Raw genomic sequence first — 56,595 nt, forward strand, 5'->3', positions numbered from 1 at the left:
CGCAGGGCCTCGGCGCCGTTGCGGTCGGAGACCTCCTCGAAACGCAGCACGAGGATGGACTTGTTCCACCGGGCCCCCGCCACCGTGAGGGTGCCGGAGGGGGCCAGCGGGCTGGCCGGCTCCAGGATCAGGACCTCGCCCCGGGCGAAGCGGGTCTCGGGGTCGTCGGTGAGCAGCTGGACGGTCACCTCCCCGCGGATGCCGTGGGGTTTGCCGATGCGGGCGGCCTGGACGCGCACTGGTCCTCCTGGGAGTGGGGTCTGAAGGGATGTGGGAACGGCGAAGGCCCGCGGCCGCCGGGATGCGGCGGCCGCGGGCCTTGGCTGCGTCGGCTCCCGCGGCGGTCGATGGCGCGCGGGGTCCGAGTCGGCGACGGCGGGGATCAGCGGCGGTCGGTGTCGACGATGTCGACCTTGACCTGCTCATCCTCCGCCAGCGCGCCGATCACGGTGCGCACGGATTTCGCGGTGCGCCCGTTGCGCCCGATGACGCGGCCGAGGTCCTCGGGGTCCACTCGGACCTCGAGGGTCTGGCCGCGGCGGCCGCTGTGGGAGCGGACCTCGACCTCCTCGGGGTCATCCACGATGCCCTTGATGAGGTGCTCCAGCGCGTCGGCGAGCATGATTACTCCGCGGACTCCTCGGCCGGGGTCTCGGTCTCCTCGGCCTTCTGCTCACCCTTGGGGGTGACGGCCTCGGTGATGATCACGGAGCCCTTCTCCGGGACGGTGAACTCGGGCTTGGGCTCGACCGGCTTGACGGAGGACTCGGTGGAGCCCTCGCCGGTGAACTTGGCCCAGTCGCCGGTCAGCTTGAGAAGCTTCAGCACCTGCTCGGTCGGCTGGGCGCCGACAGACAGCCAGTGCTGGGCGCGCTCCGAGTCGATGCGCACGAGCGAGGGGTTCTCGGTCGGCTGGTAGATGCCGATCTCCTCGATCGCGCGGCCATCGCGCTTGGTGCGGGAATCCATGACCACCACGCGGTAGCGGGGGTCACGGATCTTGCCCATACGCTTCAGACGGATCTTCGTAGCCACTGTTGTGGACTCTCCTGTTTCTGTACATGGTGAGCCGGTCGCAGGCGGTACGCGCCGTGGGGTGGGCGGTGGTGCCTGGCGGCTCGATGCGGACACAATGAACACGCGGTGAGAGGGTCCGCGCGCATCGAGTACCCGTCAAGTATGCCAGATGGGTCAAGTCCTGGCCAGCACCGCGCGCAGCCGCCCTCTCCCCGCCCCGGTGTCAGGACCGGCCGGTGAGCACCTGCCCCCAGCGCAGCCGGGTCCCGGTGCGCAGCACCGCCCGCCGGTACACGCGCCCGGCCCACGCGGTGATCAGCACCAGGGCCAGCAGACCCAGGCCCAGGGAGGCCGCACCCTCGACGGGCCCGGCGGTGCCCTGCACCAGGCGCAGCGGCATCACCACCGAGGAGGCCAGCGGCACCCAGGACAGCGCGGTCTGCACGGTGCCGGAGGCGAACAGCCCGGCGAAGTACAGGACCATGAGGATCGTGGTCAGCGGGGTGGAGGTCGCGGAGAGGTCCTCGGGGCGATCCGCCATCGCCCCGGCCACCGCCCACAGCGCCGCGAGGATCGAGAAGCCCACGAGGAAGAAGGCCAGGAACCACCCCGAGCCGCGCAGCACCCAGCCCATCTCCAGGCCGACGTCGAAGAGGTTCATCGCCAGCAGTCCGGCGGCCAGGTAGAGGACCAGCTGGCCCAGGGCCAGCCCGATGTTGGCCGCGAGCTTGCCGATGAGCACCTGGCGCACGGGTACGGCGGCCGCGATGATCTCCACGACGCGGTGGGACTTCTCCTCGAGGATGGACTGGGCGATGCCCATGCCGAAGACGATCGCGGCCAGGTAGAACAGGATCGCGAAGACGAAGCTGAGCACCCGACCGGCGGCCACCTGCTGGGAGGACTCCGTGCCCTCCAGGGACACCCGGGCCTCGGCGCGCAGGGCCGTGAGGTCCACTCCCTGTTCCGCGGCCGCCCGGGCCTCCAGATCCTCGGTGACGACCTCCGTCAGGATGCGGGAGTGCTGCGTGGCGGACCCGTCCGGGGTGATGATGCTCCAGCGATCCCCGCGCTGGATGAGGGCCAGGTCCGCCTCGTCCCGTTCGACGCGGTCGATGGCCTCCTGATCGCTCCCGACCCGCTCGGGGGTCAGGGAGTCCTGCGCCGAGCTCTCGTGCAGCGTCGTCTCGGCCTGCTCCACGTACTGCTGGGCCTGGGAGGAGGAGACCGCCACGGTGGTCTCGGTGCCGCGGTCGGAGAACCAGGAGTAGGCGGCGATGCCGCCGATGATGAGGACCAGCGTGACGACGAGGCTGGTCAGGAAGGATTTCGCGGTGGCGCGCACGGCGATCTCGCGCAGCGCCACGGTCTGCCAGGCGGTGGTCATCGGGTGGCCTTCCGGTAGATCTCGCTGAGGGTCGGGTAGATGCGGGTGAAGCCGGTGAGCCCGCGGGGCACGAGGTCGGCCAGCAGGCGCGAGCGCGTCCGATCGCTCTCCCCCGGGTCCTCCGGGAGCTCCACGAGCGCCTCTCGCCCGGCGACGTCGAGCACGTCCAGTTCGGGGACGTCCCGCAGCCAGCCCAGGTCCGCCTCGGCGGTGATCCGGTAGCGGGCCGGGCCGGTGCTGCGCAGGGTCTCGGCGCTCCCGGCGACGGCCACCGTCCCCTCGTGGAGGATGACGACGTCTTCGCACAGCCGCTCCACCAGGTCCAGCTGGTGGCTGGAGAACAGCACGGGCACCCCGCGGCGCAGCAGGCGACGCAGCATCTCGACCATGGAGTCCACGGCCGCGGGGTCCAGCCCGGAGAACGGCTCGTCCAGGATCAGGGCCTCCGGCTCGTGGATCAGGGCCGCCGCGATCTGCACGCGCTGCTGGTTGCCCAGGGAGAGGGATTCCAGCAGGTCGCGGCCCCGATCCGCGAGGCCGAACTCCTCCAGGAGCCGCCCGGCCCGGTCGCGGGCCTCGGCTCGGGCCACACCCTGCAGCTGGGCGAGGTAGACCAGCTGGTCGATGATCCGCTGCTTGGGCCACAGCCCGCGCTCCTCCGGCATGTACCCGAAGCGGCCGATCTGCTCCGCGCCCAGGGGCTCACCGCGCCACAGGACCTCCCCCGCCGTGGGTTCCAGGATCCCCATGATCATGCGCAGGGTGGTGGTCTTCCCGGCGCCGTTGGCGCCGAGGAACCCGGTCATCGTGCCGGGGCGCAGGGCGAAGTCCAGCCCGTCCACCACGGTCCGCTCGCCGAAGCGGCGAGTCAGGCCGTGCACGCGCAGCACGGGGTCATCGGGCATCGGGGGCATGGGGGTCTCCTCAGGGCTTCGGATGCGGCGGATGCGGACGCGCACGGCGGTGCGGGCCGCGTCATCCACGCTAGGCCGAGCGATTCCGGCCTCGCCTCCCCCCGGAGGATGAATCCGCCTCCGGCGCCCCTCCCCCGGCGGGGGGATCCACGCGGATCAGTCCCGGGCGCCGAGCCCGGCCCGGTGCGCGAGCACGACCGCCTGCACCCGGTCCCGGGAGCCCGTCTTGGCGAAGACGGCGGAGACGTGGGTCTTCACGGTGGCCTGCCCGAGCCACAGCTTCTCGGCGATCTCGCCGTTGGACAGGCCCTGGGCCATCAGCCCGAGGATCTGCGTCTCGCGCGGGGTCAGCGTGGCCAGGCGACGGCGGGCCTCCTCCCGTTCGGCCTCGCGCGCGGGGTCCGGTTCCGCCCCCGCCCCCGGCTCGACGGCGTCGGGCGAGGAAGCGCACCCACCGGCAGCCTTGCCGGTGCGGCCCTCCCCGGCCAGGCCGTGTTCGGGCGCCCCCTCCCTGGATTCCCCGGGCATCCCGGCCACCCGCCGGATCAGCGGGAGGGTGACCTCGGGGCTGAGCAGGGCCTGCCCGGATCCCACGGCGCGCACGGCCGCGACGAGCTCCTCCGGGGTGGCCGTCTTCAGCAGGAAGCCGCTGGCCCCGGCCCGCAGGGCGGCCATCAGGTGCTGGTCCTCACCGAAGGTGGTCAGCATCAGGACCCGGCCGAGCTGGCGTCGAGTCACCTCCCGGGTCGCCTCGATGCCGTTGACCCCGGGCATCTGGATGTCCATCAGCACGACGTCGGCGGGCCGCTCGGCCAGCAGCCGCAGAGCCTGACCGCCGTCGGCCGCCTCCCCGATGACCTCGATGTCCTCCTCCAGCTCCAGGACCAGGCGGAATCCGGCCCGGACCAGCGCCTGATCGTCCACCAGAAGCACCCGCAGAGTCTGCGCCTCAGCCACGGGAGACCCCCTGCGCCGCTTCGAGCTGCCCGTGCGCCTCCTCGGGCGGCAGGGGCAGGGCGAAGCGCACGAACCATCCGCGCCCGCCGACGCGCGGACCCCAGCAGGCGTGACCGCCGTGGGCCTCGGCCCGCTCCCGCAGACCGCGCAGCCCCCGGCCGCCGGTCCCGCCGATCACACCTCCCACGGGTGCGGGCCCGCCGCCGTCGTCGGTGACCTCGCCCTCCAGCAGACCTGCCTCGGCGCGCAGGCGCACGACGAAGGCCGCGGTCCCGGAACCGGCGTGCTTGGCGGCGTTGGTCAGGGACTCCTGGGCCATCCTCAGGAAGGCCAGCTGGGCGGGCAGGCCCATCGTGCGCAGAAGGGTCTCCCACGTCGCCTCGGGCACGGCCAGCTCCCAGCGCACCGTGAGCCCGGCCCGCTCCATCTCCCGGGGCAGGCGCAGGGTCCGGGCGAGTCCCGGTTCCTCCTCCGCGGACTCCGGGCCCTCGTGGGGGTCGCGCAGGACGGCGAGGATCGTGCGCAGCTCCGCGACGCCCTCCCGGGTGGAGCCCTCCACGCGCAGGAGGGCCTCGCGCAGGGCGGAGGCCGTCGGGCCCGTCAGGTGAGCCTCGTCGGGGGCGCCGGCCTTCTCCAGGCGCCGGCGGGCACCGCCGGCGAGCATCCCGACCCCGGTGAAGTGGTGGCCGATCGCGTCGTGCAGCTCTCGGGCCAGGCGCACCCGCTCCTGCAGGACCGCCTGCTCGCTCAGCCGCTGGGACTGCGCCCGGATGGTCTCGGCCTGCTCGGCCAGCAGGGTCGTGCGCAGGGCGGCGCGCCAGGAGGCCCGCCCGAAGGCCGCGGCGCCGCCGAAGTAGGCCAGGTTCATCGCGGCGAAGACGAGGACGTAGGAGACCACCGGATCGAAGGGTCCGGCGCCGTCACGGGGCACGCGGTCCATGAGGATGGCCACGGACTGCCGCATGGACAGGTCCAGCAGGACCCACAGGGTCATCACGAGGATCACCGCGAGCATCGCCGTCCACACCGCGGCCCGGTGCCGGGCCCAGGCCACCGCAGAGTAGATGGTCGTGAAGTAGGCGATCTGGAAGGTGACGGTCATGCTGCCGGCCGGACCCAGGTACGCCCCGCCGATGAACAGGGCCGTAGCCGCCAGCATCGTCGCGACCGGGTGGGAGCGACGCAGCGCCAGCAGTGCCGCCATGAGGAGCACGACGGCGTAGTCCCGCGGCCGCACCGCGTGATCGCCGTATTGGCCGACGGACTGCGAGGTCGCGATGTTCAACGCGCTCAGCGCGGCCATCCCCGCGGCGATCAGCGCATCCGCGCGCCGCTGCCGGGCCGTGGGGGCCGGTCTCACCCAGTCCGGGTGCTGGGGGTCATCCAGTCGGGCGCGGATCCGCTCGGTCCAGGGCGATGCCGCCGGGCTCACCGGTTCCGACGCCCCAGCCAGGTGCCCACGCCCCAGCCGAGGGCCGCGGCGGCGCTGACCGCGGCCCCGCGCACCAGGCGGGCGGGCAGGTGGTGCTCGGGCAGGGCGGGCCCGTGCGGGCCGATGCCCCCGGCCCGGGATCCGGCGCCGACGCCCGGGCTCATCGAATCCGGGTTCTGGTCCGTCCGGACACCGCGCACCCCGTCCAGCAGGGTCTGCGCACCATCGCGCACGCGCTGGGCCACCGCGCCGACCGGGCCCTGCTCGGGGGCGATCACCTCGTGCTCCGGCAGGTCCTCCGGGGTGCGCCGCCCGTCCAGGATCTTCGCTGCGTCCTCCGGCAGGCCCAGCAGCTGGAGCACGGATTCGGGGGCGTAGCGCCCGGTGGCGTCCTCGGCGTATCCGGCCAGGCGCCGGGCGGAGGGAGCGTCCAGGCGGAAGCGCTCGGCCAGGGCGGCGACGGCGCCGCGGCGGGCGGCGTCGCGACGGGGCTGGGAGGCCAGCCCGGAGACCTGGGCCTGCAGCCGCCCCGCGGGGGAATCCTCGGGGTAGGTCGCCACGGAGGTGCGCACCGGGCCCCATTCCAGGGTCACCGGGTCCGCGTCCTGACCGAGCACGGTCAGGGCCCGGTGCTCCCCGTCCGTGTCCAGCAGAACCGCCGCGGCGTCGACCGCGTCCAGCAGCTCCACGAGGTCCTCGTAGTCGGTGCCGGCGGCCAGGGACCAGCCCGCGGCGGGGGCGGCGAGCTGGACGGGTCCGCGGCGTCGGGTGCGCAGCAGGCGTCGGCGCAGGGCGGGCACCGGGAGGCGGACCTCGGCGACGGCGGTGGGGGCGGCCTGCGGGGACGGGCCGGTCTGCCAGGAGGCGTATTCCAGCCCGGGGAAGGCCAGCAGCTCCTCCATGAAGTCCTCCAGGCCCGCACCCAGGGTGAGCCGCCCTTCCGCGTCGGCCCGGGCCACGCGCGGATCAGCACCGGGGCCGGTGACCGGCAGCATCAGGTCGATCGTGCGCTCGGCGGCGCTGTACACGGCCGGCACGGACTGCTCACGCAGCACCCGCAGGATGCTCTCCTGCTCGGCGGGACCGCCGCTGGGGTCCACGGACACGGCGCCGTCGGCCTGCTCGGTGAGGCGCCGGTGCAGGTCCAGGCGCACAGGCACCCACTGCCAGCCCGCCGCCGCGGGGTGCGGGGTCTGGGCCTGGGGCCGGTGCGGCGGCCGGGCGGATGCGGGATCCTGCGGGTCCACGACGACCTCCTCCTTCTCAGCGGTGGGCGGGCAGCCGGAGAGCATCGGCTCCGCTTCCTCGAGCGCCTCGGCGGCGTTCGGATCCTCGATCGGATCCTCCTGCGGGCTCAGCCCCAGCTGGTGGAGCTCAATTCTACGACCTCACCGGTCTTCCGGGCTTCCAGGGCACGACGCAGGCGCCCGGCGAATCCCGGACCCACGTACGCGTCCAGCTCAGCCGCGGGGACGAAGCGGTATTCCAGCAGCTCCTCGGCCTGCAGCCGGATCGGCGCGTCGGCAGGGATGGTGCCGCCGTCGTAGAGGAAATAGGCCGAATCCCCCCACTCGCCCATCGACAGGCCGTGGAAGATCAGCAGCAGCCGGCCGGGCTCCAGGCGCAGCCCGGTCTCCTCCACGACCTCCCGGAAGCAGCCCTCCTGCGGGGCCTCGCCGGCCTCCACCGTCCCACCGGGCAGGGTCCAACCGTCCTTGTAGTTGGGCTTGGCCACCAGCACCGACCCATTCGGATCGGTGATCAGGGCGCCTGCGGCCAGGCGACGGCGCGGCAGGGAGGCGACGAAGGCCCGGAAGTCCTCCGGGGAGAGGTAGGTATCAGCCATGCTTCCGGTCTACTGGTCCCCGAGGAACTTCTCAAACCCCTTGGGCAGGTTGGACAGGTCCAGGTCCTGCTTCTGCTGCTGACCGAAGGAGGACCCGCGGGCCGCGGCCGGCTGCTGCAGGCCCTTGCGCTGGGCCTCGCGCTTGGCCGGGTTGCCGGAGCCTTTGCGCTTGGCGTTCTTGCCCTTGGCCTTCTTCTTGGACCCGCCGCCGGACCCGCCCATCCCGGGCATGCCCGGCATCCCCTGCATACCCGGCATTCCAGGCATGCCCTTGCCGCCGGCCATGCGCTTCATCAGCTTCTGCGCCTGGCCGAAGCGCTCCATGAGCTGGTTGACCTCGGAGACGGTGACGCCGGAACCGCGGGCGATGCGCGCGCGGCGGGAGCCGTTGATGATCTTCGGAGCCACCCGCTCGTGCGGGGTCATGGATCGGACGATGGCTTCGACGCGGTCGATCTCCTTCTCGTCGAAGTTCTCCAGCTGCTGGCGCATCTGGGCCGCACCCGGCATCATCATCAGCAGCTTCTTCATGGATCCCATCTTGCGGATCTGCTGCATCTGGGCCAGGAAGTCCTCGAAGGTGAAGTCCTCGCGATCCTGGAACTTCTTGGCCATCCGGTCGGCTTCGGCCTTGTCCCAGGAGGCCTCGGCCTGCTCGATGAGGGTCAGGACGTCGCCCATGTCCAGGATGCGGTCGGCCATCCGGTCCGGGTGGAACTGCTCGAAGTCCTTCACGCCCTCGCCGGTGGAGGCGAACATGATGGGCTTGCCGGTCACGCTGGCCACGGACAGGGCCGCACCACCGCGGGCGTCGCCGTCGAGCTTGGACAGCACCACGCCCGTGAAGTCCACGCCCTCGTCGAAGGCCAGGGCGGTGTTCACGGCGTCCTGGCCGATCATCGCGTCGATGACGAACAGGACCTCGTTGGGCACGATCGCATCGCGGATGTCCCGGGCCTGCTTCATAAGCTCCTGGTCCACACCGAGCCGTCCGGCGGTGTCCACGATGACGACGTCGTGCAGCTTGGCGCGGGCCTCGGCCACTCCGTCCCGGGCCACCTGCACCGGGTCCCCCGTGGGGTCGTCGAACTCGCTGGTGGTGCCCGGGTGCGGGGCGAAGACGGGGACGCCGGCGCGCTGGCCGACCACCTGCAGCTGGGTCACGGCGTTGGGCCGCTGCAGATCCGAGGCGACCAGGATGGGCTTGTGCCCCTGAGTGGACAGCCAATGCGCGAGCTTCCCGGCCAGGGTGGTCTTGCCGGCACCCTGCAGACCGGCGAGCATGATGATGGTCGGACCGGTCTTGGCCATGCGGATGCGCCGGGTCTGCCCGCCGAGGATCTGCTTGAGCTCGTCGTTGACGATCTTCACGACCTGCTGGCCGGGGTTCAGGGCCTCGGAGACCTCAGCGCCCAGGGCGCGCTGCTTGACGGCGCCGGTGAACTCGCGGACCACGGGCACCGCGACGTCGGCGTCGAGCAGGGCGCGACGGATCTCGCGCACGGTGGCGTCGACGTCGGCTTCGCTCAGGCGGCCCTTGCCGCGCAGGTTCTTGAAGGTGGCCGCAAGACGGTCGGACAGGGAGTTGAACACGAGGCGTGGTCTGCTTTCGTCGGGTCCTGGCGGACGCCACCGGGATCGGGGCGGCGGAATCTACCGCAGCCGCCGGCGACGTCGTGGCAGTCAGCTTCCCAGAATAGCACCGGATCCCCCGGGCAGCCCGGGGGATCCGATGGGAGTGCGATCGTGTGTGGGTCCCGCTACTTCGAGTCGTACAGGGCCTTCTCGTCGGCCTCGCCGGTGCGCACGCGCTTGACCTCGTCCACCGGCTGCACCCAGACCTTGCCGTCGCCCTGGCTGCCGGTGTGGGCGGCCTTGACGATCACGTCCACGATCTCCCGGGCCCGCTCGTCGGTGGTGAGGATCTCCACGCGGATCTTCTGCAGCAGATCCACGGTGTACTTGGCGCCGCGGTACACCTCCCGGTGTCCGTGCTGGATGCCGTAACCGGCGGCGTCGGAGATGGTCATGCCGTGGATGCCGTACTCCTCCAGGGCCTCCTTGACGTCCGTGAACATCTCCGGTCGGACCACTGCGGTGATGAGCTTCATCTGTTCTCTCCTGAGGATCGAATGGGTCTGGGGATGGGCGGGCTCAGCCCCGCACCGAGAACTGGCCGGAGGTGCCGGAGGCGAAGGAGTAGGCGGTCTCCGCGTGGGCGGCCAGGTCGATGCCCTGGATCTCCGAGCGCTCGGGGACCCGGAACCCGATGGTCTTGTGGATGGCCAGGCCGATCACGGCGGTGACGATCCCGCAGTACACGATGGTCACCAGAGCCGCGACCACCTGGGTCAGCAGCAGCTCGAAGCCGCCGCCGTAGAACAGCCCGGCGGTGCCGGTCTCCGGGGTGGCGATGAACCCCAGAGCCACGGTGCCGATGATCCCCGAGACCAGGTGCACCCCCACCACATCCAGGGAGTCGTCATAGCCCAGCCGGTACTTCAGGCCCACCGCGAAGGCGGAGCCGACGCCGGAGACCACGCCGAGCACCACGGCCCAGCCGGGATCCACGTTCGCACAGGCCGGGGTGATGGCCACCAGGCCGGCGACGACGCCGGAGGCCGCGCCGAGGCTCGTGGCGTGCTTGTCCCGGATGCGCTCCACCGCGATCCAGCCGAGCATCGCCGCGGCCGGGCACACCAGGGTGTTGATCCAGGTCAGCCCCGCCTGAGCGGGAGTCGCGGCGGCGCCGACGTTGAAGCCGAACCAGCCGAACCACAGCAGCGCCGCACCCAGCATCACGAAGGGCAGGTTGTGCGGACGCTGGTTGGCGTCCCGGCCGAAGCCGCGGCGGGCGCCGATGATCAGGCACAGCACCAGACCGGCCATACCGGCGTTGATGTGCACCACCGTGCCGCCGGCGAAGTCGATGGCCTCACCCAGGGCCGAGCCGATCGCGCCGTCCTTGAGCAGGCCGCCGTCGGCCCACACCATGTACGCCACGGGGGCGTAGACCAGGGTGACCCACAGGGGCACGAAGATGCACCAGGCGCCGAACTTCGCGCGGTCCGCGATGGCTCCGGAGATCAGGGCCACGGCGATGATCGCGAAGGTCGAGGAGAAGGCGATGCCCAGCAGGGAGCCGTCGTGGGTGGCCTGCTCGGAGCCGAAGTCCGTGAAGGGGTTGCCGAGGATCCCGGGGATCAGCTCATCCCCGCCGGCCACCGACGAGCCCCACAGCACCCACACGACGCCGATGATGCCGATGGACACGAAGCTCATCATCATCATGTTCAGGGCGGCCTTGACGCGGGTCATGCCGCCGTAGAAGAAGGCGAGTCCGGGGGTCATCAGCAGCACGAGAGCGGCGGCAACGATCGTCCAGACGTCCTGGGCAGTCAGTTCTTGCATAGCCGGGGTCCTTACGAGTGACGGATGCGGGGCAGGTGCCCCCACGATGCCGTCATCGTGTTTCGCTCTCCCGACCGCGCCGGTAACGGCCGTGTTTCGCGGACGTCCGCCGTGTTCCGGGAGCGTAAAACCGCCGTCATCTCGGCGGAGCCCGGATCAGTCCAGCAGCGCGTCCACGAAGCCCTCCGGATCGAAGGGCGCCAGATCATCCGGGCCCTCACCCAGGCCCACCAGCTTGACCGGCACGCCGAGCTCGTTCTGGATGGCCACCACGATGCCGCCCTTGGCCGTCCCGTCCAGCTTGGTCAGCACGATCCCCGTGATGTCCACGACCTCGGAGAACACCTTCGCCTGGACCATGCCGTTCTGCCCGGTGGTCGCATCGATCACCAGCAGCACCTCGGTCACCGGGGCCACCTTCTCCGTGACCCGCTTGACCTTGCCCAGCTGATCCATCAGCCCGGCCTTGTTCTGCAGGCGCCCCGCGGTGTCGATCATGACGGTGTCCGCCCCGCGCCGCTTGGCCTCGGTGACGGCCTCGAAGGCCACCGAGGCCGGATCCGCGCCCTCCTTCTCCGAGCGCACCGTGTCCACCCCGACCCGGTTGCCCCAGGTCTGCAGCTGGTCCGCCGCCGCGGCCCGGAAGGTGTCCGCGGCCCCCAGCACCAGGGACTTCTCCTCGGCGACCATGACCCGGGCGAGCTTGCCGACCGTCGTCGTCTTCCCGACGCCGTTGACCCCGACCACCAGCACGACGCCGGGATCCTCCCCCGCCCCGTCCAGGGCGAGGCTGCGGTCCATGGTGGGATCCACCAGCTTCAGCAGCTCCTCGCGCAGCATCGCCTTCACGTGCGCCGGATCCTCGGTGCCCTCGACCCGGACCCGGGTCTGCAGGGCCTCCACCAGCCGCTGGGAGGGCTCCGAGCCGAGGTCCGCCAGCAGCAGCGTCTCCTCGATCTCGTCCCAGACGTCCTGGTCGATCCTCTCTCGGGAGAGCAGGGTCAGCAGGCCCTTGCCCAGCATCGAGTTGGAGCGGGCCAGGCGCTCGCGCAGCCGGACCAGGCGCCCGGCCACCGGCGCCGGCTTCTCGTAGCGGGGTCCGGCCGGTGCCTGCTCCTCTGCGGCGATGTCGTCCGGCTCCCGGGTCTCCGGGTAGCCGCCCTTCGGGGCCTTGGGGCCCTTGAGCAGCACGAAGGCCAGGCCGCCCAGGACGATCACGCCGAGGGCGATGAACAGGATGAGGATCAGGGAATCATTCACGTCCCCCAGCTTGCCACAGGGCGCCCCGCCCGGCGCGGGTACAGTGGGCGGCCGTGCCCCGACACCTCCCCTTCCGACGTCGACCTCCCGCCGAGGACCCGCAGACCGACCGCACCCCGGTGCCCCAGGACCTGAAGGTCATGATCGTCGCGGCGTTCGTGATCGCCGTCGGCTACGGACTCGTCGCGCCCGTGCTGCCGCAGTTCGCGGCCTCCTTCGGCGTGGGGGCGGCCGCCTCGGGTGCGGTGATCAGCGCCTTCGCCCTCATGCGGGTGGCCGGCGCTCCGGCGGCCGGGCCCCTGGTGAGCCGCTTCGGCGAGCGCGCCGTGTACCTGTGGGGCCTGGGGATCGTGGCCGGCTCCTCCCTGGCCACGGCCTTCGCCCCGAGCTACCCGCTGCTGCTGGTGCTGCGCGGTATCGGCGGGGTGGGCTCGGTGATGTTCACGGTGTCCGCGATGGGTCTGATCGCCCGATTGTCCCCGCCGGGCATCCGCGGGCGGGTCTCCGGGTACTACGCGACGGCCTTCCTGACCGGGAACATCATGGGGCCGGTGATCGGGGCGGCCGCGGCCGCGCTCGGCCTGCGGGCCCCGTTCGCGATCTACGCCGCGGCCCTGGCGGTGGCGATCGCGGTGGCCGCGTGGAAGCTGCGGCCCACGGCCCCGACCACGGACACCGGCTCGATCCCCCTGCCGATGCGCATCCGGGAGGCCTGGGCGCGTCCGACCTACCGGGCCCTGCTGGTGTCCTCCTTCGCCAACGGCTGGACCAACCTCGGCGCACGCGTGGCGATCATCCCGCTGCTGGGCGCGGCGGTGGCCGGGGCCTACGGGGCGTCGGTGGCCGGCATCGCCCTGGCGGTGCTGGCCGCGGGCGCTGCGATCTCCCAGATCTTCCTGGCCGGCACCTCGGATCGGATCGGCCGGCGACCGGTGATGCTCACCGGGCTGCTGGCCGCGGCCGGGCTGACGGCGCTGACCGGCGTCGTGCCCGGGCCGTGGGCGCTGTGGGGCGTGTGCCTGCTGACCGGGATCTGCACGGGCTTCTACGCCCCGGCGCAGCAGGCCGCGCTGGCCGACGTCGTGGGGACCCGACGCTCCGGAGGTGCGGTGATGGCGCTGTTCCAGGCCTCCAGCGACGTCGGGCAGATCCTCGCCCCGGTGCTGCTGGGTGCTGTGGTCGACGCCGCCGGGTTCAGCCCGGCCTTCCTGATCAGCGCGGCCCTGCTGGTGCTCGCCCTGCTGGCGTGGCTGCCGCGCACCGCGGAGCCCGCCCGCCCCTGACCGGGCCCCACCCTCCGCGCCCTCTCCGGCTGTTTGGGAGGGATTTCGGTGTCTGGGAGCGTCCTCGTGGCTCCCAAACACCGAAACCCCTCCCGAACGCGGCGGATCGGGACCGGGGGCCCGCCTCAGCGGAGGTCGGCCAGGCGCTGGGAGATGACCTGGGTGATGCCGTCCCCGCGCATCGAGACCCCGTAGAGAGCGTCGGCGATCTCCATGGTGCGCTTCTGGTGGGTGATGATGATCAGCTGCGAGGACTCCTGTAGCTCCCGCAGGATGGTCAGCAGGCGCCCCAGGTTCCGGTCATCCAGGGCGGCTTCCACCTCGTCCATCACGTAGAACGGGGAGGGCCGGGCCTTGAAGATCGCCACGAGCATCGCGATCGCGGTCAGCGAGCGCTCCCCGCCGGAGAGCAGGGACAGCCGCTTGACCTTCTTGCCCGCGGGCTTGGCGTGCACCTCGATCCCCGTGGTGAGCAGGTCCTGCGGGTCGGTGAGCACCAGCTTCCCCTCCCCGCCGGGGAACAGGGTCCCGAACACGCGCACGAACTGCTCCTGGGTGTCCGCGAAGGCCTGGGCGAACACGGTGCGCACGTGCTCGTCCACATCCCGGATGATCTCCTCCAGGTCCGCCCGGGACCTCTTGAGGTCCTCCAGCTGCTGGGCCAGGTACGTGTGCCGCTCCTCCAAGGCGGCGAACTCCTCCAGGGCCAGCGGGTTGACCTTGCCCAGGGCCTTCAGGTCCCGCCGGGCCCGCTCCAGGCGCTTCTCCTGGGCCGCGCGCTCGAAGGGCTCCTGCCCCGCGGCTTCCCCGTCCTCATCCAGCACGGGGATGGGCAGGTGCGGCCCGTAGTCCTCCACGAGGGTCTCAACGGTCAGGGACAGCTCCTCGTGCACGGCTTCGCGCAGGGATTCCAGGCGGGCCTCGCGGGTGGCCCGTTCCAGCTCCCCGGAATGGGTGGTGCGCCGCAGCTCGTCCAGCTGGTCGCGCTGCTCGCGTTCGTCGGTGCGGGCCTCGTGCAGGCGGGTCTCGACGGCGGCGCGGCGGGTCTGGGTCTGCTCCCGGATCCGGGAAGCCTCGGTGAGGGAGACCTCGATGCGCTCGGCGACCCGCGCGATCATCTCCCGCACGCCGCGTCGGGCGCGCAGCCGGGCGGCCTGCCGGGCCTCCTGACGCTGGACCTCGGCGCGGGCGGTGCGCTCGGCGGCCACGGCCCGGCGGGCGGCCTCCAAGCGCCGTTCGGCCGCGCGCAGCCCGGATTCGGCAGCGCGCACGCCCAGCAGGGCCTCGGTCTCGGCGGTGCGGGCCGCGGCCGCGGCGTCGGCGGTGCGGGTGCGCTCGGCCTCGGCGGCGTCCACGGCCTCGGTGCCCTCCTGGCGCTGCAGCTCCAGGGCGGCGGAAACCGCGCCCACCGCCTTCTTCAGGGTCGCGGCCAGCCCCGGCTCCCGGGCATCCAGCTCCTGCAGGTGCTCCCGGGCCGCGGCGAGCTCCTCCTCGGTGGTGCCCACCAGGGTGCGGGCCCGGGACAGGGCCGCCGCACTGGCAGTGGACTCCCGGCTGATGCGGGCGAACTCGGCGCGGGCGGTCTTGGCCTGCTCGCGGGCGCGGCGGTGCTCCGCGGAAGCCTCGTCGTGTCCGGCCCGGACCCGCTCGTGGGTCTGCTGCAGTTCGACGACGGCGGCGCGGGCGGCGTCCAGGCGGCTGCGGATCTCCAGCCCGGTGACGGCATCGGCGGAGCCGCCGCGGGCGGTGTGCGCCTCCAGCACGGTGCCGTCCGCGGCGGCGATCCGCCAGACCGGCCCGGCACCGGCGGGCAGGTGCCGGCGCAGGGCCTCGGCGGCCGCGGCGTCGGCCACCAGCGCCGTGCGGGCCAGGAGACGACGGATCCGCGGGGCGAGGTCCCCGCCGTCGACGGCCCGCGGGGCCCAGTGCGCCGGTATCCCGGCGGCCGCGGCGGCGCGGGCGAGCGGGGCGGGCATCTCGCCGCCGTCGATGTCCCCGTCCTCGGCGGCATCCCCCAGGGCGTCATCGGTGAGCACGCTGACCACGCCGAGATCCCGCTGCCGCGCCGTCTCGAGGATCGGGGCGATCCCCTCCCGATCGGCGGATGAGCTCAGGGCCAGGCCCTCGGCCAGAGGCCCGAGGGCGGCGGCCACGGCCGCGGCGTGCTCGGGGGCGGTCTGCAGGTGCTCGGCCACGGCAACCAGCCGGTCCGGGAACGCGGCGAGCACGGCGTCGGTGCCGTCGGCCGCCGGCATCGCGTCGGTCAGTGCCGCGACGCGGGCTCGGGCGGCGTCCAGCTCCCGCCGGGCGGCGGCGGCCTCGGCGGCGGCCTCGTCCAGCCGGCGCTGGGTGGTCTCGGTGCGGGCCTCGGCCTGCTCGGAGGCCTCCGCGGCCGCGCGATGGTCCTCCTCGGAGGGGCCCGCGGCGGCCGTGAGCTGCTCGAGCTGCCCCTGCTGCTCGGCCAGGCGCTCCTCCAGTCGGGCGATCCGCTCCCGCTGGTCCTCGCGGCGGGAGACCAGCGCCTCGTGCTCGGAGCGGGCGGTGGCCATCCGTCCGCGCAGGGCGGCGATGTCCTCGCGGCGGGCGGCGGCCTGAGCCACCAGGGCCGCGTGGTGTTCCTGGGCCTCGGCGGCGGCGGCCTCCGCCTCGGCGCGGGTGCGCCCGGCCCGCTCGTGGTCTGCCCGGGCCTGCTCCTGCCGTTCGGTCAGCCCCGCCAGCTCCTCCTCCAGGCGCCGCACGGCGGCCTCCAGCTGCTCCGGATCCCGCAGGTGCGCCCGGGCCACCGGCGCGGAGGCGGCGCGCACCCGCTCGTCGGCCAGCTGCGCCAGGGAGGCGAAGCGCTCCGTGGTCTGGGTCAGGGCGTAGTAGGCGTCCCGACTGGCCGCGACCTCGGGGCCCAGCCGGGCGGCCTCGGCCTCCAGCTCGGTGATCCGGCCCGTGAGCTCCTCGTGCACGGCCTCGGCCCGGCGCAGCCCCTCCTGGGCTTGGGCCAGGGCCTCGGCGTCGGCCTCCAGGGCGGTGGAGGCCTGCACCCAGTCGTCGGCGAACAGCCGCGCCCGGGCATCGCGCACCTCGTGCTGGATGCGCTGGGCGCGCCGGGCCACCCTGGCCTGGCGTCCCAGCGGGGTCAGCTGCCGGCCGATCTCCCCGGTGAGGTCCTCCAGCCGGGAGACGTTGGCCTCCATCGAGGCCAGCTTGCGCAGGGTCTTCTCCTTGCGCCGCCGGTGCTTGAGCACGCCCGCGGCCTCCTCGATGAACCCGCGTCGCTCCTCCGGGGTCGCGTGCAGGATCCGGTCCAGCTGCCCCTGGCCCACGATCACGTGCATCTCCCTGCCCAGCCCGGAGTCGGAGAGCAGCTCCTGGATGTCCAGCAGGCGGCAAGATGAGCCGTTGATCGCGTACTCGGAGCCCCCGCTGCGGAACAGGGTCCGGGAGATCGTCACCTCGGAGTACTCGATGGGCAGGGCGCCGTCGGCGTTGTCGATGGTCAGGGTCACGTGCGCCCGGCCCAGCGCCTGGCGGGCGGAGGTCCCGGCGAAGATGACGTCCTCCATCTTCCCGCCGCGCAGGGACTTCGCCCCCTGCTCGCCCATGACCCACGCGAGGGCGTCCACCACGTTGGACTTGCCCGAGCCGTTGGGGCCGACGACGGCGGTGACCCCGGGTTCGAACTCGAAGGTCGTCGCGGAGGCGAAGGACTTGAAGCCGCGCACGGTCAGGGTCTTCAGATGCACGGTGCTCCTTCCACGGCTCACGGTTGCCTGCCCGACGCCGGGCGGGGGCCGAGCCTGCACCACTCTATCGACCCGCCCCCACCCCGCCGGCGTCGGGTGGCCGCCCGCGGGAAATGACAGGAGCCCACTCCGGGGGCTGTAGAGTTGATCAGCGGACTGCCGCGCGTCCGTCTCGTCCCACCCCGAGGGGTGCGGCGGCAGGGTCGGGGCCGGTCCCCACGATCTTCGGCTCGCACCTGCATCACACCACTTCGTCGCGAAGGCACGATTCATTGACCTCTAACTCCTCGATCCGCCATCGGAACTCGTCGCTGCTCTCGGTGACCAGAGTGGAAGCCGAGGAGGTCGTGCCGTCCTCCTGGTTCGATGACCAGCTGGCGGACACCTACCGCCGCCTGCGCATGCCCCGGGGCCTGCTGGAGCGCCTGGCCGGGATCCGGGAGCGGCGCGGATGGGCCGAGGGCTCCAGCTTCGACGACGGCGCGGCCCGCGCCGGACGCGCCGCCCTCGAGCAGGCCGGGGTGGCCCCGGAGCAGATCGGGCTGCTGATCAACGGCTCCGTGACCCGCGACAACTTCGAACCGGCCGTGGCCGTGGGCATCCACCACGCGCTCGGGCTGCCGCGCCACGCGCTGAACTTCGACATGACCAACGCCTGCCTGGGCTTCGTCAACGGCATCACCGTGGCCTCCTCCATGATCGACGCCGGGGCCATCGACTACGCGCTGATCGTGTGCGGGGAGGACCCCTCCCCCTGGCACGAGACCGCGTTGCGCATGCTCAACCGCCCGGACTCCACCCGGGACGAGGTGCTCACCCAGTTCGCGACCCTGACCCTGGGCTCCGGGGCCGCCGCGGCCGTCATCGGTCGCGCCGACCGCCACCCGGAGGGCCACCGCATCCTCGGCTCCGTCTCCCGCGCCGGCACCGAGCACAAGGACCTGTGCATCGGCGGGGACGCCGGGCAGGGCATGGCCACCGACGCCACCGGCCTGCTGACCCACGGGCTGAAGCTGGTCACCGACGCCTGGGAGGAGGCGCACCGGGAGGGCTGGGACTGGACGGACATGGACGCCTACGTCACCCACCAGATCTCCACCTCCCACACCAACGCCATCGTGGACGCCGTGGGCATCGACCGAGACCGGATCCCGCTGACCTTCCCGTACTGGGGCAACGTCGCCGCGGCGGCCCTGCCGATGACCCTGGCCCTGCAGGCCGAGACCCTGGAGCCCGGGCAGCGGGTGCTGTGCATGGGCGTGGGCTCCGGGCTGAACACGGGGCTGATGGAGATCGCCTGGTAGGGCCCGCAGACCCCACCACCCGAGCAGCGAAAGGCCAGGAGACGATGAGCACGCAGACCCCCGCCCGCCGGACCGCGCCCCAGCCGGGGCCCGTGCCGCTGAAGCCGTGGCCGGGGGTGCGCCGCGCGGACAGCCGCACCCTGCGCGTGGTCTCCTCGGCCGCCGTCGACGCCGGGACCGAGCGGACCTGGCACTACCTGGACAACGCCGCCGAGCTCGCCGAGCGCGGCCTCACCCCCGTGGGAACGCTGCTGTGCGTGCACGGCAACCCCACCTGGTCCTACCTGTGGCGGCGCCTGGTGCGCGCCGGGGCGGACTTCGCCCAGCCGTGGCGCGTGGTGGCCGTGGACCAGCTGGAGATGGGCTTCTCCGAGCGCACCGGGCTCGCCCGCACCCTGGCGGATCGGGTCGCCGACCTCGGGGACTTCACCGCCGCCCTGGGGCTGGACGAGCAGGCCGGGGAGCACGGCGTGGTCACCGTGGCCCACGACTGGGGCGGGCTGATCTCCCAGGGCTGGGGGGCCGCGCACCCGGGCCTGCACGCCGGGCGCATCCTGACCAACACGGCCCTGTCCCAGCCGGCCGACGCCGCCGTGCCCGGGGCCCTGCGCCTGGCCCTGCACCCGGCGGTGCACGGGTGGGGCACCCGCTCCACCACCGCCTTCCTGGACGTGACCCTCGCCCTGCACCGCGGGGACTGGGATCCGGCCGTGAAGGCCGCCTACCGCGCCCCCTACGACGACGCCGAGAAACGCGACGGGATCCGCGGCTTCGTCGCGGACATCCCGGCGGACCCCGGGCACCGCTCCCACGCGGCCATGCGCGGCATCGCCGAGGCCGTGGCGGGCGATGAGCTGCCGGGGCTGATCCTGTGGGGTCCGCACGATCCGGTCTTCCAGCAGCGCTACTTCGACGACCTGCTGCGCCGGATGCCCCAGGCGCAGGTGCACCGCTTCGAGAAGGCCGGGCACCTGGTGGCCGAGGACGAGGACATCGTCCCCCTGGTGCGGACGTGGCTGGCCGAGACGTACGGTGAGGCGGAACCGGTCATCGCCCGGCACCGCCGGGTGCGCGCCGAGCGGGAGGCCCGCTCCCCGCTGGCCGCGGACTTCCGCCCCATGACCGCCGAGCTGGAGGCCCGCCGGGAGGACGACGCACCGGCCGTCGTGGACATGGGCCGGGTCCGACGCCGCGCGGGATCCGGGCGCCACGGGGCCGCCCCGGTCAAGCGGCGGCTGAGCTGGCGGGAGCTGAACGCCGAGGTGGATCGCACCGCCGCGGTGCTGCGCGGACTGGGCGTGCGCCGCGGGGCGCGGGTGAGCCTCATGGTCCCGCCCGGGGCGCGCCTGACCGTGCTGATCTACGCCTGCCTGCGCGTGGGCGCGGTGATCGTCGTCGCGGACACCGGGCTGGGGCTGAAGGGCCTGACCCGGGCGCTGCGCGGGGCCTCCCCCGAGTTCCTCATCGGCATCCCGCAGGCCCTGGCCGCCGCGCGCGCCGCAGGCTGGCCCGGGCGGCGGATCCTCGCCGGCTCCGCGGACCCGGTGAGCACCCGTGCGTTCGGGCTGATCGGAGCCACCGACGACGCCGCCCCGGCCGCCCCGGCCGGCACCCCCTGGGACGCGCCGCGCCCGGAGGATGAGGCCGCGATCCTCTACACCTCCGGGTCCACGGGGCCCGCCAAGGGGGTCTCCTACACCCAGCGGCAGCTCAGCGCGATGCGCGACGCGATCCAGCGGACCTACCGGCTTCAGCCGGGTTCGGGGCTGGTGGCCGGCTTCGCGCCCTTCGCCCTGCTGGGCCCGGCCTTGGGCGCCACCTCGGTGACCCCGGACATGGATGTCACCCGGCCCAAGACCCTCTCCGCCCGGGCCCTGGCCCAGGCTGCGCAGGCGATCGAGGCGACCATCGTCTTCGCCTCCCCCGCGGCCCTGATGAACGTCGTGGCCACGGCCGAGGACCTCGCCCCGGCCGAGGCCGAGGCCCTGGGCCGGGTGCGGCTGCTGCTCTCGGCCGGAGCGCCGCTGACCCTGCCGCTGCTGCGCCGGGTCTCCGCCCTGGTGCCACGCGCCCAGGTGCACACCCCCTACGGGATGACCGAGGCCCTGCCCGTGGCGGACATCTCCCTGACCCAGATCGAGCAGGCCGAGCGCGACGCCGCCTCGGGCATGCGCGGCGCGGGCGGCGGGGTGTGCGTGGGGGTCCCCGTGCACGGGGCCGAGCTGGCCCTGGGGCTGCTGGACGAGGAGGGGAATCCCTCCCGCGAGCCCTCCCACGCGGAGCGGCGCACCGGGGAGATCCTGGTCAGCGCCCGGCACATGAAGGACCACTACGACCGGCTGTGGTGGACGGAGCGGGACTCCGCGGCCATCCCCGGCTGGCACCGCACCGGCGACATCGGGCACTTCGACGCCGCGGGTCGGCTGTGGGTGGAGGGCCGCTTGGCCCACCTGCTGCGCACCCCCGACGCCGTGGTGACGCCGGTGGCCGCGGAGGCCGCGGCCGAGACTCTCCCGGCGGTGCGCCGGGCCGCGCTGGTGGGGGTGGGCCCGGCCGGTACGCAGGCGCCCGTCGTCGTCGTGGAGCCCGAACAACGCCGCGGGGTGCACCCGGGGCCGGCCCCGCTGGAGCTGGCCGACGCCGTGCGCGCTGTGGTGCGCGGACGCACCGGGGTGGTCCCGGTGGCCGTGCTGCAGGTGCCGGAGCAGCCCACGGACATCCGGCACAACTCGAAGATCGACCGCCCGCGCCTGGCCGCGTGGGCCGAGAGCACCCTGTCCGGGGGGAAGGTGGCCAAGCCGTGAACCAGCAGGAGCACCGCCGCAGGGGTCATGCCCAAGGCCCCGGTCGGGAGCCCGACACCGCGTGGCGGGCCCCGGATCCGGACGAGCGCCGGGAGATCCTGCCCGATGCCCGGCTTCCCGAGCCGAACGGGCGCACCGTGCTGGTCACCGGGGCCTCCGGGATGCTCGGGGCGCGCACCGCGCTGGAGCTGATCCGCCGCGGCTGGAGCGTGATCGCCCTGCAGCGCTCGGACGCCACCGCGGTGCGCAAGTCCCTGCAGGCCAAGGGCGCCGAGCGCTTCGAGCAGCGCCGCGGCTCGATCACCGACGCCGAGGCCGTGGCCCGGGCGATGGACGGGGCCGATGCGGTGGTGCACCTGGCCGCCAAGGTCAGCGTCTCCGGGCCGTGGGCCGAGTACGAGGAGGTCAATGTTCGGGGCACCCGGGTGATGGTGGAGATGGCCAAGCGGGCCGGGATCCGCGACTACGTGCAGATCTCCTCCCCGTCCGTCTCCCACGCGGGCTCCGCCTTTATGGGCCAGCCGAATCTGACCGCCGACCCCGACCACGCGCGCGGGAACTACGCCCGCTCCAAGGCCTACGGGGAGCTGCTGGCCCTGGAGGCCGACGGCGAGGACTTCCGGGTCGGGGTGATCCGCCCGCACCTGGTGTGGGGCCCCGGGGACACCCAGCTGGTGGAGCGGATCATGGAGCGGGCCTCCCGCGGCGGGATCCCCCTCCTGGATGCCGGAGCCGCGCTGATCGACACCACCTACGTGGACAACGCCGCCACCGCGATCGTCCGGTGCCTGGAGCGCCTGGAGACGGTGCACGGGCGTCCCCTGGTGGTGACCAACGGGGAGCCGCGCACGGTGGGCGAGCTGATGGCGGCGATGTGCCGGGCCGGCGGGGTGCCCGCCCCCACCCGGCGGGTCCCGGCGTCGCTGGCGAAGCTGGCCGGCCGGGTCATCGAGAAGGTCTGGGAGAAGCGCCCCGGCGAGGATGAGCCGCCGATGACGGAGTTCCTGGCCGAGCAGCTGTCCACCTCCCATTGGTTCGACCAGCGCCAGACCCGCGAGCTGCTGGATTGGGAGCCCGCGGTCTCCCTCGACGAGGGGATGCGCCGCCTCCGCGAGTACTACGCCCCGCAGGCCTGACCCCGGCCGCGCCGCGACTCCATCTGTCGGTTTGGGAGGGGTTTCGGCGTTTGGGAGCGTCCTCGTGGCTCCCAAACACCGAAACCCCTCCCAGATTGCCCCTCCGGAGGCCCCGGCGCAGTGGTGGTCAGGCGAAGGCGCCGCTGTCCTTGAGGTCGCCCAGGCTGGTGCCTTCGGCATCCGCCCAGGAGAGGTTGCCGTTGCGGGGATTGCCGGATACGAAACTCGCGGCCGCGCTGGCCGAGGTGAAGGAGATCGCCGCGGTGGTCCTCTCCCCATCGACGGCGGCGGCATGGACCGATCGGATCCGGCCGATGCGCCGGTCGGTGCACTCGCCCTTGATCGTGCTGCCCGCCTTGAGCACCCAGCTTCCAGCCGAGTGCACCAGCACCGCCGGCTCGGTGCTGCCGCGCAGGCGCATGAACAGCTCCGTGCTGCTGGCCGCACGGGCGGGTTCGGTCGCTGCGCTCACGGGGTCTATATCACTGCCGCTTTCGCTGCCAGCCAGCGGTGGTTCGAGGAAGAGCATGCGCATGGAGGCGATCATCAGACGGGCATCGGCGAGAACCGCCCTGAGGTCGTTGTAGACGTCGTCCTCCACGTCGCCCGCCGAGGGAGTATCGATGTTCTCCGGTGAATTGCGGCCCGCCTCGCGTGCCATGCGGATGAGATGAGACTCCAGGAACTTCAGCTCGGTGGCGGTGAAGTTCTTGGGCTCATCCACCAGAAGGACGGCGGTGTGGCACCACCGGTGGCGTCCTTGATCCCGGTGCTCGATCACGCGGCTCAGAGCGCCCTTGCCGTTGGCACGCAGATCCGCTTTGCCGATGTACAGACGCGGATTGTCCGCGCTCGGATCCTCCAGAAGCATGTACACACCCGGCTGATTCATCTTCTTGTCGCAACGCCAGGCGTCGAAGGAGCTGGCGGGGACCAGATACACGCTGTAGGTGCGACGAGGAAGCCGCACTCGCTGAGGACCATCGAAGCGACCTTCGAGCAGCGTCAGCTCGAGGCGGCGAGCATCGTGTTTTGCCATCGACAAGATCACCTCGGTCATCGGGATATTCAGCTGTGCCTCTCATCTTCGCACGCATCGCGGCCGGCGACAGACCCTGAGCGCGGGGTTTGGGAGCGGTTTCGGTGTTTGGGAGCGTCCTCGTGGCTCCCACACGCTGAAACCCCTCCCAAGCGCGCTGCCGGGGCCGCGTGGGGGGGCGGAGTCAGAGCGCGCGGGGGGCGCGCTGGCAGCGCGGGCAGCGGTAGGAGGAGCGGTTCATGAACGGCTCCCGGCGGATCGGGCGCCCGCACCGGCGGCAGGCCAGACCCTCCCGGCCGTAGACGTTCAGCCCCCGCGCGAAGTAGCCGGACTCCCCGTTGACGTTCACGTACAGGGCGTCGAAGCTCGTCCCGCCCTCGGCCAGGGCCTCGGTCATCACCTCGGTCACCGCGCCCAGCAGGTCCCGGGTCTGCGCGGCCGTGAGGCTGCGGGCCGGTTTGGCGTAGTGCAGCCGGGCCCGCCACAGGGCCTCGTCGGCGTAGATGTTGCCGACCCCGGAGATCGCGGTCTGATCCAGCAGCACCCGCTTGATCCCGGAGTCCGTGCGCAGCAGCCGACGCCGGAAGGCGCGGGCGTCGAAGTGCGGATCCAGCGGGTCCCGGGCGATGTGCGCCACCGACGCCGGGATGCTCGCCTCCCCGAGCTCGGAGGCGCCGGCCCCGGGCACCGGGGAACCGGCGGCGTCGTGCACCGGCAGCAGCCGGTCCAGGAACATGCCGCCGAAGATCCGCTGGTCGACGAAGCGCAGCTGGCCGCGCCCGCCCGGGAAGGACTCCCCCGCCTCCGCAAGATCGAAGCGCAGCCGCAGGTGCCGGGGATCCGGGGCGTCGGGCCGAGCCAGCAGGGCCTGCCCGCTCATGCCCAGGTGCACCACCAGGGCATCGTCCAGGCGGTGCCCCTGCGGATCCGCGAGCAGCAGCCACAGGTACTTCCCGCGCCGGGCGACGTCGTCGATCCGCGCGCCACTGAGCCGGGCGCGGAAATCCCCCGGTCCGGCGTCGTGGCGGCGCAGGGATCGGGGATCCAGGACCTCGACGTCGGTGACGCGGGCGCCGAGCACGTGCGCGGCCAGTCCGGCGCGCACCACCTCGACCTCGGGCAGCTCCGGCACCTCAGGCGCCGGTGACCACGCCGTGCAGGGCGCGGAAGGCGACCTCCGCGGCCTCCCGCTCCGCCTGCTTCTTGGCCGGACCGGAGCCCTCCCCGTGGGCGGTCCCGCCCAGCAGGACGGTGGCCCGGTAGATCCGGGCGTGCTCGGGGCCCTCGCCCTGGACCTCGTAGCTGACCTCCCCCAGGCCGCGGGCCGCGGCCAGCTCCTGGATCTCGGTCTTCCAGTCCCGCCCGGCGCCGAGCACGAACTCATCGTCCAGCAGGGGCGAGGTGAAGCGCAGGACCAGGTCCCGGGCGATCTCCGGGCCGCAGGTGATGAAGGTCGCCCCGAACAGGGCTTCCATGGTGTCGGCGAGGATCGAATCCTTGTCCCCGCCGTGGGAGATGGCCTCTCCCCGCCCCAGGCGGATGTGCTGCCCCAGGCCGATGCCGCGGGCCAGCACCGCCAGGGACCGCTCGGAGACGACGGCGGCCCGACGCTTGGCCAGCTGCCCCTCGGGCAGGTGCGGGAAGCGGTGGTACAGCTCGGTGGTCACGGCCAGGCCGAGCACGGAGTCCCCGAGGAACTCGAGGCGCTCGTTGTCCGGGGTGCCGGGGTGCTCGTGGGCGTAGGAGCGGTGGGTCAGCGCAAGCAGCAGCGTCTCGGCGTCGATGTCGACGCCGAGACGCTGCAGAAGCTTTCCGTGGGACGCGGTGTCCATGGTGGGAACCTGGATCAGGCGTCGGCCACCTTGCGGCCCTTGTACTCGAAGTACAGCGGGGTGCCGGCGGAGTCGGTGACGACCTTGGCCTGGTGCGGGAGGCTGTAGGTCACCTTCCCGTTCTCCACGGTCTTGACCAGCTGAGGCGCGGTCGCCTTCCACTGGGAACGGCGTGCGCGGGTGTTGGCACGGGACATCTTCCTCTTGGGAACAGCCACTGCTATCTCTCTTCTCTCGTCGTTGTCGTCTCGTTCGCGGCATCCTCGGTGCCGAGCAGCCCCGACAGGGCGGACCAGCGCGGATCCACCACGTCGTGGTGATGCTCCGGATCCTCCTCCAGGCGCGCCCCGCAGACGGAGCACAGGCCCGGGCAGTCCTCCCGGCACACGGGCTGGAACGGAAGCTGCGTGATCACTGCGTCCCGCAGCACGGGCTCGAGGTCGATCGCATCGTCCTCGACGGCGTGCTGCTCGTCCTCCTCGTCCGCTGCGGGCTCGGGGTCCAGGACGTACAGCTCCTGGATGTCGGCCGTGACCGGAACCTCGAGAGGATCCAGGCAGCGGCTGCATTCACCGTGGGCCGTCACGGACGCGGTGCCGGAGACCAAGATACCATCATGCACGGATTCCAGGCGCAGATCCACGGTGATGTCGGAGCCGGCCGGCGCCCCGATCAGGGCGTTGCCGAAGTCCTCGGGGGCCGGCAGGGCCCGCCGAAGCGTCTCCATCGTCCCCGGCCGGGCGGCCAGGGCCTTCACGTCGACCACGAGGGCCGATGCCTTCTCACGCGTGATGATGCACTCCTGTTCGAGGTTGGACCGACGTCCCAGCATACTCGAGACGCCGAACCGGGACAACCCCGCCGCGGCAGCCGTCGATCCCACCGGCCGGCGGAGCCTCAGCCGTGCCCCAGCAGCCCCTGCTCCAGCAGGTGCCGGTGCACGCTGCGCGGCAGGTAGTCGGAGACGTCCCCGCCCAGGGAGGCGACCTCCATGATCAGAGAGGAGGAGAGGTGCCCGTGCTTGGGGTCCCCGGCCAGGAAGACCGTCTCGACGCCGGCGAGGTTGCGGTTCATGGTCGCCATCGGGGCCTCGTACAGGTAGTCCCGGTCATCGCGCAGCCCCTTGACGACGGCCCCGGCCCCGCGGGAGCGGGCGAACTCGGCCAGCAGGCCGGCGCCCATCGGCTCCACCGTGATCCCGTCCAGCCAGGAGAAGACCTCCTGGACCATGGCCACCCGCTCCTCCAGGGGCAGGCGGAAGGTCTTCTGGGGGTTGTGCGCGACGGCGACGATGACCCCCTCGGAGAAGATCTTGGCGGCGCGGGCGATGATCTCGATATGGCCGTTGTGGATGGGGTCGAAGGATCCGGGGCACACAGCGAGGGTCATGTCTGCCAAGGTACCAGGGCCGGGCCCGTAGCATGGCAGGCATGTCTGCGAACACCGGCGCCTCGCGCCTGCCCGAGCCCGTGGATCCCGCCAGCCCATCCCCCGCGCCCTGGCGGCGCCTGGCCGATGCGGCGGGTCTGATCGATGAGCGGGGACGACTGTCCTCCACGATCTTCGAGGAGATGAGCTTCCTGGCGGCCCGGCACGGGGCGATCAACCTCGGCCAGGGCTTCCCGGACACGGACGGCCCCGAGATCCTGCGCGAGGCCCTGGCCGAGGCGGTGGCCGGCGGCGGCAACCAGTACGCGACCATCGCGGGCGACCCGGACCTGCGCCGGGGCGTGGCCGAGGCCGAGGAGCGGGCCGGGCGGCGCCGTCCGGACCCGGAGACCGAGGTCACCGTGACCGCCGGGGCCACCGAGGCCCTGGCCGCGGCGATGCTGGCTCACCTGCGCCCGGGCGATGAGGTCGTGTTCTTCGAGCCCTTCTACGACCTGTACCCGGCCGTGGCCGCGCTGGCCGGGGCCGCCGTGCGCACCGTGCCCCTGCGCCCGCCGCACTTCCGCCCGGACCCCGAGGACCTGGCGGCGGCCTTCACCGAGCGGACCCGCATGGTCGTGGTCAACGACCCGCACAACCCCACGGGCACGGTGCTGGGCGAGGAGACGGCGCGGCGCGTCGTGCAGCTCGCGGCGGCCCACGACGCGCTGATCCTCACGGACTCGGTGTACGAGCACCTGCACTACGACGCCGACCCCGTGGATCTGGCCGGGCTGCCCGGTGCCGCCGAGCGCACCATCCGGGTCTCGGCCGCCTCGAAGACCTTCTCCGTGACCGGCTGGCGGGTGGGCTGGGCCATCGCCCCGCAGCCCCTGACCCGCGCCCTGCGGGTGACCAAGGGCTACCTGTCGCATTCGGCGGCGGCCCCGCTGCAGGCGGCGGTGGCCCGGGCGCTGGCCTGGGCCGAGCAGGGCTCCTTCTACCCAGAGCTGCACGAGCGCTACCGTCGCCAGCGCGACGTGCTGCTGGAGGGCCTGTCCGCGACCCGCCTGGAGGTCTGCGCGCCGGAGGGCACGTTCTTCGCCGTGGCCCGGGTCGGCCGGGACGCCCCGGAATGGGCCGGCACCGGGGCGCAGCTGGCCCAGGCCCTGCCCGAGCGGGCCGGGGTCGCGGTGGTGCCGCTGAGCGCCTTCGCCACGCAGGCCAATGCCCACCTCTACGCGGACTGGGTGCGCTTCGCCTTCTGCAAGCGCCCCGAGGTGCTGCGCGAAGCCACGCGACGGATCGCCGCCGCCGGGCTGTGAGCCGGTCCCCGGGGAGTCTGGTGCGCGGGGATCCGGGCCCGAGGCACCCCGAGGCTGGGCCCGCTCAGGCCTCGGCCGGCTCCGCGAACCACAGGGCCGTCTCCCCGTAGGTCCGGTGGGAGAAGCGCTCCAGACCCGCCGGCCACACGGGCTCCTCGTCCCGGGCGGAGCGCTCCACGACGACGACGCCGCCGGCGTCCAGGCGGGGGGCCACCCGCATCAGCAGGTCCGCCAGCTCCTCCCGGCCCATCGCGTACGGCGGGTCCAGGAAGACCAGATCCCATCGGGGCTGCTCGGGGAGCCGCTCCAGCCAGGGGCGGGCCGCGGCGTCGTGCACCGTCACCCGCGCGGGGGCGCCGGCCCGGGTCAGGACCGCCAGGTTGGCCCGGCAGGCGCTCAGGGCCGCGCGGTCCCGGTCCACCAGGTCCACGCTGGAGGCGCCCCGGCTGGCCGCCTCCAGGCCCAGGGCCCCGGAGCCGGCGAACAGGTCCAGCACCCGGGCGCCGGCCAGCACGTCGTAGCCCTCCAGCCGAGAGAACAGGGATTCCTTGACCCGGTCCGTGGTGGGGCGGGTGTTCTGGCCTCGCACCGGCTGCAGCCGGGCGCCCCCGGCGATCCCGGCGATGATCCTGCTCATTCTGCGCTCCCTCCGCCGCCTCGCATCTTCTCCTTCCAGGCCCGCTGCGCCGTCACCGCTGCCCGACCCGCCGCGCGGCTCATCCGCGCTCCAGGTAGCGGCTGGCCTCATCCGAGTCCGCCCGCTCCACGGCGGCGGCCAGATCCGGCCACCGGGACAGCTCGGGGTCCTCGGCCACCAGCTCCCGGGCATCGGCGCGGGCCTGGGCGATGATCTGGGGGTGGCGCAGCACGGAGAGGGTCTTCAGGGTCGAGTGCGTGCCGGACTGGCTGGCGCCCAGGATGTCGCCTTCGCGGCGCTGCTCCAGATCGGCCAGGGACAGCGCGAAGCCGTCCCGCGTCGAGGCCACCGCGTGCAGGCGCTGCATCGAGGGCCCGTCCTCCTCCTGCTCCGTGACCAGCAGGCACGTGCCGGGCAGGCTCCCGCGCCCGATGCGCCCGCGCAGCTGGTGCAGGGTCGAGATGCCCAGCCGGTCCGCGTCCATGATGACCATCAGCGTGGCGTTGGGGACGTCCACCCCCACCTCGATCACCGTCGTCGCGACCAGCAGGTCGATCCGCCCGGCCGCCATCTCCTGCATGATGCGGGTCTTCTCCTCCCCCGGGACCCGGCCGTGCAGGATGCCGATGCGCACCCCGGCCAGCTCCGGCATCCCGGCCAGGCGGGCGGAGAGACCCTCCACGGACTGCAGGGGCGCGCCGGTGCCGGGGCGGGCGGGGCCGCCGTCCTCGACGGTCGGCACGACCACGAACACCTGGTGCCCGGCCTGGGCCTCCTCCCGGGCGCGCTGCCAGATCCGCTGCTCCCAGCCGGGGTGCGCGGCGAGGGAGACCACGTGGGTGGCGACCTCCCGGCGCCCGGCCGGCAGCTCGTCCAGCACGGAGGTCTCCAGGTCCCCGAACACCGTCATCGCGACCGAGCGCGGGATGGGGGTGGCCGTCATGACCAGCCGGTGGGCCGGGGCCTGGTCGGAGCCGCTCAGGGCGTGGCGCTGGGCCACCCCGAAGCGGTGCTGCTCATCGACGACCACGAGCCCGAGGTTCTCGAAGATCACCTGCTCGCCGAGCAGCGCGTGGGTGCCGACGACGATCTGCGCGGCGCCGGTGGCGATGTCCAGCAGGGTCTGGCGCTTGGCGGCGGCCGGCTGGGAGGCGCTGAGCAGCGCCACGTGAACGGGCCCCGTCGGGGCGGCCAGGTCCCCGAGGGCGGCGGTGAGCGAGCGCAGGTGCTGCCCGGCCAGCACCTCGGTGGGCGCCAGCAGCGCCGCCTGCGCCCCGGCGTCGGCGACCTGCAGCATCGCCCGCAGGGCCACGAGGGTCTTCCCGGAGCCGACGTCGCCCTGCAGCAGCCGGTTCATGGGCCGGGTGCCGGCCAGGTCCGCGGCGATCTCCTCCCCGACCCGCACCTGCCCGTCGGTGCGGCGAAAGGGCAGGGCGGCGTCGAAGGCGGCGAGCAGCCCGTCCTCCCGGGCCGGGTGGGCGCTGGTGCGCCGGGACTCCCACCGGTGGGCGCGCCGGGCCAGCACGGTCTGCAGGATCAGCGCCTCCCGGTAGCGGAAGGTGCGCAGACCCCGGTGCGGCTGCTCCTCATCGTCGGGGCGGTGCGCCGCCTCGTAGGCCGCGGCGATCGGCATCAGCCGGTGGCGGCGGCGCAGGGCATCCGGGACGGGGTCCTCCAGCTGGGTCAGATCCGTGCCGTCCAGCACCGCGGCGACGGCGGCGGCGATCCGGTCCGTGGTGTATTTCGCGGTCGCGGGGTACACGGGGATCGGCGCCTGGGCGGCCTGCGGGTCCGCGGCGGCCGCGAGGTCCGTGAGCACCGCGTAGTGCGGGTTGGTCAGGGTGAGTCGGCCCCGGTACTCGGAGACCTTCCCGGAGAACATCACGTGATCCCCGGGGTGCAGGTCCTTGGCCGCGGTCCAGGCGTTGAAGAAGGACAGGGTCATGGTCTGTCCCGGGTCCGCCGGGGCCACGCCGATGTCGGTGCCCGCCAGGCCGTCCAGGCGCGCCGCCGCCGTGTCCGGGGCGGGTGCGGGGCCGGTGCCTGCGGGGTCCAGCTGGTCCGTGACGGTGACCTCGGCGATCGAGCCGCGGCGGGTGTGCAGGGAGCGGGTGTGCACGGAGAGCACCCGGGAGATCAGGGAGACCTCCTGGCCCTCCCGCAGCTCGGCGAAGCTGGTCAGCTCCCCGCGGGGCAGGTAGCGCCGCGGCAGGTGCTCCAGCAGGTCCCCGACGGTCTCCAGGCCCAGGTGCCGGCTCAGGGCCTTCGCGGTCTGCGGGTGCAGGACCTCGGTGAGGGGCCGGTCCTCCAGGCGGGTCACGAGCGCTCTCCCGGGGCGAGGGTCTCGGTGGTGATGCCGGTGGGTCGGCCGTGCCGGGTGAGCACGGCCATCGCCTCGGCGGCCGTGCCCACGTGCACGTGCACCTTCCAGCGCATCCTCGGCCCGGTGGGGTCGATGGCGGTCATGATCACGGAGTCGCCGATGCCGGTCAGCTCGTGGCGCACGGTCGCCGCGGCCAGCGGGTCCAGCGCGATCGTGCACATGAACTCGACGGCGTCGGGATCGGTCGCGGGCCCGCGCGAGGGATGGGCCGACGGGTTCCGGTCGGCGGGCTCGGGGGTGGTGAGCCACCTCCCGTAGGGGCGCTCGGGGGCCCCGGGGTAGGCCTTCCCGGCCACGGTGTGGCTCAGGCAGTCCAGGACGATGAGCACGCCGAGGGCCCCGGCGTCCACCCGTCCGGTGCCGCGCAGCACCTCCAGCTGCTCCCCGGAGGCGGCCACGGCCCGGCAGCCCTCCTCCACGAGGTGCTCGAGCAGGGCGACCAACCCCCGGTGGGAATCCGGTTCCTCGGTGGATCGGGCCACCCACTCCTCGGAGGCCTCGGCCACGGTGCGCACGAGGGTCCAGATGGTGCCCTCCACGGGGTCGTTCAGGGCGGAGGTGACGCGCACCCGCGCGTGGTCCAGGGCCGCGGCCAGCTCCGGTGCGCTCAGGCGCTTGGTGTCGGTCAGGGGCTCGGCCATCCCGGCGAGCATGACCGCCAGGAGGGTCCCGGAGTTGCCGCGGGCCTCCTCCAGGCAGTGCTGGGCGCAGATGCCCAGCAGCTCCCCGAGCAGGCTCGTGCCGACCAGCCGGGCGGCGTCGGCCCCGGCGCGCACGGTGGCGGCGAGGTTTCCGCCGGTGTCGGCGTCGGCCACGGGGAAGACGTTGAGGGCGTCCAGGGGTTCGCGGACCTCCTCCAGGGCCGCGGCGGCGGTGCTCAGCCAGTCGCGCAGCGCCTCCGCGCCGGTCGCCGTCCTACCCGCCAAAGTGATCCCATCCCAGGTGCTCGGGGACGCCTCCGTCCAGGGTCACGGGCGGGTCGTCCCTGTGCTCGTCGTCGCTGTGGTTCTTGCGGCACGAGCCTATCGCACGCACCCCGGGGGGCAGGGGCGCCTGTGGAGGCAGGCAGGCCAGCAGCCCGTGGTCCTCTCCCCCGGTCAGCACCCAGTCCATCGGGTCCCGTCCGAGGAGGCGCCCGGCCGGCTCCAGGTCCGCGCGCAGCCCGCTCAGGGCCGGGGAGTCCAGCCGCACCTGCACCCCGGAGGCCCGGGCCAGCCGCCCGGCGTCGCGCACCAGGCCGTCGGAGACGTCGATCATGGCCCGGGCCCCGGCACCCGCCAGGGCCGGGCCCGCGCCCAGGGGCGGGCAGGGGCGCAGCTGGGTGGCGGCCAGGTCCGCCAGGGCCCGCCGATCCGCATCCCGCGCACCCGGCCGGGCGTGCGCGGTGTCCTCCTCGGTGGGGATGTCCCCGGGGTCGAAGTCCTCGTGCAGCAGCAGGTCCAGCCCCGCCGCAGCGCGTCCGAGCGTCCCGGCCAGCACGACGACGTCCCCGGGCCGGGCCCCGTCCCGGCGCACCGGCATCCCGCGGCAGGCGCCCAGGGCGGCGACGGTCGCGGACAGCTCCCCGGCCCCGCCCAGGTCCCCTCCGTCCACCGAGCAGGCGTCGGCCCCCAGCGCGCGGATCGCGGCCACGTAGCCGCGGGCCATGTCCTCGAGGAAGTCCACCGCGGTGGTCCCGGGGAAGCTCAGGGAGATCACCAGGCTCAGCGGGTCCGCGCCCATCGCGGCGAGGTCGGCGAGGTTCTGCGCGGCGGACTTCCAGCCCAGCTCCGCACCGCGGGTGCGGTGCCCGCACGGCCACCGGAGCAGGTGGTCCTCCCCCTGGGTCTGGGTGTCGGTGCTGAGCACCGCGAGGCGTCCGGCCAGGTCGTAGACGGCCGCATCGTCCCCGGGGCCCTCCACGACGCGCGGGCCCTCCGGGGAGCGGCCCGCCGGCTGCGCGGCGAAGATCGGCAGGATCCGCCGCAGGATCCCCTCCTCCCCGGTCGCCGCGGCCGTGCCGGGGGCGGGCTCCCGCCCCTGCTGGGCCGCGTGGTGGGCCGGGGTCATCGGCGTCCGGCCCGACGGGGCCCGCCCAGCGTCCGGGAGGAGCGGTGGATGACCAGCACGATCCCCCCGAGGGCCAGGGCGGAGAACACGATGATCGGGATCGGTCCGCGCAGCGCGGAGAGGTCCGGGGTCCCCGCGCCGGCCTCGGTGCTCAGGCCCGCGTCCCCGAATTCCCCGCGCACGGCCTGCACGCCGGCGTTGTCATTAGAATCCACGGGGGCCCCGCCCGAGGTCCGGTCCGAGCGGGCGGAGCCGTCGTCGCGATCCAGGTAGTAGCTGACCCAGCCGGAGACTCCGGCCAAGGTCGGCTCTCCGCCGTGCTCGCGCAGCGGGGAGAACCCGCCGTGCTCATCGGCGCGTCCCCGCGCCTGGGGCCGAGTCGAGGAGCCGCCCGTACCCTCGACCCGCGCCTGCGACTCCCGGGTGCCGGGAGTGTAGGGGACGGCCGCCTCCTGACGTCCGGGCGCGACGTCGGAGGCCGCCGAGCCGCCGTCCGACCCGCCGGAGGACGGCGCGCCGCCCGCACCACCGGAACCGCCGGTGGCGCTGGGCTGGGGCGCCGGGGCGCGGGTGGGCTCCTGCGTGGGCTCGCGGGTCGGCTCACGGGTGGGCGTGGGCTGCGCGGAGCGGGTGGGCGAGGCCGACGGGGATCGGCTCGGCGCGGGGCTGGACGTGGGGGATGCGCTGGGCGCGGGGGTCGCGCTCGGAGCGGTGGGGGCCGGCGTCGGCTGCCCCGCCGGGGTGGCGCTGGGCGCGGTGGTGGGGACCGCAGGGGCCGTGGGCTCGACGCTCGAGCTGGGCGCGGGAGCGGTAGTGGGCTGCGCGGTGGGGGCAGGGGCGCCCGTGGGATCGGGGGCCGCGGAGGCGGATGCGCTCGCGGTGGCCTGCGGGGCGGGGGTGGGCTGTCCGGGCGCTTCCTGGGCCAGGGCGGCGCCTCCCACGCAGGTGCCCACGAGGCAGGTCAGCGCGCCGACGCCGAGGGCCCGCGCGCGGGCTGCCCGCCGGGGGTGGGCTCTGCGGTCCATGGAAGCTCCTTCCTGCGCACGGCACGGCGGTTCTCTCGGCGGCGACGGGCTCGGGCGCCGTCTCCCGGGGCCTGGTGCCGCCCCGGCGTCGGCCGCTGCGGTGGACTACCCTGGGGACCGTGTCATCCCCAGCCGCCGCCCTGCCCTCGCCGTCTGACAGTGTACGGACCGCCCCTCGGAAAAGACAGACCCGCCGGGTCCTGATCCTCACGGGCACCCTGGCGGGGGCGCTACTGCTCAGCGGCTGCGCGGGGGCGGCCGTGACGCTGGATCCGGCCCCCGATGCCGCGGATCCCGCATGCGCGCCCGCGATGGTGGCCATGCCCACCCAGCTGACCGGTCTGGACCAGCGCGAGACCACCGCCCAGGCCACCACGGCCTGGGGGGATCCGGCGGCGATCGTGCTCAAGTGCGGGGTGCATGTGCAGGAGCCGGTCGCGGATCCGTGCGTGAGCGTCAACGGGGTGGATTGGATCCTGGCCCGGGAGGACGATCAGGCGGACCCGGCGTCGGCGGCCTCGGATTCCCCCACCCGCGCCACCTCCGGCAGTCCGAGCCCCGCGGCCTCCTCCGCGTCGGCAGGCGAACGGTCCGAGGACCCGACGGGCACGTGGACCGCGACCACCTTCGGGCGCACCCCGGCGATCCGGGTGACCTTCGACGCCTCGAAGGTGCCCTCCTCCTCCCTGCTCACCGAGCTGGACTCCGCGGTCTCCCAGATCCCGCAGACCAAGAGGTGCCAGTCCGTGCAGGATCTGCAGTACCACCGCTGAGCCCGCAGCGCGCCGGGCTCAGCGCAGTCCGACGGGGCGCTCCAGGGCCAGGCGCAGCAGCTCGTCGACCAGCTGGGCGTAGCCGATGCCGGTCTCCTCCCACATCAGCCGGTACATCGAGATCGGGGTGAACCCGGGCAGGGTGTTGATCTCGTTGATCACGACGCGCTCATCCGTGGTCCAGAAGAAGTCCGCCCGCGCCAGACCCTCCGCATCCACGGCGAGGAACGCCCGCACGGCCTGCGCGCGGATGTCATCGCGCACGGGCTGCGGCAGGTCCGCGGGGCAGCGCAGCACGGAGTCCTCGGTCTGGACGTACTTGGTCTCGAAGTCGTACCAGGCGTCCTCCTGCCCGACGACGACCACCTCCCCCGGGTGCGAGGCCCGCGGGGTGTCGTGGTGGTGCCCGTCGAGCACGGCGCACTCGATCTCCCGGCCCTCGATCCCGGCCTCGACCACGACCTTGGGGTCGAACTCCTGGGCCTCGGCGACCGCTGCCTCCAGGTGGGCCCAGTCCTCGACCCGGGTGATCCCGCAGGAGGATCCGGCCCGGGCGGGCTTGACGAACACCGGCAGCCCCAGCTCCCGGACCCGCTCGATGCTCTCCAGCCGGGACCGCTCCCACTGCCGGGCGGTGATGACCCGGTAGGGGCCCACCTGCAGCCCGGCGGCCTCGAAGGCCATCTTCATGAAGTGCTTGTCCATCCCGACGGCCGAGGCCGTGACCCCGGAGCCGACGTAGGGCAGCCCGGCCATCTCCAGCAGGCCCTGGAGGGTGCCGTCCTCCCCGAAGGGACCGTGCAGCAGGGGGAAGACCACGTCCAGGCGGGGGCCCTCGTGGAAGGAGCCGTCGGCCTCGCGCAGCACCAGGTGCTGCCGGTGGGCGGCGGGCCCGCCCAGCGGCAGGTGCACCTCGGGGCCCTGCCCGGTGAACTCCGGGAGAGTGTCGGCCTCGCGGGTCGCGGTCAGCTCCCGCTCATCGGACAGGTGCCAAACCCCATCGCGAGTGATCCCGATCAGCACGGGCTCGTAGGTGCCGCGGTCCAGGGCCTGCAGCACCCCCGCGGCGGTGATCACCGAGATGGCGTGCTCGGAGGAGCGTCCGCCGAACAGGATCCCCACGGTCGTGCGGTCGGTGGCCTGGCTGGTCGCGATGGTCATGGATGCCCTTCGGGTTCACGGGTGCGGCGGACGTCCCCGATCCTACCGCGGGTGGCCCGCTCCGGACCCAGTCCCGGCCGCGACCGGGCCGCCCCTCAGCCGCGGGAACGGCGACGCAGCACGGCCCGGGCCCGCTCCCGGTTGACCGCGCTGATCGCGGACAGCGGGATCCCTGCGGGGCAGACCACCGCGCACTCCCCGTACACGGAGCACGGCCCGAACTCCTCCTCGATCTGCCCGACGACGCCGCGAGCGCGCTCGGTGCGCTCCGGGGCGCCCTGGGGCAGGGTGGCCAGGTGCTCGAGGATGGACCCGGCGTAGAGGTTCGCCGCCCCGTTGGGGCAGGCGGCGATGCAGGCCCCGCAGCCGATGCATGCGGCGAAGTCCAGGGCCCGCTCGGCCTGGTCGTGGCCGATCCGGTCGTCGTCGGCGTCGTGGGCGGTGCCGGCGTCCACGGCGACGAAGCCCCCGGCCTGCACGACCCGGTCCAGGGCCGAGCGGTCCACCACGAGGTCGCGCACGACGGGGAAGGCCCCGGAGCGGAAGGGCTCCAGGCGCACCGTGTCCCCGTCGGAGAAGGAGCGCAGGTGCTGGCGGCAGGAGGGGGTGTTGGCCTCGGGGCCGTGCGGCTGGTCGTTGACCGTGATCCCGCAGGTCCCGCACACCCCCTCGCGGCAGTCGGAGTCGAAGGCCACCGGCTCCCGACCCTCGGCCACCAGCTGGGCGTTGAGGTGGTCCAGCAGCTCCAGGAGGGACATCTCCTCGGCGGCGTCCTCGATGCGGTGGGTCTCGAAGCGCCCGGGTTCCTCGGGTCCGTCCTGGCGCCAGACGTCGATGGTCAGTCTCATGAGTAGTTCCTCGTCTGCAGGGGTACGGCGGTGAAGGTCAGCGGCTCGGCGCGGCGGATGTGCTGCCCGTCGGCTCCGCGCTGCCAGGCGGAGACGAAGCACCAGTGCTCGTCGTCGCGCAGGGCCTCGCCCTGCTCGGTGCGGTGCTCCTCGCGGAAGTGGGCCCCGGCGGATTCGTCCCGGTCCAGGGCGTCCACGCACATCAGCTCGGCCAGCTCCAGGTAGTCCTGCACGCGTCCGGCGTGTTCGAGCTCCTGGTTCAGCCGGTCCCCGGTGCCGACCACGCGCAGGTCCCGGTGGAAGCGCTCGGACAGCTCCCGGATCTCGGCGATGCCGCGGCGCAGCCCCTCGGCGGTGCGCGAGACCCCGCAGCGCCGGTAGAGGATCTCCCCCAGCTGCGCGTGGAAGCTCTCCGGGCTGGTGCTCCCGCCGATGCCCAGCAGGTGCTCGATGCGCTGGCGCACGTCGTCGACGGCGGCGCGCACCGCGGGGTGGTCCCCGTCCAGCGGCTGCTCGCCGAGGTGCCCGGCGAGGTAGTTCGGCACGGAGTACGGGAGGGTGAACCAGCCGTCCACGCAGGCCGAGAGCAGGGAGTTGGCCCCGAGCCGGTTGGCCCCGTGGTAGGCCCAGCCGGCTTCCCCGGCCACGAACAGCCCCGGGATGCTGGACATCTGGTCGTAGTCGGTCCACAGCCCGCCCATCGAGAAGTGCGCGCCGGGGGCGATGCGCATGGGCACCTCGTGGGGGTCCTCCCCGGTGGCGTCGCGGTACATCGCGAAGAGGTTGCCGTAGCGCTCGTCGATGACCCTGGTGCCCAGGCGCTGCAGGGCGTCGCGGAAGTCCAGGTACACGGAGTTGCGCAGGGGCCCGACGCCGTGGCCGGCCTCGATCTGCTCCCGGGCGGCCCGGGAGGCGATGTCCCGCGGGGTGAGGTTGCCGTAGGCGGGGTACTTGCGCTCCAGGTAGTAGTCCCGCTCCTGCTCGGGGATGTCCCCCGGGGCGCGCTCGTCCCCGGCCTCCTTCGGCACCCAGATCCGGCCGTCGTTGCGCAGGGATTCGGACATCAGCGTGGTCTTGGACTGCCACGAGGCGCTGACCGGCAGGGCGGTGGGGTGGAACTGGATGTAGCAGGGCGAGGCGAACAGGGCCCCGCGCCGGTGGGCCCGCCAGGCGGCGGTGGCGTTGGAGTTGCGGGCCAGGGTGGACTTGTGGAACACGTTGCCGTACCCGCCGGTGGCCAGGACCACGGCGTGGGCGGTGTGGGAGAAGACCTCCCCGGTGATCAGGTCCCGCAGCACGACGCCGCGGGCGACGCCGTCGTGGACGATCACGTCCAGCATCTCGCAGTGGGTGTGCAGGTCCACGGAGCCGGCGGCCACCTGGCGCTGCAGGGCGCGGGCCGCGGAGACCTGCAGCTGCTGCCCGGTCTGCCCGCGGGTGTAGTACGTGCGCGAGACCTGCACGCCGCCGAAGGATCGGGTGGCCAGCTGCCCGCCGTACTCCCGGGCGAAGGGCGCGCCGATGGCGTTCATGTGGTCGATCACGCGCACGGACTCCTCGGCCAGGCGGAAGGCGTCGGCCTCCCGGCCGCGGTAGTCCCCGCCCTTGACGGTGTCCTTGACGAAGCGGCGCAGGGAGTCGTTATCCACCTTGCGGGCCCGGGCGGCGTTGATCCCGCCCTGGGCGGCCACCGAGTGGGCGCGGCGGGCGGCGTCGTGGAAGGTGTAGGCCGTGACCCGGTAGCCCAGCTCCCCCAGGGCCGCGGCGCACCCGGCCCCGGCCAGGCCGGTGCCGATCACCACGACCTCGAACTTCCGGCGGTTCAGCGGGGAGACGAGCCGGTACTCGTCGCGCCGGCGGGCCCAGGCGGTGGCCGGGTCTCCCTCCGGGACCTTCCCGTCCACGGGCTCACCGTGCACGATCCGGGGGTCCACGGCGTCCACGTCGATCCTCTGGCTCATCGCACGACTCCTGTCAGTACGGCTAGGGGGATGGAGATGTTGCCGATCATCACGGCCAGCCCGTACGCCCCGCACAACAGCATCACGGTGCCGCGCACGCGCTCGGCGACGGTGATCCCGACGTCGCACAGCGCGGACCACAGCCCGTGGGCCAGGTGCAGGAAGAGCATCACCATGGCCGCGATGTACACCGCGGCGGCCCAGGGCCGGGAGAAGCTGGCGACGAGGTTGGCGTAGGCGTGGCTGGCCTCGGGGGTGGTGTGCTGGAAGCCCTCCGGGGCCACCCCGACCCCGGCGGTCAGATCCAGCAGGTGGAAGACGATGAACAGCAGCAGCACGATGCCGGTGACCGGCATGGTGCGCGCGGCGAAGGAGTCCATCCCGTGCAGGCCGCGCCGGCGGTGGGGGCCGCGGGCGATCCTGGCCCGCCGGGAGATCACCACCGCGCACCACACGTGCAGCACCAGGCAGATCAGCAGCACGGTGCGGAAGATCCACAGGAAGCCCTCATAGGGCAGCAGCGGCTCCAGGAGCGTGCGCAGCCACAGGGCATAGGCGTCGAAGTGCTCGGGCCCGGTGTAGACCTTCAGATTCCCGATCATATGGACCAGGACGAACAGCGCGAAGATCACCCCGGTGACGGCCATGATCCATTTCGCCAGGACCGTGGAGGGCCAGCCCGCGCGCAGCCGGCGGGAGCGCTCGGCGGCGGGCGTCGGTCTCGTGGCGCGGTCGGGCGGTGCGACGGTGCGGGTGCTGGGGCTCATCGCGGGCTCCTGGGCGAGGGCGGTCAGGGTGGGCGGCAGCGCGGGTCTCCGCGATCGCGGAAGCCCGGTCTCACCTGCTGTCGCAACCATTATCTGCATCATCGGCGCAATATTCGGGGATATCGGCGAAGATGACGGCGATGTGACGTCGCGGATATGCTCGGGAGAATTAGCGAAGAATGTTCTGACGCAATTCCCGCGCGGTGCGGATATCCGCCGTCGCCGGGCTCAGCGGCCCGGAGTGCGGGGATCAGTCCCGGTGCGGGGTCTCGGCCTTCAGGCGCCGGCCCAGCAGCATCGGCTGCAGCTGCTCCACCGCGACCCGCCCCTCCAGCACCGCCACGACCGCCTCGACGATCGGCATCTCCACCCCGTGGCGCCGGGCCAGCTCCAGGACCACCCGGGCGGACTTCATGCCCTCCGCGGTCTGGGTCATGCGCGCGGCGACCTCCGCTTCGCTCAGCCCCGCCCCGAGCAGGCGGCCCGCGGTGTGGTTGCGGGACAGCGGGGAGGAGCAGGTGGCTACCAGGTCCCCCATCCCGGCCAGTCCCGCCATGGTCTCCGGGCGCCCGCCCAGGGCCAGGGCCAGGCGCGTGGTCTCGGCCAGGCCGCGGGTCATCACGGAGGCCTTCGAGTTGTCTCCGTAGTCCCGGCCCTCGCAGATCCCCACGCACAGGGCGATGACGTTCTTGACCAGTCCGCCGATCTCCGCCCCCACCACATCCGCGGAGGTGTACGGGCGGAAGTACGGGGCGTTGCACGCGGCCGCGGCCCGCGCGGCTACGTCGGCGTGTCGGGCGGCCACCACGGAGGCGGTGGGCTGCTCCTGGATGATCTCCCGGGCGAGGTTCGGCCCGGAGAGCACGGCGACCCGCTCGATCGCCCCGGGCAGCACCTGGTCGACCACCTCGGACATCCGCAGGCCGGTGCCCCGCTCCAGGCCCTTGGCCAGGGAGATCAGCACGGCCTCGGGGGCCACCGCCTCGCGCACGGCCTCCAGCTGCGCGCGCAGGGCCTGGGCGGGCAGCCCCAGCACGACGACGTCGGCCCCGTCCAGCACGGCCGCGGCGTCGGAGGAGAACTCCAGCGCCTCGGGCAGGCGGGTGTGCGGGAAGTAGCGGTCGTTGGTGCGCAGGCGCTGGGCCTGTTCCATGGCCTGGGCGTCCCGGCCCCACACGGCCACCGGCCAGGGGCTTCGGGTCTGGGCTCCGGCGTCGGCGGTGATCTTGGCGAAGGCCGTGCCCCAGCTGCCCGCCCCCAGCACCGCCACCTTCCCCGGGAGCCCGCCCTGCGGGGCCGGGTCCGGGGCGAGGTCGGGGTGCGGTGCTGCGTCGACGTGGCGTGCGGCGTCGGGGTGCGGTGCGGGCTGTGCGGTCATCGTCGTCCTCCTCCATCCCGGACCGTGGGCCCGAGGATCAGCCGGGGCCCGGTCTGGCACCGGACTCCCGGGATTCAGCGCTCGGGGTGGCTCACGCGCCGGCCCTGTCGGGGATCCCAGCGCCCGGGCGGGGCGCTCTCCCCGCGCAGCTGCTCCAGCAGCTGCGTGATCGCGGACATCATCCGCTCGGTGGTCTCGGTCAACACCGCGCGGTCCACGTGCTGGGTGCGATCCTCGCCCACCAGATCGGACAGCTCCAGCGGCGCCCCGATGAGGGTGCGCACGCTCTTGCGCGGCAACAGGCGGGGCCGACTCGCGTGCGGGGGCAGCAGCTCCTGGTCGCCCCAGTGGGCCACCGGGATCACCGGCGCCCCGGTGGCCAGGGCGAGCCGGGCCGCCCCGGTGCGCCCGGCCATGGGCCACAGGTCCGGGTCCCGGGTGAGGGTGCCCTCCGGGTAGATGATCACCGCTCCCCCGGCGTCCACCACGGCGCGGGCCGCCTTCAGGGACCTGCTGGCGTCCATGGACCCGCGGAAGACGGGGATCTGGGCGGTGGCCCGTAGCAGCGCGCCCAGCACCGGGACCCGGAACAGGGACTCCTTAGCCAGGAAGCGCGGGATCGTGCCGGAGCGGTAGACGGGGTAGGCCACGGTCAGCGGATCCACCTCGGTCACGTGGTTGGCCACGACGATGTAGCCGCCGTCGCGGCGCAGGTGCTCTTCACCCGACCAGGATTTGCGCAGCGCCAGGGAGTACACCGCGCGCACCACCGTGGCCGCCACGTGGAACAGGGCATCCCCGGCCCTAGTGGGGCCGTTGCCGGTGGCGCGGGCCGCCGCCGCGGTGCCGTGACCGCTCGGGCCGGGCTGCTGGGAGGCCATCCGGATCAGCGTCCCGCGGCGTCGTCGACGTCGAAGCGCGCACCCAAGGCCTGCAGCTTGTCCACGAAGCGCTCGTAGCCGCGGTTGATCAGCTCCACCCCGGTGACCTTCGAGTCGCCCTCGGCCGCCAGGGCCGCGATGAGGTGGCTGAAGCCGCCGCGCAGGTCCGGGATGTTGATGTCCGCCCCGTGCAGCGGGGTCGGTCCGGAGATGACGGCCGAGTGCAGGAAGTTGCGCTGCCCGAAGCGGCAGGGCACCGAGCCCAGGCACTCGCGGTGCAGCTGGATGGAGGCGCCCATCCGGTTCAGGGCGGTGGTGAAGCCGAAGCGGTTCTCGTACACGGTCTCGTGCACGATGGACACGCCGTCGGCCTGGGTCAGGGCCACCACGAGCGGCTGCTGCCAGTCCGTCATGAACCCGGGGTGCACGTTGGTCTCCACGATCAGCGGGTTCAGCTTGCCCCCGGGGTGGAAGAACCGGATGCCCTCGTCGGTGATGTCCAGGCCGCCGCCGAGCTTCCGGAAGGTGTTTAGGTAGGCCATCATGTCCCCCTGGCGGGCCCCGCGCACGAAGATGTCCCCGCCGGTGGCCAGGGCCGCGGAGCCCCAGGAGGCCGCCTCGATGCGGTCCGGCAGCGCCTTGTGGTTGTACCCGGACAGCTCGGGCACGCCCTCGATGTGGATGACCCGGTCCGTCTGCACGGTGATGATCGCGCCCATCTTCTGCAGGATCGCGATCAGGTCCATGATCTCCGGCTCGGTCGCGGCGTTGCGCAGCTCGGTGTTGCCCTCCGCGCGGGTCGCGGTCAGCAGCACCTGCTCGGTCGCCCCCACGGAGGGGTAGGGCAGCTCGATCTTGGCGCCCTTCAGACCCTTGGGGGCGATCATGCGGATGCCGGAGGGCAGCTTGTCCACCTCGGCGCCGAAGTTGCGCAGCACCTGCAGGTGGTAGTCGATGGGCCGGTCCCCGATCTTGCATCCGCCCAGATCCGGGATGAAGGCCTCGCCGATGGCGTGCAGCAGCGGGCCGCACAGCAGGATCGGGATGCGGGAGTCCCCGGCGTGGGCGTCGATGTCCGCGTGCTGGGCCACGGAGACGTTGGTCGGGTTCAGGGTCAGGTCCCCGTTGTCCGGATCCTTGGTGACGGTGACCCCGTGCAGGGACAGCAGGTCGGTGACGACCGTGACGTCCTTGATCTCCGGGACGCTGCGCAGCACCGACGGGCTGGCGCCCAGCAGCGCCGCGACCATGGCCTTGGGGACCAGGTTCTTGGCCCCGCGCACGGCCACCTCACCGCGGAGGGGCTCACCGCCCTTGATGTTCAAAGCGCCGATCATAGCTGTCCAATCGTGAGGGGAACGCCGCGCGGTCTGGCCGCGGCCCGAGCAGCCCTCACCAGCGCCGATGGTCGCGGAAAGGACGTCCCCAGATTATTTCAGTTTCCCGTCCAGGCCAATTCCCCGGACCGGCGACCGGGGTGGATTCGCCCCGCGCGCACCGGCTGCGGGGCCGGCGCGGCCCCTCAGGTGCGCACCGGCAGGGTGCGGGGCTTGAAGCTGGCCCGCCGGGCTTCGAAGTCCTCGATCTCCTGCTCGTGGGAGAGGGTCAGGGAGACGTCGTCCAGCCCCTCCATCAGCCGCCAGCGCGTGTACTCGTCGATCCGGAAGGGCACCTGCAGCCCGCCGCAGACCACGGTGCGCTCGGTGAGGTCCACCGTGATCTGCCGGCCCGGCTCCTCCTCGATGGCCTTCCACAGCAGCTCGACGTCGGGCTGCTCGACCTGGGCGGCCACCAGTCCCTGCTTGCCGGCGTTGCCGCGGAAGATGTCGGCGAACCGGGCGGAGATGACCACGCGGAAGCCGTAGTCCTTCAGCGCCCAGACGGCGTGCTCCCGGGAGGAGCCGGTGCCGAAGTCCGGTCCGGCCACCAGCACGGAGGCGGCCCGGAAGGCCGGCTGGTTGAGCACGAAGTCGGGGTCCTTGCGCCAGCCGGCGAACAGGGCGTCGTCGAATCCGGTCTTGGTGATCCGCTTCAGGTAGACGGCGGGGATGATCTGATCGGTGTCCACGTTGCCCGCGCGCAGCGGGGCGGCGATGCCGGTGTGGCGGGTGATGGGTTCCATGACGGGGCCTTCTTCGACGAAAGGGGCGGGGATCGAGGATCCGCTCGGGAGCGCGGCGGGGCTCAGGCGGGCACCGGCTGTGCGGCGGGCAGGTCGGCCGGGGAGCTCAGGGTCCCGCGCACCGCGGTCGCCGCGGCGACCAGCGGGGAGACCAGGTGGGTGCGTCCGCCCTTGCCCTGGCGTCCCTCGAAGTTGCGGTTGGAGGTCGAGGCGCAGCGCTCCCCCGGGGCCAGCTGGTCCGGGTTCATGCCCAGGCACATCGAGCAGCCGGCGAAGCGCCATTCCGCGCCGAACTCGGTGAAGATCCGATCCAGGCCCTCCTCCTCGGCCTGCAGGCGCACCCGGGCGGAGCCGGGCACGACCATCATCCGCACCCCCTCGGCCTTGGTGCGCCCGCGCAGGATCTCGGAGGCCGCGCGCAGGTCCTCGATCCGGGAGTTGGTGCACGAGCCGAGGAACACGGTGTCCACCGGGATCTCCTTCATGGGGGTCCCGGGCCGCAGGTCCATGTACTGCAGGGCCTTGGCCGCGGAGGCCTGGGCGCTCTCCTCCGCGAAGCTGCCCGGATCCGGCACGGCCTCGGACAGCGGCACCCCCTGGCCGGGGTTGGTGCCCCAGGTGACGAAGGGCTCCAGGGCGTCGCCGTCGATGACGACCTCGGCGTCGAAGCCCGCGCCCTCGTCCGTGCGCAGGGAGCGCCAGTACTGCACCGCCCGCTCCCATTCCTGCCCCTGCGGGGCGTGCGGGCGGTCCTTGAGGTAGGCGAAGGTGGTCTCATCCGGGGCGACCATCCCGGCCCGGGCTCCGGCCTCGATCGACATGTTGCAGATGGTCATCCTGCCCTCCATGGACAGCTCCTCGATCGCGGATCCCCGGTACTCCAGGACGTATCCCTGCCCGCCGCCGGTGCCGATCTTCGCGATGACCGCCAGGATGATGTCCTTGGCGGTGACCCCGGGCTTCAGGTGCCCGTCCACGGTGATCGCCATGGTCTTGAACGGGGCCAGGGACAGCGTCTGGGTGGCCATCACGTGCTCGACCTCGCTGGTGCCGATGCCGAAGGCCAGGGCCCCGAAGGCCCCGTGGGTGGAGGTGTGCGAGTCCCCGCACACCACGGTCATGCCGGGCTGGGTCAGCCCCAGCTGGGGGCCGACGACGTGCACGATGCCCTGCTCGGCATCGCCCAGGGAGTGGATGCGCACCCCGAACTCGGCGGCGTTGGCCCGCAGCGTCTCGATCTGCTGGCGGGAGGTCTGGTCCGCGATGCGCCGGAAGATGTCCTGGGTGGGGGTGTTGTGGTCCTCGGTGGCGATGGTCAGGTCCGGGCGGCGCAGGCGCCGCCCGGCCAGGCGCAGCCCCTCGAAGGCCTGCGGGGAGGTGACCTCGTGGAGCAGGTGCAGGTCGATGTAGATGAGGTCCGGCGCGCCGTCCTGCCCGGTGACGACGCGGTGGTCCTCCCAGACCTTCTCGGCCAGGGTGCGGGGGCGGGATGCCTCGGCCATGTCCTTGCTCCTTCTCGATGCCGCGCCGCGAGGGGCGGCGCGAAGTGTGCTCGGTGACTCATTGTGCCGAGGGATCGGGTAGGCTTCCAGGAAATGGACCAGCCTTCCACCATTTGAGATCGGAGACGTCGACCATGAGCACCAGCACCACGCCGAGCGACCCCGAGGGGCCCACCGGGATCCACCCGGAGGAATCCGGGGAGCGCATCCTCGGAGGCCTGGGCACCGCGGATCCCATGAGCGTGGCCGTGCGGCCCAGCGGCGTCGGGGTTCTGGACAAGGCCACCCACATCCTGGACTGCCTGGAGGCCGGCCCGGCCTCCCTGGCGCAGCTGGTGGAGGCCACCGGGCTGGCCCGGCCCACCGCGCACCGCCTGGCCGTGGCCCTGACCCATCACCGCCTGGTGGCCCGGGACGTGCAGGGCCGCTTCGTGCTGGGCCCGCGCCTGGGAGAGCTGGCCGCCGCCTCCGGGGAGGATCGGCTCTTCGCCGCGGCCGGGCCGGTGCTGAACCAGCTGCGCAACGCCACGGGGGAATCCGCGCAGGTCTACCGCCGTCAGGGCGAATGGCGGATCTGCGTGGCCAGCGCAGAGCGCCCCATCGGGCTGCGGGACACGATCCCGGTGGGCACGCAGCTGTCCATGAAGGCCGGATCGGCCGCGCAGGTGCTCATCGCCTGGGAGGATCATCACCGGCTGCTGGAGGGGCTGCGCCAGGCGCGCTTCTCGGCCACGGTGCTGGCGGCGGTGCGCCGTCGGGGCTGGGCGCAGTCGGTGGGCGAGCGGGAGCGGGGCATCGCCTCGGTCTCGGCCCCGGTGCGCAACCCGGCCGGCAAGGTGATCGCCGCGGTGTCGATCTCCGGTCCCATCGAGCGGCTGTCCCGTCAGCCGGGGCGCCTGCACGCCGACGTCGTCTGCCAGGCCGCCCGCCAGCTCAGCGACGCCCTGCGCGCCCAAGCCTGAGCGGGGCGGGTGGGCGGCGGGCAGGCCCGGGCCGTCCGTTCGCAACCGGCGGCCCGGGCGCCCGCCCCCGAGACCACCGAGTCCATACCGGCGGCATGACGGAGGACGGACGGAAGAATCTGGTCGGAGACGAGAGAAGCCCGGCAGAACATCTGTTCTGCCGGGCTTCTCATCTTAGGCCGTGACCCCAACCGGATTCGAACCGGTGTTGCCGCCGTGAGAGGGCGGAGTACTAGGCCGCTATACGATGGGGCCGGAAGCATTTCCCCGGGGAATCCCCCGGCGTCCTGCGCCTCGAAGAACTCTACCGAATCCGTGAGATCCTGCAAAATCCATTCTCGGTGAAGCTTCTCACATCCGAGCTTTCAGATGCCTGAGCGCTTCGCTGGGATACCAGGACTCGAACCTAGAATGACGGTACCAGAAACCGTTGTGTTGCCAATTACACCATATCCCATCGCTGCCGGATGGCCGGCCTTTCGGGCCGCTTCCATCGCTGCAACGGACATTCACTCTACCGACACCCCGCGGGGCGCGCAACTCGAGGCCGCGTGTCCTCCCCCACAGAGCAGCGCCGCCGCGCCCTCCCCGCTGCGGGACGGGCGCGGCGGCGTCGGCCGGGTCAGTCCGCGGTCCCGCCGAGCTCGACGCGCAGCGCGTCGATGCGCGCCAGGGAGGAGTCCCGGCCCAGGATCTCCAGAGACTCGAACAGCGGCGGGGAGATCCGGGCCCCGGAGACCGCGATGCGCACGGGCCCGAAGGCCAGGCGCGGCTTGATCCCCAGACCCTCCACGATGGCGTCTCGCAGGGCCTGCTCGATCGGGGCGGCCTCCCAGGTCTGCAGGTCCCCCAGCGCGGCCCGTGCGGCGTCGAGCACCTGGGGGGCGGACTCCTTCAGCTGCTTGCGGGCGTCCTCGGCGATCTCGATCTGGTCGTCTGCGCGGAACAGGAACCCCAGCAGCCCCGGGGCCTCCCCCAGCAGCTGCATCCGCTCCTGCACCAGCGGCGCCGCCGCGTGCAGGATCTCCCGCTCCCGGTCGCTGAGGCTCTCGTGCACGATGCCGGCCTCGCGCAGATACGGGATCAGCCGCTCCTCGAACTCATCCCGGCCCAGCAGGCGGATGTGGGAGCCGTTGATCGCCTCGGCCTTCTTCACGTCGAAGCGCGCCGGGTTGGCCAGCACGTCGCGGACGTCGAAGTGCTCGACCATCTCCTGCAGGGAGAACACGTCCTGATCCGAGGACAGGGACCAGCCCAGCAGCGCCAGGTAGTTGACCAGGCCCTCCTTGATGAACCCTGCCTCGCGCAGCAGGAAGAGGTTGGACTCCGGGTCCCGCTTCGACAGCTTCTTGTTGCCCTGGCCCATCACGTAGGGCAGGTGGCCGAACTCCGGGATGAACTCGGCGACGCCGATCTGCACCAGCGCCCGGTACAGCGCGATCTGCCGCGGCGTCGAGGAGAGCAGGTCCTCTCCGCGCAGCACGTGGGTGATGCCCATCAGCGCGTCGTCCACGGGGTTGACCAGAGGGTACAGGGGCTTGCCGTTGGCCCGGACCACCACGTAGTCGGGCACGGAGCCGGCCTTGAAGGTGATCTCCCCGCGGACCAGGTCGTGGAAGGTGATGTCCTCATCCGGCATCCGCAGGCGCAGCACCGGCTGGCGGCCCTCGGCGCGGAACGCGGCCTTCTCCTCCTCGGTGAGGTTCCGGTCGTGGTTGTCGTAGCCGAGCTTGGGGTCCTCGCCGCGCTCGCGGTGGCGCTGCTCGACCTCCTCGGGGGTGGAGAAGTCCTCGTAGACCAGGCCCGCGGCCACGAGCTTGTCGATGACCTCGGCGTAGATCTCCCCGCGCTGGGACTGGCGGTACGGCTCGTGCGGCCCGCCGACGCCGACGCCCTCGTCCCAGTCGATGCCGAGCCAGTGCAGGGCCTCGATGACCTGCTGGAAGGACTCCTCGGAGTCCCGGGCGGCGTCGGTGTCCTCGATGCGGAACACCAGCGTGCCGCCGGTGTGCCGGGCGTAGGCCCAGTTGAACAGGGCCGTGCGGACCATGCCCACGTGCGGGGTGCCGGTGGGCGAAGGGCAGAAGCGCACGCGCACGGGGCGGTTTCCGCTCACGGTGGGGGTGATGGCGTCGGACATATCGGTGTTCAGCTCAGCTCTCTCGTGCGATGTTTCGGTGCGATGGTTCGTGTGATGGCGGGAGGGGGCGCCCGGGAGGGGGTGCTCGGCGGCTCAGGCGTCCCGGAAGGTGTTCACCAGCGGCCCGCCGATCCCCTCGATCTCGATCTCGACCTCCTGCCCGTCCCGGACCAGGCCCACCCCGTCCGGGGTGCCGGTGAGGATCACGTCCCCGGGCAGCAGGGTGAAGGCCTCGGAGACGGCGGCCACCAGCTCAGGCACGGAGAAGACCATGTCCGCGGTGGTCCCGTCCTGCACGAGGACCCCGTCCAGCCAGGTGCGGATGGACAGCTCCTCGGTGTTCAGCTCGGTCTGGATCCACGGGCCCAGCGGGCAGGCGCCGTCGAAGCCCTTGGCGCGCGCCCACTGCAGATCCGTGCGCTGCAGGTCCCGGGCGGTGAGGTCGTTGGCCGCGGTGTAGCCGAAGACCACCTCCGGCACCCGCTCGACCGGCACGGACTTGGCCATGCGCCCGATCACCACGGCAAGCTCGGCCTCGTAGGAGACCTCCTCGCTGGCCTCGGGCAGGGTGATGGGGTCCCCGGGCCCGGCCACCGCGGTATTGGGCTTAAGGAACAGCTGCGGGGTGCTCGGGGTCGCATTGCCCAGCTCCTCGGCGTGCCCGCTCCAGTTGCGCGCGACCCCGACGATCTTGGAGCGCGGGATGATCGGGGAGACGAGGCGGACGTCGTCGATCGCGTAGGTCTGCCGGGTGGGCTGGATGCCGGTGTAGAAGGGATCGCCGGCCAGGACGGTCAGGATCTCCTCCCCCGGCTCACCGTCCACGCGGCCGAAGTGCAGTTCGTTCTCGGCGGTGAATCTCGCGATGCGCATGGCTCCCAGCCTAGCGCGTGCCCGCCCGGCCGACGCCGCGAGGGTGCGGCGCCGGCCGGGCGGGAGGCGGCCGTCAGGTCACAGGACCCGGTGCATCCACCCGTAGGGGTCCTCGACGGTGCCGTGCTGGATGCCCACCAGCTGATCGCGCAGCCAGGTGGTGATCTCCCCGTTGGTCTGCGCCGGGGCGGGGATCTCCCCGCGCTCGGAGAGCAGCCGGCCCATGGGGGCGATCACCGCGGCGGTGCCGCAGGCGAAGATCTCGGCGATCTGCCCGGAGGCGACGCCCTCACGCCACTCCCCCAGGGTCACGGTGCGCTCCTCGACCTCGATCCCGTGGTCCTGGGCCAGGTGGATCACGGAGTCGCGGGTGATGCCGGGCAGGATGGTGCCGGTCAGCTCCGGGGTCACCAGCTTCCCATCGCGGGTGACGAAGAACACGTTCATTCCGCCGAGCTCCTCAACGGCGTCCTCGCGGTTCCGGTCGGTGAAGATCACCTGCTTGCAGCCCTGCGCCTCGCCCTCCAGCTGGGGCAGCAGGCTGGCAGCGTAGTTGCCGCCGCACTTGGCGAATCCGGTGCCGCCGGCGTGGGTGCGCGCCCAGGTGGTGGACAGCCAGATGTCCACCGGCTCGGGGGTGCCGAAGTAGTTGCCCGCCGGGGAGGCGATGACCTCGTAGAGCACCTCCCGGGAGGGACGCACCCCGAGGAAGGGCTCGGTGGCGATCATGAAAGGCCGCAGGTACAGGGAGGTGCCCTCCCCGTCGGGGATCCAGCGGTGATCGCGGCGCACGAGCTCGTCCAGGGAGGCCAGGAACAGCTCCGGGGGCAGGGCGGGCAGGGCCAGGCGCTCGGCCGAGCGGTTCAGCCGAGCCGCGTTGGCCTCGGGGCGGAACAGCCACACGGAGCCGTCGGCGTGCCGGTAGGCCTTCAGGCCCTCGAAGACCTCCTGGCCGTAGTGGAACACGGCGCTGGCCGGGTCCAGCGGCAGCGGCGCGCGGGGTTCGATCCGCGGGTCGGTCCAGGTGCCCTCCTCCGGGCTGCGCCCGCTCCACCGGATCGCGGCGACGTAGTCCGTGGCGTGGTCCCCGAAGCCCGGATCGGCGAGGATCTCCCGACGCCGGGCATCGCTGACCGGATCGGTGTTCTCGACGAAGCGGAAGGAGGGCTGGGGCTGCTCGGTGGTCATGGGAGGGGTTCCTCGTTTCGGTGCTGGGATGGCGGGTTTCTCGGGGGCGGCGGGCGGTCGGGCGGTCACAGGCGGGTCAGGATGGCCTCCCCGATCTCGGCGGTGGAGCGTTCGGCTCCGGAGCGCTCCCGCAGGTCGGCTTCCACGGCCCGCTCGATGCCGGCGGCCGCCGCCTCCATCCCGCGGTGGCGCAGCAGGAGCGCGCCGGCCAGGATCGCCGCGGTGGGATCGGCGATCCCCCGTCCCGCGATGTCCGGGGCCGAGCCGTGCACGGGCTCGAACATCGAGGGGTGGGCCCCGGAGGCGTCGATGTTCCCGCACGCGGCGTATCCGATGCCTCCGGTGATCGCCCCGGCCTGGTCGGTGAGGATGTCCCCGAAGAGGTTGTCCGTGACGATCACGTCGAAGCGGGAGGGGTCCGTGGTCAGGAAGATCGTCGCCGCATCCACGTGCAGGTAGTCCACGGCGACGTCGGGATGCTCGGCGGCCAGCTCGTCGAGGATCCGGGAGTACAGCCGCCCCGCGTGCACGAGGACGTTGGTCTTGTGCACCAGGGTCAGGCGCCGGCGCCGGGTCTCGGCCAGCTCGAAGGCGTAGCGCACGAGGCGGCGGATCCCGTGGGCCGTGTTCACGGAGACCTCGGTGGCGATCTCGTGATCGGTGCCGGTGCGCAGGGAGCCGCCGCTGCCGGTGTAGGGCCCCTCGGTGCCCTCGCGCACGACGACGAAGTCGATCTCCCCCGGATCGCGCAGCGGCGAGACGGCCCCGGGCAGCAGCCGGGAGGGGCGCAGGTTGACGTAGTGGTCGAAGGCGAAGCGCAGGCGCAGGAGGATCTCCCGCTCCACGAGCCCGGAGGGCACCTCGGCCGACCGCGGATCCGCCCCGACGGCGCCGAACAGGATCGCGTCGTGTTCGACCAGCCGAGCGAGGGTGCCCTCGGTGAGGGTCTCCCCGGTGCGCAGCCAGTGCTCGGCGCCCAGGGCGTACTCGGTGGAGCGCACGGCGACGCCCTCGGTCTCGGCCGCGCGCACCAGCACGCGGTGGGCCTGCTCGGTCACCTCGGGGCCGATCCCGTCCCCGGGGATGACGGCCAGGTCCAGCGCGGCGGAGGAGGGGGCGGGGGGCTCAGACGTGGTGGGCATGACACCACGGTAGTCCTCGGGTCCTCGCGGAAACCGCATCCTGGACACCCCGTCTCACGATGTGAACCCCAGTGCCCCGTGGGCGGCCCCGCGCACGGCGAGCCAGGCCAGCCCGGCCCAGGCGGCCGCCCACAGCACCGAGGCGAAGGTGCCGACGATGAAGCGCTCGGCTCCCGCCCCGCCGCGCAGCTGCCCGAGGCGTCCCAGTCCCTTGATCGCCGCGATCACGCCGAGCCCGGCCGGCCAGCCCAGCAGCAGCGCGGCGAAGACCGCGGCCCGCTCCAGCAGCCCGATCCACTGTCCGCCGCGCAGCACGGGATCCCGCTCCGGATCCTGCGGCTCAGACGGGCCGGCCGAGCCGTCGGGAATCGTCGTGCGGTGGGCCAGCCCGAGCACGGCGGCGCTGACGACCGATCCGCCCGGGACCGCCGCTCCCGCGCACCCGAGCACGAGCAGCAGGACCTCGACGGCGCCGAGGCTGGGCGCCTGGCCTGCGAGCGTGCCGGGATCGGCGAGCAGCAGCACCGCGCATACCACCAGCAGGGCCAGCAGCACGGCGGCCCAGGCCATCCGCCGCCGCGTGGAGGCCAGCGGCACGCGCAGGCAGGTGACGGCCCCGATGAAGGCGGCGGTCAGGGACAGGACGAGGGCGATGAAGGTCATGGTCTGCTCCCATCGGTCGGTGTGCCGGAGGTCCGAGGATTCGAGGCCCGGGCCTCGGAGCCCTCGCGCGCCTCGAGGGCCGCGGCCAGCGCGACGGCGTGGCCCATGACCTCCTCGAGTGGGCGGTACAGGGCGGTGTCCAGCCGCTCGGAGACGGCCTGCTGGGTGATGCCCAGCCGGGCCGCGGCCTCGGCCTGGGTCAGGCCGGTCAGCGCCAGGTCGTAGGCCTGCCGCGTGGTCTCGCGCTGCCGAGCGCGCACCCGCAGGATCAGGCGCAGCTGGGCCTGCACGGCGGCGGCCAGATCCGGTGCACCCGGCCGGGGTGCATCCGGGTCTGGTTCCGCGGAAGATGGCCCGGCAGGGTCGGCGTCGGCGGGGCCGCCCTGGAAGCCCAGGTGCGAGGGGTCGGCCTTGGCCTGCTCGACGGCGGTGCGCGCCCGGAGGAAGGCGGGGCCGCGCCCGGCCCGGGAATCCAGCTGCCCCGCCGGGAGGCGGGCCGGGCCCTGCCCGATCCCGCAGTGCCACCGGCCGGTCAGGGCCAGCTCCACCGCGCAGCGCAGCGCGTCCCGGGCCTCATCGAACACCGCCTGGGCCTCATCCCCGGCGGTCCGGGCGAAGGGCAGGCGGGCGCGATCCGCCCAGGGGGCGCCGTCCAGCTCCGGGATGCGATCCGGGTGGTGGCGGGAGTCGATCTGATCGACCGTGAGCACGAACACCATGGAACGATCCTACAAGGCCATAGCCTTGTGTGCACCCCTCACAAGGCAGGAGCCTTGTCTGCTCAGGACTCGGGCAGCTCCACGCGGGGGAAGATCCCCTGCGGACTGGGCAGCTCGGTGCCGGGGCGGATGCGCTGCTCGACGGCGGAGAACATCCGCGCCGAGCCCTCCTCTTGGCCCAGCTGATTCAGGAGCCGGGCCATCGACGTCGGCATCACCGGCTGCACCAGCAGCGCCACGATCCGCAGGACCTCCAGCGTCGTGGCCAGCACGGCCGCCATCCGCTCCGGGTCCGCCTTGCGCAGCTTCCACGGCTCCTGGGCGGTGAAGTAACGGTTGGCCTCGGCGATCACCCGCCAGATCCGATCCAGCGCGCGGTGGAAGTCCAGGACCTCCAGGTCCCGGCGCACCGCCGGCAGCAGCGCGTCGGCGGCCTGAAGCAGGGCGGCGTCCTCCGGGGTCGGCTCCCCGGCCTCCGGGACCTTTCCCCCGCAGTTCTTCGCGACCATGGACAGCGAGCGCTGGGCGAGGTTGCCCAGGTCGTTGGCCAGGTCCGAGTTGATCCGCGAGACGATCGCCGGGGCGCTGTAGGAGCCGTCCTGACCGAAGGTGACCTCGCGTAGCAGGAAGAACCGCAGCGGATCGACCCCGAAGGAATCCACCAGCTGCGCCGGATCCAGCACGTTGCCCACGGACTTGGACATCTTGGCCCCGTCCACGAGCAGGAAGCCGTGGGCGAAGACGTTGCGGGGCAGCTCGATGCCGGCCGACCAGAGGAAGGCCGGCCAGTAGACCGTGTGGAAGCGGATGATGTCCTTGCCGATCACGTGGAAGTCCGCCGGCCAGTAGCGGCGGAACATCTCGCCGTCGACGTCCGGGAAGCCCAGGCCGGTGAGGTAGTTGGTGAGGGCGTCCACCCACACATACATGATGTGCTTCGGATCCCCCGGCACGGGGATGCCCCAGTCGAAGGTGGTCCGGGAGATGGACAGATCCCGCAGCCCCGAGGCCACGAAGGAGGCGACCTCGTTGCGCCGGTGCTCCGGCATGGCCAGGCCCTCGGTGCGGTACAGCTCCAGCAGGCGGTCCTGGTACTTGGAGAGGCGGAAGAAGTAGGACTCCTCCTCCGTCCACTCCACCTCGGTGTCGGTGGGGATCGCGTAGCGCACCCCGTCCGAGCGCAGCTCCGTCTCCTCCTCGGCGTAGAAGGCCTCATCGCGCACCGAATACCACCCGGCGTAGGTGTCCAGGTAGATGTCCCCGTTGGCCTCCATGCGCCGCCACATCTCCTGGCAAGCGGCCGCGTGGTCGGGATCCGTGGTGCGGATGAACCGGTCGTAGCTGATCCCCAGCAGATCGTCCATGGCCCGGATCTTCGCGGAGTTGGCGTCGGCCAGCTCCTTGGCGGTGATGCCCTGCTTGGCCGCGGAGGTCTGCATCTTCTGTCCGTGCTCATCCGTGCCGGTCTGGAATCGCACGTCGTAGCCGTCCAGGCGCTTGAACCGGGCCAACACGTCGCAGGCGATGTGCTCGTAGGCGTGGCCGATGTGCGGATCCCCGTTGGGGTAGACGATCGCGGTGGTGAGGTAGTACGGATCGGCGGGTGAAGTCATGGCTCCCACTGTATCGAGGTGGCGGATCCTGCGGGCTCAGTCCGTCAGGGACACGGCCGCGGCCAGGCCGGCGCGGATGGTGTCCCGGATGGAGGCGACCATCGCGGGGGCGGCCGGGGAGTCCAGGGCGAGCACGGAGAAGGCCCGCTCCTCGTTCTCGGCCCGCGAGACCTGCATGCCGGCGATGTTGACCCCGGCGGTGCCCAGCAGGGTCCCCATCGCGGCGATGATCCCCGGGCGATCCCGATAGTCCAGCAGGAGCATGTGGTCGGTGAGGTTGACCTCGAAGTCGAAGCCGTTGATCCCGGTGAGCTTCTCCACCAGCTTGGGGCCGGTGACCGTGCCGGAGACGGACAGCCGGGTGCCGTCGGCCAGGATCGCGCTGATCGTGGTCTCGTTGCGGAAGCCCTCGACCTCGGGGGTGGTCACCAGGGAGGTCTCCACCTGCCGCTGCTCGGCGATCATGGGGGCGTTGACGTAGGAGACCTTCTCCGAGACCACGTCGGTGAACACGCCTTTGAGGGCCGCCAGGCGCAGGGAGGAGACGTCCTTCTGCGCGATCTCCCCCGCGATGCGCACCTCGATGCTGGTCAGCGGCGAGTCCGTGCTCAGGGCGGTGAGCACCCGCCCGAGCTTCTCGGCCAGCGCGATGCCGGGGCGCACGTCGGCGTCGATGGGTCCGCCGGCGATGTTGACCGCGTCCGGGACGAGCTCGCCCTCCAGGGCCAGCTTCACGGAGCGGGCCACGGACACCCCGGCCTTCTCCTGGGCCTCGCGGGTGGAGGCGCCCAGGTGCGGGGTGGTCACCACCTGCGGCAGGTCCACCAGGTCCAGCCCGGTGGCCGGCTCCGTCTCGAAGACATCCAGCGCGGCCCCGGCGATCTGCCCCTCCTTCAGGGCCTGGGCCAGGGCACGCTCATCCACCAGTCCGCCGCGGGCGACGTTGACGACGACGGCCGTGTCCTTCATCGCGGCGAAGGCCTCGGCCCCGAGCATCCCGATGGTCTCGGGGGTCTTGGGCATGTGGATGGTGATCACGTCGGCCTCGGCCAGCAGGGTCTCCAGGTCCGTCAGGCGCACGCCCAGGGAGGCCGCGCGCGGGGCGGTGACGAAGGGGTCGTAGGCCAGCAGCTCGGTGCCGAAGGGCGCCAGGCGCTCGGCCACCAGCCCGCCGATGCGCCCGAGGCCGATGATGCCGACCTTCTTCTCGTACAGCTCGGTGCCGGTGTAGGCCGAGCGCTTCCACTCCCCGGCCCGCAGCGAGGCGTTGGCCTGGGAGATGTTGCGCAGCAGACCCAGGATGTGCCCGACGGTCAGCTCGGCGGCGGAGATGATGTTGGAGGTGGGGGCGTTGACCACCATGATCCCCGCGGCCGTGGCGGCGGGGATGTCCACGTTGTCCAGGCCGACCCCGGCGCGGGCGATGACCTTCAGGCGGTGGGCGGCGGCGATGGCCTCGGCGTCCAGGGTCGTGGTCGAGCGGATCAGGATCGCGTCGACCTCGGCGATGTCGGCCAGCAGCCGGGTGCGGTCCGCGCCGTCGGTGCGGCGGATCTCGAAGGCCGGGCCCAGGGCCTCGACGGTCGCGGGAGAGAGCTCTTCGGCGAGCAGGACGACGGGCTTGTCGCTCACGGGGGTTCCTTCGCTTGGGGTGCGGCGGAGTGTGGGTATCCGCGGATGCGGGGTGGAGTGGTGCGGCGCTGGGGGTGCCCCGCGAGGGCGGGGCGGCCGGGGCGGAGGAAGCTTCCTCCGCCCCGGC

The 56,595-nt window shown here is 73.0% G+C and carries 49 protein-coding genes and 2 tRNA genes (1 of these 51 running past the window's edge); 7 read left to right on the top strand and 44 right to left on the bottom strand.

What is annotated here, in order from left to right; translation table 11 throughout:
* The 13 genes from rimM to ftsY all read right to left on the bottom strand — a co-directional run.
* Window positions 1-239 carry the start of a ribosome maturation factor RimM gene (gene rimM / locus I6G21_RS10125; RefSeq protein ID WP_129357463.1) on the bottom strand. It extends 451 nt beyond the left edge of the window, so the window shows 239 of its 690 coding nt (coding positions 1-239); the start codon lies at window positions 237-239; its stop codon lies off the left edge, out of view.
* Between the two features lie 143 nt (window positions 240-382).
* Window positions 383-622 (bottom strand): RNA-binding protein, encoded by a 240-nt coding sequence (locus tag I6G21_RS10130; protein WP_058731470.1) that lies wholly within the window; start codon window positions 620-622, stop codon window positions 383-385.
* Window positions 623-624: 2 nt separating this feature from the next.
* Entirely contained in the window at window positions 625-1,035 is a 411-nt protein-coding gene (gene rpsP, locus I6G21_RS10135) for a 30S ribosomal protein S16 (protein WP_058731471.1), read from the bottom strand.
* Window positions 1,036-1,240: 205 nt separating this feature from the next.
* The gene (locus I6G21_RS10140) at window positions 1,241-2,404 is read right to left on the bottom strand and encodes an ABC transporter permease (RefSeq protein WP_058731472.1); all 1,164 of its coding nucleotides are present in this window, start codon (window positions 2,402-2,404) and stop codon (window positions 1,241-1,243) included.
* On the bottom strand, window positions 2,401-3,318 hold the full coding sequence (locus I6G21_RS10145) for an ABC transporter ATP-binding protein (protein ID WP_129357462.1): 918 nt from the start codon (window positions 3,316-3,318) through the stop codon (window positions 2,401-2,403). Before I6G21_RS10145 ends, I6G21_RS10140 begins: the two co-directional genes overlap by 4 nt.
* Window positions 3,319-3,474: 156 nt before the next feature.
* Window positions 3,475-4,275 carry a response regulator transcription factor gene (locus I6G21_RS10150; protein WP_232238448.1) on the bottom strand — a complete coding sequence of 267 codons (801 nt, stop codon included), beginning with the start codon at window positions 4,273-4,275 and terminating at the stop codon, window positions 3,475-3,477.
* The gene (locus I6G21_RS10155; protein ID WP_165869958.1) at window positions 4,268-5,707 is read right to left on the bottom strand and encodes a sensor histidine kinase; all 1,440 of its coding nucleotides are present in this window, start codon (window positions 5,705-5,707) and stop codon (window positions 4,268-4,270) included. Before I6G21_RS10155 ends, I6G21_RS10150 begins: the two co-directional genes overlap by 8 nt.
* Window positions 5,704-6,999, bottom strand: coding sequence for a hypothetical protein (locus I6G21_RS10160; RefSeq protein WP_064725415.1), 1,296 nt, complete (start codon window positions 6,997-6,999; stop codon window positions 5,704-5,706). The genes I6G21_RS10155 and I6G21_RS10160 overlap by 4 nt, the downstream gene beginning before the upstream one ends.
* A gap of 62 nt (window positions 7,000-7,061) precedes the next feature.
* Window positions 7,062-7,553, bottom strand: coding sequence for an NUDIX domain-containing protein (locus I6G21_RS10165; RefSeq protein WP_058731511.1), 492 nt, complete (start codon window positions 7,551-7,553; stop codon window positions 7,062-7,064).
* A gap of 9 nt (window positions 7,554-7,562) precedes the next feature.
* Window positions 7,563-9,146, bottom strand: a complete 1,584-nt coding sequence (gene ffh / locus I6G21_RS10170) for a signal recognition particle protein (protein ID WP_129357460.1) — start codon at window positions 9,144-9,146, stop codon at window positions 7,563-7,565.
* Window positions 9,147-9,313: 167 nt separating this feature from the next.
* On the bottom strand, window positions 9,314-9,664 hold the full coding sequence (locus tag I6G21_RS10175; RefSeq protein WP_058731509.1) for a P-II family nitrogen regulator: 351 nt from the start codon (window positions 9,662-9,664) through the stop codon (window positions 9,314-9,316).
* 43 nt (window positions 9,665-9,707) lie between these two features.
* Window positions 9,708-10,964: an ammonium transporter gene (locus tag I6G21_RS10180; RefSeq protein ID WP_058731508.1), complete on the bottom strand. Its 1,257-nt coding sequence runs from the start codon at window positions 10,962-10,964 to the stop codon at window positions 9,708-9,710.
* 156 nt (window positions 10,965-11,120) lie between these two features.
* The gene (ftsY, locus tag I6G21_RS10185) at window positions 11,121-12,224 is read right to left on the bottom strand and encodes a signal recognition particle-docking protein FtsY (protein ID WP_064725416.1); all 1,104 of its coding nucleotides are present in this window, start codon (window positions 12,222-12,224) and stop codon (window positions 11,121-11,123) included.
* Window positions 12,225-12,277: 53 nt separating this feature from the next.
* On the opposite strand from ftsY, the gene I6G21_RS10190 reads away from it, so the two are divergent.
* On the top strand, window positions 12,278-13,507 hold the full coding sequence (locus I6G21_RS10190) for an MFS transporter (RefSeq protein WP_064725417.1): 1,230 nt from the start codon (window positions 12,278-12,280) through the stop codon (window positions 13,505-13,507).
* 125 nt (window positions 13,508-13,632) lie between these two features.
* Here I6G21_RS10190 and smc read toward each other — a convergent pair whose 3' ends face one another.
* On the bottom strand, window positions 13,633-17,241 hold the full coding sequence (smc, locus tag I6G21_RS10195) for a chromosome segregation protein SMC (protein WP_129357459.1): 3,609 nt from the start codon (window positions 17,239-17,241) through the stop codon (window positions 13,633-13,635).
* A 272-nt stretch (window positions 17,242-17,513) separates the two neighbouring features.
* Between smc and I6G21_RS10200 the strand changes: the two genes are divergently transcribed.
* Genes I6G21_RS10200 through I6G21_RS10210 form a run of 3 tightly spaced genes read left to right on the top strand, consistent with a single transcriptional unit; the run spans window position 17,514 to window position 22,485 of the window.
* Window positions 17,514-18,545 (top strand): 3-oxoacyl-ACP synthase III, encoded by a 1,032-nt coding sequence (locus I6G21_RS10200; RefSeq protein ID WP_058730896.1) that lies wholly within the window; start codon window positions 17,514-17,516, stop codon window positions 18,543-18,545.
* Window positions 18,546-18,589: 44 nt separating this feature from the next.
* Complete coding sequence (locus I6G21_RS10205) at window positions 18,590-21,349, top strand: alpha/beta fold hydrolase (RefSeq protein WP_061224983.1); 2,760 nt, start codon at window positions 18,590-18,592, stop codon at window positions 21,347-21,349.
* The gene (locus I6G21_RS10210; protein ID WP_232238449.1) at window positions 21,346-22,485 is read left to right on the top strand and encodes an NAD-dependent epimerase/dehydratase family protein; all 1,140 of its coding nucleotides are present in this window, start codon (window positions 21,346-21,348) and stop codon (window positions 22,483-22,485) included. The genes I6G21_RS10205 and I6G21_RS10210 overlap by 4 nt, the downstream gene beginning before the upstream one ends.
* Window positions 22,486-22,612: 127 nt before the next feature.
* On the opposite strand, the gene I6G21_RS10215 is transcribed toward I6G21_RS10210, so the two are convergent.
* From I6G21_RS10215 to coaD, 6 genes are all read right to left on the bottom strand, one after another.
* Window positions 22,613-23,545, bottom strand: coding sequence for a DUF4357 domain-containing protein (locus I6G21_RS10215; protein ID WP_061224984.1), 933 nt, complete (start codon window positions 23,543-23,545; stop codon window positions 22,613-22,615).
* 163 nt (window positions 23,546-23,708) lie between these two features.
* On the bottom strand, window positions 23,709-24,656 hold the full coding sequence (mutM, locus tag I6G21_RS10220; RefSeq protein WP_064725608.1) for a bifunctional DNA-formamidopyrimidine glycosylase/DNA-(apurinic or apyrimidinic site) lyase: 948 nt from the start codon (window positions 24,654-24,656) through the stop codon (window positions 23,709-23,711).
* Window position 24,657: 1 nt separating this feature from the next.
* Window positions 24,658-25,356: a ribonuclease III gene (gene rnc / locus I6G21_RS10225; RefSeq protein ID WP_064725609.1), complete on the bottom strand. Its 699-nt coding sequence runs from the start codon at window positions 25,354-25,356 to the stop codon at window positions 24,658-24,660.
* 14 nt (window positions 25,357-25,370) lie between these two features.
* Complete coding sequence (gene rpmF, locus I6G21_RS10230) at window positions 25,371-25,574, bottom strand: 50S ribosomal protein L32 (protein WP_058730891.1); 204 nt, start codon at window positions 25,572-25,574, stop codon at window positions 25,371-25,373.
* 2 nt (window positions 25,575-25,576) lie between these two features.
* A complete protein-coding gene (locus I6G21_RS10235; protein WP_064725610.1) occupies window positions 25,577-26,188 on the bottom strand; it encodes a YceD family protein in 612 nt (203 codons plus the stop codon).
* Between the two features lie 65 nt (window positions 26,189-26,253).
* Window positions 26,254-26,745 (bottom strand): pantetheine-phosphate adenylyltransferase, encoded by a 492-nt coding sequence (coaD, locus tag I6G21_RS10240; RefSeq protein WP_058730889.1) that lies wholly within the window; start codon window positions 26,743-26,745, stop codon window positions 26,254-26,256.
* 41 nt (window positions 26,746-26,786) lie between these two features.
* Between coaD and I6G21_RS10245 the strand changes: the two genes are divergently transcribed.
* Window positions 26,787-28,049, top strand: coding sequence for an aminotransferase class I/II-fold pyridoxal phosphate-dependent enzyme (locus I6G21_RS10245; RefSeq protein ID WP_081275548.1), 1,263 nt, complete (start codon window positions 26,787-26,789; stop codon window positions 28,047-28,049).
* Between the two features lie 64 nt (window positions 28,050-28,113).
* Here the strand turns inward: I6G21_RS10245 and rsmD are convergent, their stop codons facing one another.
* The 5 genes from rsmD to I6G21_RS10270 form a co-directional block, all read right to left on the bottom strand.
* Window positions 28,114-28,686, bottom strand: coding sequence for a 16S rRNA (guanine(966)-N(2))-methyltransferase RsmD (rsmD, locus tag I6G21_RS10250; RefSeq protein WP_058730888.1), 573 nt, complete (start codon window positions 28,684-28,686; stop codon window positions 28,114-28,116).
* A gap of 79 nt (window positions 28,687-28,765) precedes the next feature.
* Window positions 28,766-31,006, bottom strand: coding sequence for an ATP-dependent DNA helicase RecG (locus I6G21_RS10255; RefSeq protein WP_129357458.1), 2,241 nt, complete (start codon window positions 31,004-31,006; stop codon window positions 28,766-28,768).
* Complete coding sequence (locus tag I6G21_RS10260) at window positions 31,003-31,995, bottom strand: DAK2 domain-containing protein (RefSeq protein WP_058730886.1); 993 nt, start codon at window positions 31,993-31,995, stop codon at window positions 31,003-31,005. The genes I6G21_RS10255 and I6G21_RS10260 overlap by 4 nt, the downstream gene beginning before the upstream one ends.
* Window positions 31,985-33,118, bottom strand: coding sequence for a thiamine-phosphate kinase (gene thiL, locus I6G21_RS10265; protein WP_129357457.1), 1,134 nt, complete (start codon window positions 33,116-33,118; stop codon window positions 31,985-31,987). The genes I6G21_RS10260 and thiL overlap by 11 nt, the downstream gene beginning before the upstream one ends.
* A complete protein-coding gene (locus I6G21_RS10270) occupies window positions 33,115-34,143 on the bottom strand; it encodes a hypothetical protein (RefSeq protein ID WP_232238450.1) in 1,029 nt (342 codons plus the stop codon). The genes thiL and I6G21_RS10270 overlap by 4 nt, the downstream gene beginning before the upstream one ends.
* Window positions 34,144-34,376: 233 nt before the next feature.
* On the opposite strand from I6G21_RS10270, the gene I6G21_RS10275 reads away from it, so the two are divergent.
* The gene (locus tag I6G21_RS10275) at window positions 34,377-34,916 is read left to right on the top strand and encodes a DUF3515 family protein (RefSeq protein ID WP_231377303.1); all 540 of its coding nucleotides are present in this window, start codon (window positions 34,377-34,379) and stop codon (window positions 34,914-34,916) included.
* Between the two features lie 18 nt (window positions 34,917-34,934).
* On the opposite strand, the gene I6G21_RS10280 is transcribed toward I6G21_RS10275, so the two are convergent.
* The 9 genes from I6G21_RS10280 to leuC all read right to left on the bottom strand — a co-directional run bounded on the left by I6G21_RS10280 (window position 34,935) and on the right by leuC (window position 45,536).
* Window positions 34,935-36,077: a D-alanine--D-alanine ligase family protein gene (locus I6G21_RS10280; protein WP_058731248.1), complete on the bottom strand. Its 1,143-nt coding sequence runs from the start codon at window positions 36,075-36,077 to the stop codon at window positions 34,935-34,937.
* Window positions 36,078-36,172: 95 nt separating this feature from the next.
* The gene (locus tag I6G21_RS10285; protein ID WP_058731249.1) at window positions 36,173-36,925 is read right to left on the bottom strand and encodes a succinate dehydrogenase/fumarate reductase iron-sulfur subunit; all 753 of its coding nucleotides are present in this window, start codon (window positions 36,923-36,925) and stop codon (window positions 36,173-36,175) included.
* Window positions 36,922-38,886 carry a fumarate reductase/succinate dehydrogenase flavoprotein subunit gene (locus tag I6G21_RS10290; protein ID WP_058731250.1) on the bottom strand — a complete coding sequence of 655 codons (1,965 nt, stop codon included), beginning with the start codon at window positions 38,884-38,886 and terminating at the stop codon, window positions 36,922-36,924. The genes I6G21_RS10285 and I6G21_RS10290 overlap by 4 nt, the downstream gene beginning before the upstream one ends.
* On the bottom strand, window positions 38,883-39,653 hold the full coding sequence (locus tag I6G21_RS10295; RefSeq protein ID WP_058731251.1) for a succinate dehydrogenase cytochrome b subunit: 771 nt from the start codon (window positions 39,651-39,653) through the stop codon (window positions 38,883-38,885). The genes I6G21_RS10290 and I6G21_RS10295 overlap by 4 nt, the downstream gene beginning before the upstream one ends.
* A gap of 250 nt (window positions 39,654-39,903) precedes the next feature.
* Window positions 39,904-41,031 carry an NAD(P)H-dependent glycerol-3-phosphate dehydrogenase gene (locus tag I6G21_RS10300; protein WP_081046039.1) on the bottom strand — a complete coding sequence of 376 codons (1,128 nt, stop codon included), beginning with the start codon at window positions 41,029-41,031 and terminating at the stop codon, window positions 39,904-39,906.
* A gap of 74 nt (window positions 41,032-41,105) precedes the next feature.
* A complete protein-coding gene (locus tag I6G21_RS10305; protein WP_081046038.1) occupies window positions 41,106-41,912 on the bottom strand; it encodes a lysophospholipid acyltransferase family protein in 807 nt (268 codons plus the stop codon).
* Between the two features lie 5 nt (window positions 41,913-41,917).
* Window positions 41,918-43,249, bottom strand: a complete 1,332-nt coding sequence (gene murA, locus I6G21_RS10310) for a UDP-N-acetylglucosamine 1-carboxyvinyltransferase (RefSeq protein ID WP_064725614.1) — start codon at window positions 43,247-43,249, stop codon at window positions 41,918-41,920.
* A 185-nt stretch (window positions 43,250-43,434) separates the two neighbouring features.
* Window positions 43,435-44,034: a 3-isopropylmalate dehydratase small subunit gene (leuD, locus tag I6G21_RS10315; RefSeq protein ID WP_058731253.1), complete on the bottom strand. Its 600-nt coding sequence runs from the start codon at window positions 44,032-44,034 to the stop codon at window positions 43,435-43,437.
* A 62-nt stretch (window positions 44,035-44,096) separates the two neighbouring features.
* Window positions 44,097-45,536 carry a 3-isopropylmalate dehydratase large subunit gene (gene leuC / locus I6G21_RS10320; RefSeq protein ID WP_058731254.1) on the bottom strand — a complete coding sequence of 480 codons (1,440 nt, stop codon included), beginning with the start codon at window positions 45,534-45,536 and terminating at the stop codon, window positions 44,097-44,099.
* Window positions 45,537-45,772: 236 nt separating this feature from the next.
* Between leuC and I6G21_RS10325 the strand changes: the two genes are divergently transcribed.
* Window positions 45,773-46,498 (top strand): IclR family transcriptional regulator, encoded by a 726-nt coding sequence (locus tag I6G21_RS10325; protein WP_058731260.1) that lies wholly within the window; start codon window positions 45,773-45,775, stop codon window positions 46,496-46,498.
* Between the two features lie 182 nt (window positions 46,499-46,680).
* Here I6G21_RS10325 and I6G21_RS10330 read toward each other — a convergent pair.
* The 10 genes from I6G21_RS10330 to serA all read right to left on the bottom strand — a co-directional run bounded on the left by I6G21_RS10330 (window position 46,681) and on the right by serA (window position 56,468).
* Window positions 46,681-46,753 (bottom strand) — tRNA-Glu (locus I6G21_RS10330).
* A 130-nt stretch (window positions 46,754-46,883) separates the two neighbouring features.
* Window positions 46,884-46,955 (bottom strand) — tRNA-Gln (locus tag I6G21_RS10335).
* A 165-nt stretch (window positions 46,956-47,120) separates the two neighbouring features.
* Window positions 47,121-48,638, bottom strand: a complete 1,518-nt coding sequence (gene gltX / locus I6G21_RS10340; protein ID WP_058731255.1) for a glutamate--tRNA ligase — start codon at window positions 48,636-48,638, stop codon at window positions 47,121-47,123.
* 93 nt (window positions 48,639-48,731) lie between these two features.
* The gene (locus tag I6G21_RS10345; protein WP_058731256.1) at window positions 48,732-49,511 is read right to left on the bottom strand and encodes a fumarylacetoacetate hydrolase family protein; all 780 of its coding nucleotides are present in this window, start codon (window positions 49,509-49,511) and stop codon (window positions 48,732-48,734) included.
* Window positions 49,512-49,589: 78 nt separating this feature from the next.
* Window positions 49,590-50,699, bottom strand: coding sequence for a branched-chain amino acid aminotransferase (locus I6G21_RS10350; RefSeq protein ID WP_064725615.1), 1,110 nt, complete (start codon window positions 50,697-50,699; stop codon window positions 49,590-49,592).
* A gap of 65 nt (window positions 50,700-50,764) precedes the next feature.
* The gene (locus tag I6G21_RS10355) at window positions 50,765-51,841 is read right to left on the bottom strand and encodes a 3-isopropylmalate dehydrogenase (protein WP_064725616.1); all 1,077 of its coding nucleotides are present in this window, start codon (window positions 51,839-51,841) and stop codon (window positions 50,765-50,767) included.
* A gap of 54 nt (window positions 51,842-51,895) precedes the next feature.
* Window positions 51,896-52,504, bottom strand: coding sequence for a hypothetical protein (locus I6G21_RS10360; RefSeq protein WP_064725617.1), 609 nt, complete (start codon window positions 52,502-52,504; stop codon window positions 51,896-51,898).
* A complete protein-coding gene (locus I6G21_RS10365; protein ID WP_064725618.1) occupies window positions 52,501-53,223 on the bottom strand; it encodes a helix-turn-helix domain-containing protein in 723 nt (240 codons plus the stop codon). The genes I6G21_RS10360 and I6G21_RS10365 overlap by 4 nt, the downstream gene beginning before the upstream one ends.
* Window positions 53,224-53,285: 62 nt before the next feature.
* The gene (metG, locus tag I6G21_RS10370; protein WP_064725619.1) at window positions 53,286-54,836 is read right to left on the bottom strand and encodes a methionine--tRNA ligase; all 1,551 of its coding nucleotides are present in this window, start codon (window positions 54,834-54,836) and stop codon (window positions 53,286-53,288) included.
* Between the two features lie 36 nt (window positions 54,837-54,872).
* Window positions 54,873-56,468, bottom strand: coding sequence for a phosphoglycerate dehydrogenase (serA, locus tag I6G21_RS10375; protein WP_064725620.1), 1,596 nt, complete (start codon window positions 56,466-56,468; stop codon window positions 54,873-54,875).
* Window positions 56,469-56,595: the final 127 nt, after the last annotated feature.

The organism is Rothia kristinae (assembly GCF_016028855.1).
In the GTDB taxonomy this organism is placed as follows: Bacteria; Actinomycetota; Actinomycetes; order Actinomycetales; family Micrococcaceae; genus Rothia; species Rothia kristinae.

What these genes read in the sequence shown, in the direction of transcription:
- I6G21_RS10130 (WP_058731470.1), bottom strand. Translation starts at nt 622, where the DNA reads ATGCTCGCCGACGCGCTGGAGCACCTCATCAAGGGCATCGTGGATGAC.
- I6G21_RS10140 (WP_058731472.1), bottom strand. Translation starts at nt 2,404, where the DNA reads ATGACCACCGCCTGGCAGACCGTGGCGCTGCGCGAGATCGCCGTGCGC.
- I6G21_RS10145 (WP_129357462.1), bottom strand. Translation starts at nt 3,318, where the DNA reads ATGCCCCCGATGCCCGATGACCCCGTGCTGCGCGTGCACGGCCTGACT.
- I6G21_RS10160 (WP_064725415.1), bottom strand. Translation starts at nt 6,999, where the DNA reads ATGCTCTCCGGCTGCCCGCCCACCGCTGAGAAGGAGGAGGTCGTCGTG.
- I6G21_RS10165 (WP_058731511.1), bottom strand. Translation starts at nt 7,553, where the DNA reads ATGGCTGATACCTACCTCTCCCCGGAGGACTTCCGGGCCTTCGTCGCC.
- I6G21_RS10175 (WP_058731509.1), bottom strand. Translation starts at nt 9,664, where the DNA reads ATGAAGCTCATCACCGCAGTGGTCCGACCGGAGATGTTCACGGACGTC.
- I6G21_RS10180 (WP_058731508.1), bottom strand. Translation starts at nt 10,964, where the DNA reads ATGCAAGAACTGACTGCCCAGGACGTCTGGACGATCGTTGCCGCCGCT.
- I6G21_RS10205 (WP_061224983.1), top strand. Translation starts at nt 18,590, where the DNA reads ATGAGCACGCAGACCCCCGCCCGCCGGACCGCGCCCCAGCCGGGGCCC.
- I6G21_RS10215 (WP_061224984.1), bottom strand. Translation starts at nt 23,545, where the DNA reads ATGACCGAGGTGATCTTGTCGATGGCAAAACACGATGCTCGCCGCCTC.
- rnc (WP_064725609.1), bottom strand. Translation starts at nt 25,356, where the DNA reads ATGGACACCGCGTCCCACGGAAAGCTTCTGCAGCGTCTCGGCGTCGAC.
- I6G21_RS10235 (WP_064725610.1), bottom strand. Translation starts at nt 26,188, where the DNA reads ATGCTGGGACGTCGGTCCAACCTCGAACAGGAGTGCATCATCACGCGT.
- coaD (WP_058730889.1), bottom strand. Translation starts at nt 26,745, where the DNA reads ATGACCCTCGCTGTGTGCCCCGGATCCTTCGACCCCATCCACAACGGC.
- I6G21_RS10245 (WP_081275548.1), top strand. Translation starts at nt 26,787, where the DNA reads ATGTCTGCGAACACCGGCGCCTCGCGCCTGCCCGAGCCCGTGGATCCC.
- rsmD (WP_058730888.1), bottom strand. Translation starts at nt 28,686, where the DNA reads ATGAGCAGGATCATCGCCGGGATCGCCGGGGGCGCCCGGCTGCAGCCG.
- thiL (WP_129357457.1), bottom strand. Translation starts at nt 33,118, where the DNA reads ATGACCCCGGCCCACCACGCGGCCCAGCAGGGGCGGGAGCCCGCCCCC.
- I6G21_RS10270 (WP_232238450.1), bottom strand. Translation starts at nt 34,143, where the DNA reads ATGGACCGCAGAGCCCACCCCCGGCGGGCAGCCCGCGCGCGGGCCCTC.
- I6G21_RS10280 (WP_058731248.1), bottom strand. Translation starts at nt 36,077, where the DNA reads ATGACCATCGCGACCAGCCAGGCCACCGACCGCACGACCGTGGGGATC.
- I6G21_RS10285 (WP_058731249.1), bottom strand. Translation starts at nt 36,925, where the DNA reads ATGAGACTGACCATCGACGTCTGGCGCCAGGACGGACCCGAGGAACCC.
- I6G21_RS10290 (WP_058731250.1), bottom strand. Translation starts at nt 38,886, where the DNA reads ATGAGCCAGAGGATCGACGTGGACGCCGTGGACCCCCGGATCGTGCAC.
- I6G21_RS10295 (WP_058731251.1), bottom strand. Translation starts at nt 39,653, where the DNA reads ATGAGCCCCAGCACCCGCACCGTCGCACCGCCCGACCGCGCCACGAGA.
- I6G21_RS10300 (WP_081046039.1), bottom strand. Translation starts at nt 41,031, where the DNA reads ATGACCGCACAGCCCGCACCGCACCCCGACGCCGCACGCCACGTCGAC.
- I6G21_RS10305 (WP_081046038.1), bottom strand. Translation starts at nt 41,912, where the DNA reads ATGGCCTCCCAGCAGCCCGGCCCGAGCGGTCACGGCACCGCGGCGGCG.
- murA (WP_064725614.1), bottom strand. Translation starts at nt 43,249, where the DNA reads ATGATCGGCGCTTTGAACATCAAGGGCGGTGAGCCCCTCCGCGGTGAG.
- leuD (WP_058731253.1), bottom strand. Translation starts at nt 44,034, where the DNA reads ATGGAACCCATCACCCGCCACACCGGCATCGCCGCCCCGCTGCGCGCG.
- leuC (WP_058731254.1), bottom strand. Translation starts at nt 45,536, where the DNA reads ATGGCCGAGGCATCCCGCCCCCGCACCCTGGCCGAGAAGGTCTGGGAG.
- I6G21_RS10325 (WP_058731260.1), top strand. Translation starts at nt 45,773, where the DNA reads ATGAGCGTGGCCGTGCGGCCCAGCGGCGTCGGGGTTCTGGACAAGGCC.
- gltX (WP_058731255.1), bottom strand. Translation starts at nt 48,638, where the DNA reads ATGTCCGACGCCATCACCCCCACCGTGAGCGGAAACCGCCCCGTGCGC.
- I6G21_RS10345 (WP_058731256.1), bottom strand. Translation starts at nt 49,511, where the DNA reads ATGCGCATCGCGAGATTCACCGCCGAGAACGAACTGCACTTCGGCCGC.
- I6G21_RS10350 (WP_064725615.1), bottom strand. Translation starts at nt 50,699, where the DNA reads ATGACCACCGAGCAGCCCCAGCCCTCCTTCCGCTTCGTCGAGAACACC.
- I6G21_RS10355 (WP_064725616.1), bottom strand. Translation starts at nt 51,841, where the DNA reads ATGCCCACCACGTCTGAGCCCCCCGCCCCCTCCTCCGCCGCGCTGGAC.
- I6G21_RS10360 (WP_064725617.1), bottom strand. Translation starts at nt 52,504, where the DNA reads ATGACCTTCATCGCCCTCGTCCTGTCCCTGACCGCCGCCTTCATCGGG.
- I6G21_RS10365 (WP_064725618.1), bottom strand. Translation starts at nt 53,223, where the DNA reads ATGGTGTTCGTGCTCACGGTCGATCAGATCGACTCCCGCCACCACCCG.
- metG (WP_064725619.1), bottom strand. Translation starts at nt 54,836, where the DNA reads ATGACTTCACCCGCCGATCCGTACTACCTCACCACCGCGATCGTCTAC.